Origin of the sequence: Nocardia sp. NPDC057440 (assembly GCF_042802915.1) — a bacterium.
Lineage (GTDB): Bacteria > Actinomycetota > Actinomycetes > Mycobacteriales > Mycobacteriaceae > Nocardia.
The window spans coordinates 93652-150102 of the sequence record NZ_JBHVDF010000015.1 but is presented as its reverse complement, the minus strand read 5'-3'; the positions used below and the strand labels follow the sequence as shown (position 1 = coordinate 150102).

At 66.8% G+C, this 56451-nt stretch carries 51 protein-coding genes and 2 pseudogenes (1 of these 53 only partly in view); 30 read left to right on the top strand and 23 right to left on the bottom strand.

Going from position 1 to position 56451, the window contains the following annotated elements; translation table 11 throughout:
• A protein-coding gene (locus ACFU4Z_RS27740; protein WP_379068276.1) for an ATP-binding protein crosses the window boundary here: on the top strand, positions 1 to 450 show its final stretch. 984 nt of this gene lie to the left of the window's left edge; the window shows 450 of its 1434 coding nt (coding positions 985-1434); the start codon falls outside the window, past its left edge; it ends in the stop codon at positions 448 to 450.
• 106 nt (positions 451 to 556) lie between these two features.
• Here ACFU4Z_RS27740 and ACFU4Z_RS27735 read toward each other — a convergent pair whose 3' ends face one another.
• The gene (locus tag ACFU4Z_RS27735; RefSeq protein ID WP_379068273.1) at positions 557 to 1540 is read right to left on the bottom strand and encodes an aldo/keto reductase; all 984 of its coding nucleotides are present in this window, start codon (positions 1538 to 1540) and stop codon (positions 557 to 559) included.
• Positions 1541 to 1730: 190 nt separating this feature from the next.
• On the opposite strand from ACFU4Z_RS27735, the gene ACFU4Z_RS27730 reads away from it, so the two are divergent.
• The 4 genes and pseudogenes from ACFU4Z_RS27730 to ACFU4Z_RS27715 all read left to right on the top strand — a co-directional run bounded on the left by ACFU4Z_RS27730 (position 1731) and on the right by ACFU4Z_RS27715 (position 3673).
• Positions 1731 to 1916, top strand: coding sequence for a hypothetical protein (locus ACFU4Z_RS27730; protein ID WP_379068270.1), 186 nt, complete (start codon positions 1731 to 1733; stop codon positions 1914 to 1916).
• Positions 1917 to 2186, top strand: a pseudogene (locus tag ACFU4Z_RS27725) (MFS transporter); the annotation flags it as partial.
• A 79-nt stretch (positions 2187 to 2265) separates the two neighbouring features.
• A complete protein-coding gene (locus ACFU4Z_RS27720) occupies positions 2266 to 3117 on the top strand; it encodes an alpha/beta fold hydrolase (protein WP_379068267.1) in 852 nt (283 codons plus the stop codon).
• A complete protein-coding gene (locus ACFU4Z_RS27715) occupies positions 3104 to 3673 on the top strand; it encodes a TetR/AcrR family transcriptional regulator (protein WP_379068264.1) in 570 nt (189 codons plus the stop codon). Before ACFU4Z_RS27720 ends, ACFU4Z_RS27715 begins: the two co-directional genes overlap by 14 nt.
• 117 nt (positions 3674 to 3790) lie before the next feature.
• On the opposite strand, the gene ACFU4Z_RS27710 is transcribed toward ACFU4Z_RS27715, so the two are convergent.
• Positions 3791 to 4693, bottom strand: coding sequence for an alpha/beta hydrolase family esterase (locus tag ACFU4Z_RS27710; RefSeq protein ID WP_379068261.1), 903 nt, complete (start codon positions 4691 to 4693; stop codon positions 3791 to 3793).
• A gap of 91 nt (positions 4694 to 4784) precedes the next feature.
• Between ACFU4Z_RS27710 and ACFU4Z_RS27705 the strand changes: the two genes are divergently transcribed.
• From ACFU4Z_RS27705 to ACFU4Z_RS27695, 3 genes are all read left to right on the top strand, one after another.
• Entirely contained in the window at positions 4785 to 4946 is a 162-nt protein-coding gene (locus ACFU4Z_RS27705) for a hypothetical protein (RefSeq protein WP_379068258.1), read from the top strand.
• A 57-nt stretch (positions 4947 to 5003) separates the two neighbouring features.
• Entirely contained in the window at positions 5004 to 5381 is a 378-nt protein-coding gene (locus tag ACFU4Z_RS27700) for a VOC family protein (protein ID WP_379068255.1), read from the top strand.
• Between the two features lie 104 nt (positions 5382 to 5485).
• The gene (locus ACFU4Z_RS27695) at positions 5486 to 11668 is read left to right on the top strand and encodes an amino acid adenylation domain-containing protein (protein WP_379068252.1); all 6183 of its coding nucleotides are present in this window, start codon (positions 5486 to 5488) and stop codon (positions 11666 to 11668) included.
• Positions 11669 to 11902: 234 nt separating this feature from the next.
• Here the strand turns inward: ACFU4Z_RS27695 and ACFU4Z_RS27690 are convergent, their stop codons facing one another.
• From ACFU4Z_RS27690 to ACFU4Z_RS27670, 5 genes are all read right to left on the bottom strand, one after another.
• The gene (locus ACFU4Z_RS27690) at positions 11903 to 13357 is read right to left on the bottom strand and encodes an NAD-dependent succinate-semialdehyde dehydrogenase (protein ID WP_379068432.1); all 1455 of its coding nucleotides are present in this window, start codon (positions 13355 to 13357) and stop codon (positions 11903 to 11905) included.
• 38 nt (positions 13358 to 13395) lie between these two features.
• Positions 13396 to 14745: a 4-aminobutyrate--2-oxoglutarate transaminase gene (gene gabT, locus ACFU4Z_RS27685; RefSeq protein WP_379068249.1), complete on the bottom strand. Its 1350-nt coding sequence runs from the start codon at positions 14743 to 14745 to the stop codon at positions 13396 to 13398.
• 148 nt (positions 14746 to 14893) lie between these two features.
• A complete protein-coding gene (locus tag ACFU4Z_RS27680) occupies positions 14894 to 16483 on the bottom strand; it encodes an APC family permease (RefSeq protein ID WP_379068246.1) in 1590 nt (529 codons plus the stop codon).
• The gene (locus ACFU4Z_RS27675; protein ID WP_379068243.1) at positions 16473 to 17363 is read right to left on the bottom strand and encodes a universal stress protein; all 891 of its coding nucleotides are present in this window, start codon (positions 17361 to 17363) and stop codon (positions 16473 to 16475) included. The genes ACFU4Z_RS27680 and ACFU4Z_RS27675 overlap by 11 nt, the downstream gene beginning before the upstream one ends.
• A 12-nt stretch (positions 17364 to 17375) precedes the next feature.
• Positions 17376 to 18806: a gamma-aminobutyraldehyde dehydrogenase gene (locus ACFU4Z_RS27670; protein WP_379068240.1), complete on the bottom strand. Its 1431-nt coding sequence runs from the start codon at positions 18804 to 18806 to the stop codon at positions 17376 to 17378.
• A 135-nt stretch (positions 18807 to 18941) separates the two neighbouring features.
• On the opposite strand from ACFU4Z_RS27670, the gene ACFU4Z_RS27665 reads away from it, so the two are divergent.
• The 4 genes from ACFU4Z_RS27665 to ACFU4Z_RS27650 all read left to right on the top strand — a co-directional run bounded on the left by ACFU4Z_RS27665 (position 18942) and on the right by ACFU4Z_RS27650 (position 23103).
• Positions 18942 to 20468 carry a PucR family transcriptional regulator gene (locus tag ACFU4Z_RS27665; protein WP_379068237.1) on the top strand — a complete coding sequence of 509 codons (1527 nt, stop codon included), beginning with the start codon at positions 18942 to 18944 and terminating at the stop codon, positions 20466 to 20468.
• A gap of 142 nt (positions 20469 to 20610) precedes the next feature.
• The gene (locus ACFU4Z_RS27660; RefSeq protein WP_379068234.1) at positions 20611 to 21087 is read left to right on the top strand and encodes an Lrp/AsnC family transcriptional regulator; all 477 of its coding nucleotides are present in this window, start codon (positions 20611 to 20613) and stop codon (positions 21085 to 21087) included.
• Positions 21088 to 21230: 143 nt separating this feature from the next.
• Positions 21231 to 22619, top strand: a complete 1389-nt coding sequence (locus tag ACFU4Z_RS27655; protein WP_379068231.1) for an aspartate aminotransferase family protein — start codon at positions 21231 to 21233, stop codon at positions 22617 to 22619.
• Positions 22620 to 22701: 82 nt separating this feature from the next.
• Positions 22702 to 23103, top strand: a complete 402-nt coding sequence (locus ACFU4Z_RS27650) for a hypothetical protein (protein ID WP_379068228.1) — start codon at positions 22702 to 22704, stop codon at positions 23101 to 23103.
• Here the strand turns inward: ACFU4Z_RS27650 and ACFU4Z_RS27645 are convergent.
• Positions 23097 to 24101, bottom strand: coding sequence for a polysaccharide deacetylase family protein (locus ACFU4Z_RS27645; RefSeq protein WP_379068225.1), 1005 nt, complete (start codon positions 24099 to 24101; stop codon positions 23097 to 23099). The two genes, ACFU4Z_RS27650 and ACFU4Z_RS27645, sit on opposite strands and share 7 nt — an antisense overlap.
• 246 nt (positions 24102 to 24347) lie before the next feature.
• Between ACFU4Z_RS27645 and ACFU4Z_RS27640 the strand changes: the two genes are divergently transcribed.
• From ACFU4Z_RS27640 to ACFU4Z_RS27625, 4 genes are all read left to right on the top strand, one after another.
• Positions 24348 to 25820: a putative glycoside hydrolase gene (locus ACFU4Z_RS27640; RefSeq protein ID WP_379068222.1), complete on the top strand. Its 1473-nt coding sequence runs from the start codon at positions 24348 to 24350 to the stop codon at positions 25818 to 25820.
• A 57-nt stretch (positions 25821 to 25877) separates the two neighbouring features.
• Positions 25878 to 26378, top strand: a complete 501-nt coding sequence (locus ACFU4Z_RS27635) for a winged helix-turn-helix transcriptional regulator (RefSeq protein WP_379068219.1) — start codon at positions 25878 to 25880, stop codon at positions 26376 to 26378.
• A gap of 78 nt (positions 26379 to 26456) precedes the next feature.
• Positions 26457 to 26972 (top strand): SRPBCC family protein, encoded by a 516-nt coding sequence (locus tag ACFU4Z_RS27630; protein ID WP_379068216.1) that lies wholly within the window; start codon positions 26457 to 26459, stop codon positions 26970 to 26972.
• Positions 26969 to 28006 (top strand): LLM class flavin-dependent oxidoreductase, encoded by a 1038-nt coding sequence (locus ACFU4Z_RS27625; protein ID WP_379068213.1) that lies wholly within the window; start codon positions 26969 to 26971, stop codon positions 28004 to 28006. Before ACFU4Z_RS27630 ends, ACFU4Z_RS27625 begins: the two co-directional genes overlap by 4 nt.
• Before the next feature lie 91 nt (positions 28007 to 28097).
• On the opposite strand, the gene ACFU4Z_RS27620 is transcribed toward ACFU4Z_RS27625, so the two are convergent.
• Together ACFU4Z_RS27620 and ACFU4Z_RS27615 are read right to left on the bottom strand one after the other, a co-directional pair.
• Positions 28098 to 29807, bottom strand: a complete 1710-nt coding sequence (locus ACFU4Z_RS27620) for a hypothetical protein (RefSeq protein WP_379068210.1) — start codon at positions 29805 to 29807, stop codon at positions 28098 to 28100.
• A gap of 27 nt (positions 29808 to 29834) precedes the next feature.
• Positions 29835 to 30026: a hypothetical protein gene (locus ACFU4Z_RS27615; RefSeq protein WP_379068207.1), complete on the bottom strand. Its 192-nt coding sequence runs from the start codon at positions 30024 to 30026 to the stop codon at positions 29835 to 29837.
• 296 nt (positions 30027 to 30322) lie between these two features.
• Between ACFU4Z_RS27615 and ACFU4Z_RS27610 the strand changes: the two genes are divergently transcribed.
• Positions 30323 to 30790: a YybH family protein gene (locus tag ACFU4Z_RS27610; protein ID WP_379068204.1), complete on the top strand. Its 468-nt coding sequence runs from the start codon at positions 30323 to 30325 to the stop codon at positions 30788 to 30790.
• A gap of 225 nt (positions 30791 to 31015) precedes the next feature.
• Here the strand turns inward: ACFU4Z_RS27610 and ACFU4Z_RS27605 are convergent, their stop codons facing one another.
• The 3 genes from ACFU4Z_RS27605 to ACFU4Z_RS27595 all read right to left on the bottom strand — a co-directional run bounded on the left by ACFU4Z_RS27605 (position 31016) and on the right by ACFU4Z_RS27595 (position 33752).
• Positions 31016 to 31855 carry a DUF72 domain-containing protein gene (locus ACFU4Z_RS27605; protein ID WP_379068201.1) on the bottom strand — a complete coding sequence of 280 codons (840 nt, stop codon included), beginning with the start codon at positions 31853 to 31855 and terminating at the stop codon, positions 31016 to 31018.
• A gap of 10 nt (positions 31856 to 31865) precedes the next feature.
• Positions 31866 to 32729: a Sir2 family NAD-dependent protein deacetylase gene (locus tag ACFU4Z_RS27600; RefSeq protein ID WP_379068198.1), complete on the bottom strand. Its 864-nt coding sequence runs from the start codon at positions 32727 to 32729 to the stop codon at positions 31866 to 31868.
• A gap of 174 nt (positions 32730 to 32903) precedes the next feature.
• Positions 32904 to 33752 carry an alpha/beta fold hydrolase gene (locus ACFU4Z_RS27595; RefSeq protein WP_379068195.1) on the bottom strand — a complete coding sequence of 283 codons (849 nt, stop codon included), beginning with the start codon at positions 33750 to 33752 and terminating at the stop codon, positions 32904 to 32906.
• A gap of 54 nt (positions 33753 to 33806) precedes the next feature.
• Between ACFU4Z_RS27595 and ACFU4Z_RS27590 the strand changes: the two genes are divergently transcribed.
• The gene (locus tag ACFU4Z_RS27590) at positions 33807 to 34391 is read left to right on the top strand and encodes a TetR/AcrR family transcriptional regulator (protein WP_379068192.1); all 585 of its coding nucleotides are present in this window, start codon (positions 33807 to 33809) and stop codon (positions 34389 to 34391) included.
• On the opposite strand, the gene ACFU4Z_RS27585 is transcribed toward ACFU4Z_RS27590, so the two are convergent.
• On the bottom strand, positions 34392 to 35150 hold the full coding sequence (locus ACFU4Z_RS27585) for a hypothetical protein (protein ID WP_379068189.1): 759 nt from the start codon (positions 35148 to 35150) through the stop codon (positions 34392 to 34394). It abuts the gene before it with no gap.
• Between the two features lie 296 nt (positions 35151 to 35446).
• Positions 35447 to 36910 (bottom strand): MFS transporter, encoded by a 1464-nt coding sequence (locus ACFU4Z_RS27580; RefSeq protein ID WP_379068185.1) that lies wholly within the window; start codon positions 36908 to 36910, stop codon positions 35447 to 35449.
• 53 nt (positions 36911 to 36963) lie between these two features.
• Between ACFU4Z_RS27580 and ACFU4Z_RS27575 the strand changes: the two genes are divergently transcribed.
• Positions 36964 to 37671 carry a TetR/AcrR family transcriptional regulator gene (locus ACFU4Z_RS27575; protein ID WP_379068182.1) on the top strand — a complete coding sequence of 236 codons (708 nt, stop codon included), beginning with the start codon at positions 36964 to 36966 and terminating at the stop codon, positions 37669 to 37671.
• 8 nt (positions 37672 to 37679) lie between these two features.
• Here ACFU4Z_RS27575 and ACFU4Z_RS27570 read toward each other — a convergent pair whose 3' ends face one another.
• Positions 37680 to 38801: a serine hydrolase domain-containing protein gene (locus ACFU4Z_RS27570; RefSeq protein ID WP_379068179.1), complete on the bottom strand. Its 1122-nt coding sequence runs from the start codon at positions 38799 to 38801 to the stop codon at positions 37680 to 37682.
• A gap of 159 nt (positions 38802 to 38960) precedes the next feature.
• The gene (locus tag ACFU4Z_RS27565) at positions 38961 to 39419 is read right to left on the bottom strand and encodes an SRPBCC family protein (protein WP_379068176.1); all 459 of its coding nucleotides are present in this window, start codon (positions 39417 to 39419) and stop codon (positions 38961 to 38963) included.
• Positions 39420 to 39699: 280 nt separating this feature from the next.
• Between ACFU4Z_RS27565 and ACFU4Z_RS27560 the strand changes: the two genes are divergently transcribed.
• Positions 39700 to 40116, top strand: a complete 417-nt coding sequence (locus tag ACFU4Z_RS27560) for a nuclear transport factor 2 family protein (RefSeq protein ID WP_379068173.1) — start codon at positions 39700 to 39702, stop codon at positions 40114 to 40116.
• A gap of 76 nt (positions 40117 to 40192) precedes the next feature.
• Here ACFU4Z_RS27560 and ACFU4Z_RS27555 read toward each other — a convergent pair whose 3' ends face one another.
• Positions 40193 to 40429, bottom strand: coding sequence for a hypothetical protein (locus ACFU4Z_RS27555; RefSeq protein WP_379068170.1), 237 nt, complete (start codon positions 40427 to 40429; stop codon positions 40193 to 40195).
• A gap of 174 nt (positions 40430 to 40603) precedes the next feature.
• Between ACFU4Z_RS27555 and ACFU4Z_RS27550 the strand changes: the two genes are divergently transcribed.
• From ACFU4Z_RS27550 to ACFU4Z_RS27510, 9 genes are all read left to right on the top strand, one after another.
• Entirely contained in the window at positions 40604 to 41698 is a 1095-nt protein-coding gene (locus ACFU4Z_RS27550) for an LLM class flavin-dependent oxidoreductase (protein ID WP_379068168.1), read from the top strand.
• Between the two features lie 222 nt (positions 41699 to 41920).
• Positions 41921 to 42313, top strand: coding sequence for a CE1759 family FMN reductase (locus ACFU4Z_RS27545; protein ID WP_379068165.1), 393 nt, complete (start codon positions 41921 to 41923; stop codon positions 42311 to 42313).
• An 86-nt stretch (positions 42314 to 42399) separates the two neighbouring features.
• On the top strand, positions 42400 to 42948 hold the full coding sequence (locus ACFU4Z_RS27540; protein WP_379068163.1) for a YceI family protein: 549 nt from the start codon (positions 42400 to 42402) through the stop codon (positions 42946 to 42948).
• 186 nt (positions 42949 to 43134) lie between these two features.
• Positions 43135 to 43332: a hypothetical protein gene (locus tag ACFU4Z_RS27535; protein ID WP_379068160.1), complete on the top strand. Its 198-nt coding sequence runs from the start codon at positions 43135 to 43137 to the stop codon at positions 43330 to 43332.
• A gap of 92 nt (positions 43333 to 43424) precedes the next feature.
• The gene (locus ACFU4Z_RS27530) at positions 43425 to 44414 is read left to right on the top strand and encodes a winged helix-turn-helix domain-containing protein (protein ID WP_379068158.1); all 990 of its coding nucleotides are present in this window, start codon (positions 43425 to 43427) and stop codon (positions 44412 to 44414) included.
• 176 nt (positions 44415 to 44590) lie between these two features.
• Positions 44591 to 46231 carry an LCP family protein gene (locus ACFU4Z_RS27525; protein ID WP_379068155.1) on the top strand — a complete coding sequence of 547 codons (1641 nt, stop codon included), beginning with the start codon at positions 44591 to 44593 and terminating at the stop codon, positions 46229 to 46231.
• A gap of 118 nt (positions 46232 to 46349) precedes the next feature.
• Positions 46350 to 47567 (top strand): Ig-like domain-containing protein, encoded by a 1218-nt coding sequence (locus tag ACFU4Z_RS27520; RefSeq protein ID WP_379068152.1) that lies wholly within the window; start codon positions 46350 to 46352, stop codon positions 47565 to 47567.
• A 368-nt stretch (positions 47568 to 47935) separates the two neighbouring features.
• Positions 47936 to 49366 carry a WGR domain-containing protein gene (locus ACFU4Z_RS27515; protein WP_379068149.1) on the top strand — a complete coding sequence of 477 codons (1431 nt, stop codon included), beginning with the start codon at positions 47936 to 47938 and terminating at the stop codon, positions 49364 to 49366.
• A gap of 137 nt (positions 49367 to 49503) precedes the next feature.
• Complete coding sequence (locus ACFU4Z_RS27510) at positions 49504 to 50991, top strand: mannitol dehydrogenase family protein (RefSeq protein WP_379068146.1); 1488 nt, start codon at positions 49504 to 49506, stop codon at positions 50989 to 50991.
• On the opposite strand, the gene ACFU4Z_RS27505 is transcribed toward ACFU4Z_RS27510, so the two are convergent.
• Positions 50976 to 52016, bottom strand: a complete 1041-nt coding sequence (locus tag ACFU4Z_RS27505) for a helix-turn-helix domain-containing protein (RefSeq protein WP_379068143.1) — start codon at positions 52014 to 52016, stop codon at positions 50976 to 50978. The two genes, ACFU4Z_RS27510 and ACFU4Z_RS27505, sit on opposite strands and share 16 nt — an antisense overlap.
• A gap of 111 nt (positions 52017 to 52127) precedes the next feature.
• Here ACFU4Z_RS27505 and ACFU4Z_RS27500 point away from each other — a divergent pair, with 111 nt between their 5' ends.
• Positions 52128 to 52565 carry a nuclear transport factor 2 family protein gene (locus ACFU4Z_RS27500; protein WP_379068140.1) on the top strand — a complete coding sequence of 146 codons (438 nt, stop codon included), beginning with the start codon at positions 52128 to 52130 and terminating at the stop codon, positions 52563 to 52565.
• A 33-nt stretch (positions 52566 to 52598) separates the two neighbouring features.
• Here ACFU4Z_RS27500 and ACFU4Z_RS27495 read toward each other — a convergent pair whose 3' ends face one another.
• From ACFU4Z_RS27495 to ACFU4Z_RS27480, 4 genes and pseudogenes are all read right to left on the bottom strand, one after another.
• The gene (locus ACFU4Z_RS27495) at positions 52599 to 53036 is read right to left on the bottom strand and encodes an Rv3235 family protein (protein WP_379068138.1); all 438 of its coding nucleotides are present in this window, start codon (positions 53034 to 53036) and stop codon (positions 52599 to 52601) included.
• A 299-nt stretch (positions 53037 to 53335) separates the two neighbouring features.
• On the bottom strand, positions 53336 to 54502 hold the full coding sequence (locus ACFU4Z_RS27490; RefSeq protein WP_379068135.1) for an ROK family protein: 1167 nt from the start codon (positions 54500 to 54502) through the stop codon (positions 53336 to 53338).
• A gap of 26 nt (positions 54503 to 54528) precedes the next feature.
• Entirely contained in the window at positions 54529 to 55947 is a 1419-nt protein-coding gene (locus ACFU4Z_RS27485; protein WP_379068132.1) for a sugar ABC transporter permease, read from the bottom strand.
• A gap of 32 nt (positions 55948 to 55979) precedes the next feature.
• Positions 55980 to 56339, bottom strand: a pseudogene (locus tag ACFU4Z_RS27480) (ATP-binding cassette domain-containing protein); the annotation flags it as partial.
• Between the last annotated feature and the right edge of the window lie 112 nt (positions 56340 to 56451).

Here is a 56451-nt window from a genome sequence, read left to right as displayed (position 1 = left end):
GCTTTCCTCCAGCGAGGCATTCCTCTCATCGAACGCGGCCGCGGAGACCTTGCGCTCACTCGCATCGAGCGCTCATGGACCGCCTGGCGCGGACGTGCCGTCGAACCTCTCATCCGGGAATCCTTACTCCTCCTACTGCCCGGTGCCCGATGGCCCGAAACCGAAGCGATCGGCGGCTGGTGGAATCGGCAGAACAACCCCGAAATCGACCTCGTCGGCGCCGACCACGAACCTGTCGCAGACTCGGTGCATTTCATCGGATCGATCAAATGGCTGGAGGACCGCACATTCGACCGCCACGATTACGACGCTCTCACCCGAGCGATCCTGTCGGTGCCGGGCACGGACATACACACGCCGTTCGTGGCCGTGTCCCGCTCCGGCGTCGAGTCCGACCTTCCACTCGCGATGCATTGGGGACCTGAAGATCTCGTCGCCGCATGGCAGTGACCGTTGAAACGCTCGCTGATTCGACGGTAGAAGAACTATTGGGCCCATTGGCACGGAGCTATTTTCGTATGATGACCCGAGCCTTGTTCGAGGGTGAGCGGCCAGGTCAGCGACCGACGGTTCGGGCGAGGCGCTCGGGATAGCGTGCGCCCGCGAAAGCCCCTGAGGGAGCGGCGGCGTCGATGCGGGCGAGATCGTCTGCGGTCAGGGTGATGTCGGCGGCCGCGACGTTTTCCTCGAGGTAGGTGCGGCGCTTGGTACCGGGGATGGGGACTACGTCCTCGCCCTGGCTCATGACCCAGGCCAGGGCCAATTGGCCTGCGGTGATGCCCTTTTCAGCGGCCAGGTCGCGGAGGGCGGCGACGATGGCGAGGTTGCGGTCGAGGTTGTCGTCGGCGAAACGCGGCAGTTGGCGACGCATGTCGTCGGCAGGGAGTTCGGCGGTGGAGGTGATGGCGCCGGTGAGGAAGCCGCGGCCGAGCGGGGAGAACGGCACGATGCCGATACCCAACTCGCGGCAGGTCGGCAGCACCTCGGCCTCGATGTCCCGTGTCCACAAGGACCATTCGCTCTGCAGCGCGGTGATCGGGTGCACGGCATGCGCGGCGCGGATGGTCGCTGCCGAGGCTTCGGAGATACCGAGGTAGCGCACCTTGCCCGCGGCGACCAGCTCCGACAGTGCGCCCCAGGTGTCCTCGATCGGTACGTTCGGATCCACCCTATGCTGGTAGTAGAGGTCGATGTGGTCGACACCGAGGCGGGCCAGCGACTCGTCGCAGCTCTGCTCGACATAGGCGGCGTCACCGCGCGCACTCATGGATCCGCCATCCCCCCACACGATGCCGAACTTCGTCGCGAGCACCACCTGATCACGACGATCGGCGATAGCGCGCCCGACCAGCCGCTCATTGGTTTCGGGCCCGTACACATTGGCGGTGTCGAGCAGGGTCACGCCCAGGTCGAGCGCGCGATGAATGGTCGCGATGGACTCGTCGTCGTTATCGCGCACACCATAGGCCTGGCTCATCCCCATGCAGCCGAGCCCCTGCGCACCTACGGTCAGTTCGCCGAGTTTCCTGGTCGGGATCATTGCGGGATCTCCTCCTTCAGCACGCCGGACGCGATGTCCAGCGGCAGGTCCGGGTATGACTACCGAGATCCGACGCTACGACCTGGAGTGCACTCCATGTCAAATACGGCCCCGTCAGCGCTGGAGAAACAGACAGACAGCCACGGCGTCGAGACCCTCGTCGGCCTGCCGGTGTGGATCGAGTGTCGCGATGGCCGCGGAACTCGGCCTCGGACACCTGATCGCCGAGCTACCTGACCGCTCGAGTGCGGCTTCAGATCCGATGCAACGTGCCGGCGAAGTTCGCACCGAAGAGTTTCGCGGTCACGAGATCTCCCTCGTCGAAGGAATCCACGGGAGCTTTGTGATGCATTTACGCCATCGCGCCGGTCCATGATCCGCCGCCGCCGACAGCTTCAACACCCTCATGCGCTCGATCGGCACTTCGTTCGCGGCCGCGGTGGTCGGTGCCGTCCTGTCCCAGATGAGTATTCGGTTCGGCGGCCACACCCTGCCGTCGGAGAACGGCTTCCGCACCGGCCTGCTGATCGGCTGCGGTGTCGCCCTCGTCGCCGCGGCCATCACCGCCACCATCCCGTACCGCCGGACGACCCCCACTCCCCCGGCCCTCGTCGACGCTGCGCCGAAGGTCGCGTCCAGGGCCTGAGGCGAGTGTTGACAGCGAAGGCTAATTGCATTAGCTTTATGGCTATCAATATTAGCTAACAGCACAACGGGAGTTCGACATGACCGAGTACCTGACCATCGACGGTGGACAGATCGCCTACGACGTGACCGGCGACGGCCCACTGGTCGTGCTGTCGCATGGCATCGGCGACCGGCGCCAGGCTTTCCGGTTGCTCGCGCCGAAGCTGGTCGCCGCCGGCTACCGGGTCGCGGCGGCGGACCTGCGCGGACACGGAGAGTCCAGCATGAACTGGAAGTCCCATGACGGCAGTGACGCCATCTCGCGGACCGATGTCGCGGGCGACCTGCTCGCGCTGATCCGCCACCTCGGCGGTCCAGCGGTCATCATCGGGCACTCCATCTCCGGCGGGGCCGCCACCATCGCCGCGGCACAAGCACCCGAACTTGTCAGCGCCATCATCGAACTCAACCCGTTCACCAAGACCCAGAAGCTCGCCGCCGGCGCGCTGTTCACTGTCCCGCGCTACCGCAAGGGGCTGGTGCCGCTGATGAACACTATGATCTTCAAGAGCCTCGGACAGTGGATGCGCTACCTGAACGTCGCCTACCCGATCAAGCCCGCCGACTACGACGAGTACATGGCCGAACTGTCGGCGAAGCTGCAGGAACCGGGTCGGTTCGCGGAATTCATGAAGACCGGCAAGTCGACTCCCGCCGATGCCGAGGCGCAGCTGCCGAACATCAGTAGCCCCGCGCTGATCATCATGGGCACCGAGGACCCCGACTTCCCGAACCCCGAAGCCGAAGGCGACGCCATCGTCGCTCTCATGCCTGCGGGTCTCGGCACCGTCGCGGTGGCTGCGGGGTCCGGGCACTACCCGCACGCGGACGCGCCGGACCGGGTGGCCGAACTGGCGGTGCAGTTCCTCACCGAGCATGCCCGTGCCTAGGGTCGGGCTGACGACAGCCGACGTCGTCCGTGCGGGTGCCCAACTCGCCGACGACGTCGGCTATGACAAACTGGCCATGGGTCCGCTTGCCGAAAAGCTCGGTGTCCGAACACCTTCCCTGTACAAGCACGTGGCCAACCTGGCCGATCTGCAGCACGGCATCGCCGTGCTCGCGATGACCGAACTCGACCGTGCCATTCGCGATGCGATGCACGGCCGCTCCGGCACTCAAGCGTTGGCGGCCTTCGCCGGCGCATTCCGCTCATATGTAGTCGCGCACCCCGGCCGCTACGCCGCCACCGTCGGAGCCGAGTTCACCAGCCCCGAGGATCCCCTGCTGGAATCCAGTGGCCGCGTGCTCGATTCGATGGTGGCCGTGCTGCGCGGTTACGACATTCCCGACGCCGAGATGGATCACGCCCTGCGCACCTTGCGCTCGATGTTCCACGGATTCGCATCCCTACAGGCATCCGGCGGCTTCCAGTGGACCGGCGATCCGGAAGTCAGCTTCGACTGGATGATCCGGTTCATCGACCGTGGATTACGCGGGCTGTGAAGAACGGACCTGGGGCCTCCGCGGCCATCACCGCGACGATTCCGCATCCCCGGACCATCCCGCCGCCCCAGTCCCCCATCGACCCCGCGGAACAGGTCGCGGCCAGGGCCTCGAGCCTCATCGATCGTGGATTGCGTGGGCTTCGAAGAAGTCCCACGCGAGGTCGGTCGCGTTCACCCCGGCCTGCGCATCGGAGAGTTCGCCCTGCGCGGCGCCCGGCCACGAGTGCCCCATCTCGGGAAGCCGGTAGACCTCGACCACGCTGCCGTCGGCGCAGGTGGCCGTCGCGATGGTGATGCCGTTGGCCAGGTCGGCCCGCGCTCTCCCGGGAGCGCAGGCGAGTCGCTCCTGCCATTGCGTGATCCCGGTGTCGAATCGACCGAAGTAGCGGTCCTTGCCACCGAGGAAGATGATCACCGATACCGGTGTCGTGGGCTTGTAGGACGGCTCCGCCGCGGTGGCGCCGATGAAACCCCCGCTGACCGCGGCGATGGCGGCGAAGGTGCCGGGTAGTTCCACCGCGAGCTTGAAGGACATATCGCCGCCGTTCGAGATGCCCGCGGCATAGACGCGCTTCGGGTCGGCTTTCCAGGCGCTGGTCATTCGGGCGACGACAGTCTCGACGAAGCCGACATCGTCTTCCGAACCGCAGCAGACGAAGGCGTTGTATCCGGAAGCGTGCCCCTCCGGATAGACAACGAGGAAGTTTTCCTTGTCCGCCTTGGCATTCAAGCCGCTGGTGGTGGCGATCCGCGCCGCGTCACCGGGATAGAAGTGCAGGGCGACCACGAGTGGCAAGGCGGTGCTGCCGTCGTAGCTCGGCGGCGCGTGCACCACATAGGAGCGGGTCTTGCCACCGAATTCGATGGTGATCCGCTGGTCACCCGAGCGGGGCTTGTCGTCCTGTGCAGCGGCCGCGGGGCTGCTCGGCGATGTCGGTGGCGGGGCGGGGCTCTCGCAGGCCGTGACCGACAGGGCACAACAGGCAATGGCGATGGCGACACTGCGAAGCCGGAACACCGACTCACTATGGCACGAAATCGATGCGCCGTTGTCCAGACTGAGAATGTTCGAGAATGGTTGAGTAGCAATAGATATCGCAGATGTGTACATGGTGCCGATCGGCGCAACCCTCGACGGCGTCCTCGCCGAGGCAGCCTCTGTCCGTACGGTATTCGTGACCGCCGGAGCCGTGCTGATCGTCATCTCGGTCGCACTACTCGCGCGCCTCGACGGGACGGCATTACAAGCTCGACGGCAACCGCATGCGTGAGCGACCGGCACCGGCGATCGACCCCGCGCGGCCGGGCCGCTGGTTAGGCTCGGCGGAATGATCCTTCGCAATGTGACCGTCGATTGCGCCGATCCATATGAGCTCGCGTCATTTTGGAGCGCCGTCACCGGATGGCCGGTGTCCGGGGCGGATAAGCCAGGCGATGACGAGGCGTTGGTCGAGGCGCCGGCGCTTGCGCCGGGCTTGCTGTTCATTCGCGTGCCCGAGGGCAAGGTGGTGAAGAACCGTCTGCACTTCGATTGGATGCCCACCGAGCGGACGCGGGACGACGAGGTCGAGCGCATCATCGGCATGGGAGCGACGCTGCACGAGGATCACCGAACCGCCGATGGGCTCGGCTGGGTCACGCTGCTCGATCCCGAGGGAAACGAGTTCTGCATCGAGCGAAGCAAGGCCGAGCGCGAGGCCCGATAGCCGGGGTAGGCATAGCCGTATCCTTACTTCCCACCGGTGGCGTAGCTGCGTGTCGCGTTATAGCATCGGGCCCGTTTGTTCATTTCGCGCGGCAGGACGAGAACTTGACCAGTGGTACCCGTCCGGCTTCATCGTCGTCGCGCCGTGGACGTTCACGTCGGGCTTCCGGGTCGAGCGCGCCCACTCTGGCGACGCTGCTCACCGCGGCCGTCGAGCACAATCCCGATGGCGCGGCCGTGGTGTGCGACGATGCCACGCTCACCTATCGTGCCCTCGACGCACGCTCGTCGCAGATGGCCAGAGTTTTGCTGGCGATGGGGATCGGCCCGGAAACCACCGTCGCGGTGGCCCTGCCCCGATCGATCGACTCGGTGCTCACGGTCTGGGCGGTCGCCAAGACCGGTGCGGCGTTCGTGCCCATCGATCCGGGCTTCCCTTCGGCACGTATCGAATTCCAGGTCGCCGACTGCGGTGCGCAGTTCGGACTTACCAGGCAGCAGTACGCCGCGGTACTGCCGGGCGAGGTCCGGTGGCTCGCGCTGGACGCTTCCGACTTCGAGGCATCGGTGTCGGCGCAGACGCCGACACCGATCTCCTACCTCGACCGCCGGACGCCGATGCGGGACACCAACCCGGCCTATCTGATCTATACGTCCGGCTCGACCGGCCTGCCCAAGGGCGTCGCGGTCACCCACGCCGGCTTGGCCGGTCTCTGCGCTGAGCTCACCGCGCGGCACTCGATCTCCCCCGAGTCGCGGATCCTGCACTTCGCCTCACCCAGCTTCGACGCTTCGATATTGGAGCTGCTGCTTACCATCGGCGCGGCCGCCACGATGGTGATCGCCCCGCCGACGATCTACGGCGGCAGTGAGCTGGCGCGGCTCATCGCGCATCATCGGGTCACCCACGCCTTCCTCACCCCGTCGACGCTGGCCTCGGTCGAGCCGACCGGACTGGACTTGCTGCAGGGCATCATCGTGGGCGGCGAGCCGTGTCCCCCCGCGCTGGTCGGCCGTTGGGCGATGGCAGGACGACGATTCTGGAACGCCTACGGGCCCACCGAATCCACCGTCGTCGCGACCATCAGCGCGCCGCTGTCGCCCGAGACGCCGGTGACCATCGGCTCGGCGGTGCGCGGCATGCGCCTGCGCGTGCTCGACCGGCAGCTGCGCCCGGTCGGCGTCGGCGTCGCGGGCGAGCTGTACATCTCCGGTCTCGCCATTGCCCGCGGCTATCACCGTCGCGCCGGGCTGACCGCACTGTGTTTTCCCGCGGACCCGCACGGTGCGCCCGGCACTCGGATGTACCGGACCGGCGACCTCGTCCGCTGGACAACGGGCGGTGACCTCGACTACCTCGGCCGCACCGACGACCAGGTCAAGATCCGCGGTTTTCGGATCGAGCTCGGCGAGATCGACGCGATCCTCACGACGCATCCCGAGGTGCGCACCGCCGTCACCGTCGACCGGAGGACCGCCGCGAGCGACACCACGCTGGCGGCCTATGTCGAGCCCGTACCGGGGCGATCGCCCGACCCCGCCGCCCTCGCCGACACCTTGGCGCAGCGGCTGCCGCGGTACATGCTGCCGACCTCGATCACCATCGTGGACCACATCCCGCTGACCCCCAACGGCAAAACCGATCGTGCGGCGCTGCGTGCCCGATCCGACGACCGCCTCGTCTATCGACCGCTGTCGGGTCTCGGCGAGGAATTGGTCGCCGCGGTGTTCGCCAAGGTGCTCGGACACGAGCAGTTCGGGCCGGACTCCGACTTCTTCACTTCGGGCGGCAATTCGCTGCTCGCCACCCAGGTCGCCGCCCGGCTCAGCGAGACATGGCAGGCCCAGATCCCGACCAGGCTGGTCTTCGACCACCCGACGGTGGCCCTGCTGGCGAAGGTGCTCCAGACGCAGCGACTGGACACGGCCCGACCGGCCTTGGCCGCTGGTTCGAGACCCGAGCGGATTCCCTTGTCCCCCGCCCAGCTTCGGTTCTGGCTGCGCAATCAGTTCGACACCACGACCTCGGTCGACAACGTCGGGTTCGCACTCGGTATGTCGGGTGACCTCGACGTCGAGGCGCTGCGTGCCGCGTTCGCCGACACCGTCGAGCGGCATGAGACGCTGCGCACCATGTACCCGGCCGACGCCATCGGCCCGCACCAGCTGATACTCGAAACATCAAGTGCCGTCGCCGATTTCATCCCCGAAGACACACACACCGACGCGGTGGACGAGCGAGTGCGCGAGACGCTGTGGCGCGGTTTCGACGTGTCGGCGGAAGTGCCGCTGCGCGCTCGGCTACTCCGGGTGGACGGCGCCTACGTGCTGGCCTGCGCGACGCACCACATCTGCGCCGACGGCTCCTCCCTCGCCCCCTTGGCGCGTGATGTCGCCGTCGCCTACGCCGCACGCACCGCGGGTGACGCACCGGCCTGGCTGCCGCTGGACGTGCAGTACGCCGACTACGCGCTCTGGCAACAGGAGGTGCTCGGTTCACGCGAGGACCCGGATTCCCCGTTGTCCAGGCAACTCGCCTACTGGACACAGGAACTGGCAGAGCTGCCCGACGACCTCGACCTGCCGACCGACCGACCGCGGCCTGCGGTGGCCTCGCTGCGCGGCGACGGCGAGCAGCGCACGGTGCCCGCCGCGCTGCATCGCGACCTGCTCGCTGTCGCGCGGGCCCATCGGGCCACGTTGTTCATGGTGATGCGGACAGCCTTGGCCGTCCTATTGGCCCGTCTGTCCGGCGGCACCGACATCGCCATCGGCGTGCCGATGACCAATCGCGCCGAGGCCGCCCTCGCGGATGTCGTCGGCATGTTCGTCAACACCACGGTGTCGCGGACCAGGATCGACCCGGCCGAGAGCTTCGCGGATCTGCTGGCCCGGACCCGCGATCGGGACATGGTGAATTTCGCGCACTCGGAGGTGCCGTTCGAACTCGTCGTGGATGCCGTCAACCCGGTGCGGTCCCCTGGCCGGCATCCGCTGTATCAGGTCGGTTTCGCGTTCCAGAACTTCGCCGAGGCGAATTTCGAACTGCCGGGCCTGACGTTCTCGTCCTATGACGCGGACATCAGGACCGCGAAGACCGACCTGCACATCGCGGTGGTCGACACCCATGACGAGGACGGCGCACCGGGCCCGATCGACATCCGATTCGGCTATGCCACAGATCTTTTCGATGAAACAACGGTGCGCAGGTTCCTCGCCAGCTATCTGCGCATCTTGCATGAGGTGGCCGCCGATCCGATCGGGGCGGTCGGTGATATCGACATCATGGAACCGCTCGAGCGGCGGCGGATCCGGTTCTGGTCGACCGGACCGGATCTTCCGGTCGCGCCGGAGACCCTGACCACCGCGCTGTGGCGGCATGCGCTCGCGACGCCGGAGGCCGTCGCGGTGGTCTGCGGAGCGCAGGCGCTGACCTACGCGCAGCTGCAAGACCGGTGTAATCGGCTGGCCCGGTGGCTGATCCGACAAGGCGTCGGACCCGACACGGTGGTGGCGGTTGCCATGCGGCGGTCCATCGATCAGGTCGTCGCATTGACCGCGATCGTCGAAGCGGGCGGGGCCTGGGTGCCGATCGATCCGGATCATCCGGATGAGCGGATCCGGTCGGTTCTCGATTCCGCCGCACCGCGGTGCGTCGTGACCACCAGCGGTGACGCGTTCATCGTCGCTCCCGCGCATGCCGTCGACACCCTCGATCTCTCGCAGCTGAGTCCCGAACCGGTGCTCGATGCCGAGCGCGGCGCGCCACTGCGCGGCGACCATCCCGCCTACGTGATCTACACCTCCGGCTCCACTGGTCGACCGAAAGGCGTTGTGGTCAGCCACGACGCGATCGTCAACCAGCTCCTCTGGATGCAGCAGCAGTACCGTGTCGGCGTTGCCGACAGGTACCTGCAGAAGACTCCCGCGACGTTCGATGTCTCACTGTGGGGGTACTTCCTGCCGCTGCGCGCCGGCGCCAGGCTGGTGCTCGCCGGACCGGGCGAGCACCGCGACCCCGCGGCGCTCGGCAGGCTCATCGCGGCACAGCGCGTCACGCTCACCGATTTCGTGCCCGCCATGCTCTCGATGTTCGCCGCGCACGCCACTGCGGCCGAATTGACTTCACTGCGTGCGGTTTTCGTCATCGGCGAGGCGCTACCGCCGGAGACCGCACGGGCGTTCACCGCGGTCTGCGGCGCCGAACTGCACAATCTGTACGGTCCGACAGAAGCCGCGGTGAGCATCACCCATCACCGGGTCGAGGCCACCGACCTGACCTCGGTGCGCGTGCCGATCGGTGCACCGGAAGGGAACTCCCAGAGCTTCGTCCTCGACACCCGGTTGCGGCCGGTGCCGGTCGGTGCGGTGGGTGAACTCTATTTGGCCGGAGTCCAACTCGCCCGCGGCTATCACGGCGCGCACGCTCTGACGGCGGGCCGGTTCGTCGCGAATCCGCTCGGCGGCCCCGGCGACCGGATGTATCGGACCGGCGATCTGGTGCGGTGGACGCCGCGCGGTGCACTGGACTACATCGGGCGCAGCGACTTTCAGGTGAAGGTGCGCGGTCACCGCATCGAGCTCGGCGAGATCGAAGCCGCGCTGCTCGCCGACCCCACCGTCGGTCAAGCGGCTGCCGCGGTCAAACCGGCGCAGGACGGGGACCAGCTCGTCGGCTATGTCGTCGCAGCGCCCGGTGCGGCAGTCGACCCCGATAGGCTGCGGCGCTCGATATCTCGGCTGTTGCCCTCGTACATGGTGCCGTCGGCGGTGTTGCCCCTGGATGCGCTGCCGGTCAACGCCAGCGGCAAACTCGATCGTCCGGCGCTGCCACTGCCGGTGTTCGCGGCACGGGCCGGTGTCGCGCCGTCGACCGCGCTCGAACACGCGATCGCCGAGGTGTTCGCCGAGGTCCTCGCGGTGTCACCGATCGGGGTCGAGGATGATTTCTTCGAGCTCGGCGGGTCTTCGTTGATGGCTTTCACACTCCACCAACGACTGTCGTCCCGCCTCGACCGCGAGGTCCCGATGTCGATGCTGCTCGCCACACCCACGGTGGGCGGCCTCGCCGCACAGCTCGCCGAGGCTACGGGGCCGACGCGAACAAACACACCGTCGCCGGCCGAAGACGCTGTGCTCGACGCCGCGATCGCTGTCGACGGGATCGCCGCCGCCCACACCGGACCGCCGCGTGAGCTGCTGCTGACCGGCGCGACCGGGTTCCTCGGCGCCCACCTGCTGCGGGAACTGCTGCATCGCACCGACGCAAGGGTGTGGTGCCTGATCCGGGCGAACACCGAGGTCGAGGGCGCCAACCGGATTCGGTTGGCGCTGCACCGCTACCGATTGTGGGACGATGCCGTCGCCGACCGGATCATCGCGGTCCCCGGCGATCTCGCCGCACCGCGCCTCGGCCTATCCGACGCCGACTACGAACGCCTCGCCGACAGCATCGATGTCATCTACCACAACGGCGCTCGCGTCAATCACGTCGATCCCTATGCTCGACTGCGCGCCGCCAATGTCGAAGGCACCAGGGACGTGCTGCGCCTGGCGACGACGCGACGGGCCAAGCCGGTTCATTTCGTCTCCACTATCGGCGCCGCGGTCTCGACCACGCCGGATTCCAGCGTCGTCGAAGAGGACACGCGGCTGCGGGCCGACCAGGTCTCCGACAACGGCTACCTCAGCTCCAAGTGGGTCGCCGAAGAACTGGTTCGGCAGGCCGGCGAGCGCGGGGTTCCGGTGGCCGTCTATCGGCCCGGCACGATCAGCGGCGACACCCGCATCGGTGTGAACAGCGCCGACGATTCGATCTGGAACATGATCCGCGCCGCCGCGATCCTCGGGATCGCCCCCGATGTCGGCGACGCGACGGTGTCACTGGTTCCGGTGGACTACGTGGCGGGCGCGCTCGTCGAGATCTCGGCTCACCCCGCGTCGGAGATCGTGTATCACCTGGTCAACCGCACCCCGGTGGCGGTGCGCGATATCTTCGACTCGCTGCGCGACCACGGCCTCCCGGTCGCGACCGCTCCGCTGGAGACCGTCCGCGCCGAGCTGGACCGCGAATCCCGCCTGCGCAACGACGCGGGCGACGATTCGCTCGTCCGCGCGGCGCTGCTCAGCGCGAACTTCGCCGTGCTCGCCGGACATCTCGACTGGGAGGACACCCACAGCCGTACCGCCTTGTCGGGCACCGGCATCGAGTGCCCGCCCCTTACTCGCCCGATACTCGACACCTACATCAGAGAGTTCATCGCATCGGGGTTCTTGCCGTCGCGATAGCGCGACCGGAGCATCCGCGGGAGCGCACCGAAACTCGGTGGGCAGCAACGTCTCCGGCATAGCCGAAGCGGCGAGCGAGCCGCCAGAGCTGTGCGTGCGATCGAGTTGTGACGCACCGCGGAATTCTCGCGGCGTCGGCGGCGGCGGAATTCAGCAGGCAACTGTCCCGCGGCCCCTCATCTTCGCCGCGGGTGCATGCTGATTCCGCCGACACCGCCGGCCGTGCGGTCAGCGCTACTGCAATGCGATGTATTTGGTCTCGAGGTATTCCTCGATGCCCTCGCTGCCCGCCTCGCGCCCGAGGCCGGATTGCTTCACACCACCGAATGGGGCGGCAACGTCGGAAATGATGCCGCGGTTCACCCCGACCATCCCGGATTCGAGCGCATCGGCCACCCGCAGCGCGCGGTCCAGGTCTGTCGTGTAGATGTATGCGGCCAAACCGAATTCGGTGTCGTTGGCCGCGGCGATGCCCTCGGCTTCGCCGTCGAATCCGGTGATGGCGGCAACCGGTCCGAAGACCTCCTCGCGCAGGATTCGCGCGTCGGCCGGCACATCCGCCAGGACTGTCGGCTCGTAGAAGTAGCCCTCTCCTTCCGCATGTGCGCCGCCGGTGGTCACCACCGCACCCTTCTCGACCGCATCGCGCACCAGATCGGCCACCGTGGTGCGCTGCTTCTCGCTGATGAGCGGCCCCACTTGGACACCGTCGAGATGGCCCGGCCCGACCTTCAGTGCGCGCATCCTCGCGGTCAACATCGCCGTGAACTGTTCGCGCACCGCATTGTCGACGTGGAAGCGGTTCGCCGCGGTGCATGCCTCGCCGGTGTTGCGCATCTTGGCGGCCATCGCGCCGTCCACCGCCGCGTCCAGATCGGCGTCCGCGAAGACCACGAACGGCGCGTTGCCGCCGAGCTCCATAGACGTGCGCAGCACGCGCGTCGCCGACTGAGCGAGCAGGAGCTTCCCGACACCGGTGGAGCCGGTGAAGGTCACCTTCCGCAGCCGGTCGTCGGCGAACATCGGGTCGGTGAGCTGCGCGGCCTGTGAGGTCGGCAGGATCGACAGCACACCGGCGGGCAGTCCGGCGTCGGCGAACACCTGTCCGAGCAGCAGCATGGTCAGCGGGGTTTCGGCGGCGGGCTTGACCACCATGGTGCAGCCCGCCGCCAGGGCGGGCGCGATTTTCCTGGTGCCCATGGCGAGCGGGAAGTTCCACGGCGTGATCGCCAAGGTCGGACCGACCGGCTGCTTGGTGACCAGGATGCGGCCTGCGCCCGAGGGCGACTGCGTGTAGCGGCCGTTCACCCGGACCGCCTCCTCGGCGAACCAGCGCAGGAACTCCGCGCCGTAAGTGACCTCGCCGTAGCTCTCCGCGAGCGGCTTGCCCATCTCGAGGGTCATCAGCAGCGCGAAATCGTCGCGGCGCTCGATGACCAGTTCCCAAGCGCGTCGCAGAATTTCCGAGCGTGACCGGGATGATGTCGCGGCCCAGTCCTTTTGCACGCGAGCAGCGGCGGCCAACGCGCGTGCGCCGTCGGCGGCGGCGGCATCGGCCACCTCGACGAGCACCGCTCCGGTCGCCGGATCGTGCACCGGGAAGGTGCGGCCGCCCTCCCCTGGCACCTGCTCGCCGGCAACCCACAGTCCGGTCGGCACCGCGGCGAGCAAGGCAGCCACATCACGCATCGTCAGGTTCTCCTCGATCACTTCGAAAGGGTTTGTCGTCAGTCGGCTTCGGTCAGCCGGCGCAATGCGTCCGCGAGCACATCGATGCCGTCGGCGAGCAGGTCGGCGCCGATCACCAGTGGCGGAAGCAGCCGGATGACATTGCCGTTGGTCCCGCACGTCAGCAGCACCACACCGGCGGCCAGCGCTTGCGCTGCAACGGCTTTGGTGAGCACTGGATCCGGCTCGGCGCTGCCCGGCCGCACGATCTCGATCGCCAGCATGCCGCCGCGACCGCGCACATCGCCGATCACGCCGACCTCATCGGCCAGCGCCCGCAACCGCGGCACGACAGCGGACTCGATGGCCCGCGCCCGTGCGGGCAGATCGAGCTCGCGCATCACCGACAGGGTGGCGAGCGCGGCCGCGCAGGCGACCGGATTACCGCCGTAGGTGCCACCGAGTCCGCCGGGGTGCACCGCGTCGAGCAGCTCGGCCCGGCCGGTGATGGCCGCGAGCGGCATACCGCCCGCGATCCCCTTGGCCATGGTGATGATGTCGGGCACCACACCCTCGTGCTCGCAGGCGAACCAGGCGCCGGTGCGCGCGAACCCGGTCTGCACCTCGTCGGCGATGAAGACGATGCCGTTGCTGCGCGCCCACTGCGCCAGTGCCGGAAGGAAACCCGGCGCCGGGACGATGAAACCGCCTTCGCCCTGGATCGGCTCGATGATCAGCGCGGCGACCGAGGCGGCGCCGAGCTGTGCCTCGATACGCGCGATCGCGCGCTGCGCCGCCTGTGCGCCGGTCAGCCCGGCCTCGTCGCGGTACGGGTAGGAGGTCGGCATCCGGTAGATCTCCGGAGCGAAAGGCCCGAAGTTCGTCTTGTACGGCATCGACTTCGCGGTCAAGGCCATCGTGAGATTGGTGCGCCCGTGGTAGGCGTGGTCGAACGCGACGACCGCGGTGCGCCCGGTGGCCAAGCGCGCCACCTTGATCGCGTTCTCCACCGCCTCCGCGCCGGAATTGAACAGCACGGTGCGCTTCTCGTGGTCCCCGGGTGTCAGCGCGTTCAGCTCCTCCGCCACCTGCACATAGCCTTCGTACGGCGTGACCATGAAGCAGGTGTGGGTGAACCGGGCCGCCTGCTCGGCGACCGCCGCCGCGACCGCGGGATGGGAGGCGCCCACGCTGGTGACCGCAATACCGGAACCGAGGTCGATCAACGAGTTGCCGTCGACATCGACGATGACGCCGCCGTCGGCATCGGCCGCATACACCGGCACCGACGAACCGACACCCGCCGCGACCGCGCCCTTGCGGCGGTCTGCCAGCGCCGTCGACCGCGGCCCCGGCAGGGCGGTGACGATGGTGCGCTGCTGCGCCAATCGGTGGTCGATGGCGATCATCTTCGGGCTCCTGTCCAGTCGAAATGTCTCTGTCGAGTCTCGGCGCAATCGGCTCCCCGAACCAGCGCCACTTCGGCCATCCGCCATCCCCATACGCGCCATTTCGTCGACTGTGTGGCTGGGCGACGGTGTGCCGTCATCGGTCGGTTTACCGCTTGTCCACGCGGATCGATGCGGCGTCATCGCTGATGACCGAGGTCTGCCTGGTGAGCGTGTCGCCACGGAAGAACTCGGGGTCGCGCCACCGCATCACCGACATCAGTACCGCGCCGAGACACAGCATCCCGAAGCCCATGAAGAACACCAGGCCGACACCGCCCACCGACGCGCCGCTGCCGTTGTCCGGGTTCATGCTCTCGCGCACGGAGATCACGAACACCGTCGCCAGCATCAGCCCGCCGAGCAGCGGGAACAGCAGTTTGAAGACGGCATTGCGGACACTGCCGAACAACTCCTCGCGGAAGTACCAGACGCAGGCGAAGGCCGTGATGCCGTAGTACCAGCAGATCATGATGCCCAGTGCCGCAACGGTATCCAGCAGTGTGTGCTCCGAGAGCAGCGTGACCACGGTGTAGAAGACGCCGGTGACGACGCCCGCCACGATGGTGCTGAACGACGGCACCAGGAACCGCGGGCTGACCTCGGCGAACTTCTTCGGGAACGCGCCGTAGGCGCCCATCGCGAGCATGGTGCGGGCGGCGGGCAGGAACGTCGTCTGCAGGCTCGCCGCCGATGAAGCGAGGACCGCGAGCATCAGCAGCGGCCCGGCCCAGCCGCCGAGCACCGGATCGGCGAGCGCACCGAAGACATTGCCGGCATTCTCCTCGTTGCCGAGGCCGAGACCACTGTCACCGACACCGGCGTACATCATCACGGCGACCGCGACGAGCAAGTAGGTCAACAGGATCGAGAGCACACAGAGCAGCCCCGCACGGCCGGGCACCTTGGTCGGATCCTTGGATTCCTCGCCGAGCGTCAGGCAGGTGTCCCAGCCCCAGAAGGCGAAGATGGAGCCGGTGAGGCCGATGGCGAACGCGCTCAGCGTGATTCCGGTGAACGGGTTGAACCAGTCGAAGCTGAAGCTGAGTGATCCCGGCGCCTCGCCCCGGCCGACGTGCACGAGCGCGACCACCGCGAAGGCGAGCAGCACGATCATCTGGAAGGCGACGAGCACATATTGGACGTGCTGACTGGTGGTGATGCCACGGCTGGCGATGAAGGTGGCGACCGCGAGGAACAGCAGAGTCGTCGCGATATTGATGCCCTTGTTGCCCGCGAGATCGGCGATGCCGGGCTCGCTGAAAATCCTGGCGAAGAAGAGATAGCAGAATTCCACGGCGATCGAGGCCAGATTGGACAGCACGATGATCGAGGCCATCACCATGCCCCAGCCGCACATCCACCCGGCATAGGGACCGAAGGCCTTGGTGGACCAGGTGAACGACGCACCGCAGTCGGGCACCCGCGAGTTCAGTTCGCGGTAGGCGTAGGCGGTCAGGAACATCGGGATGAAGCCCGCGATGAGAATGGCGGGCATCTTCAGGCCGACCGCGGCCACGATCAGCCCGATGCTCGCGGTCAGCGTGTATCCGGGGGCTACGCACGAAATACCCAGTACCGCACCGGCCAAGGTGCCGACCTGGCCCGCCGCCAGCCCCTTGTCGACGAACGGCTCGGCGGAGGCTGCCACGGTGGGACCGGAGGCGACAGGCGGCGGGACCGCGGCGTCACCGGCCATGGTCGTCGGCCCCCTCTTTCGGAACCACGACCATCGGTACCTGCAGGACCCGGAGCATCTTCGCGGCTGTAGAGCCGAGGAACAGGCGGCGGGGTTGAGCGAGTCGGCTCGAGCCGACCATGATCAGGTCGCCGTCGTGCCATTCGAGCTTGTTGACGGCGGCTTCGACCGTCGGACCGTCGGTCGTCGAGGACGACACCGGAAAGTCCTCGGGCAGAGCGGATTTCGCGCTGTCGAGGGTTTCTCGTGCGTGTTCGAGGGCACGGTTGCGGACTGCGGCGGGCAGATCGTCGGCGCGGCGGGAGCCGTGCATCGGATCCAGGGCGACGAGTGAGACCAGCCGCAGCGGCGTGCCCGCCGCTCTGCTGGCGCGCAGAGCGACGTCGAGCAGCAGATCCGCGCCGGGGCGGTCGCCGATGGCGCAGGTCACCTCGCGCACCCGGTCGACCGTCGAATGACGGGTGCCGCGCGGAGCCAAGGCCAGCGGGACCGGCGCCGAATGCAGCAGGTCACCGGCGACAGAACCGATGGAGTGGCGGCCGATCAGCCCGTCACCGGCGGCACCGATGACGATCGCCGCGGCAGCCAATTTCTCGGCCTGTTCGATCAGACCGGCGGCGAACGATTCGTCGAAGCTGATATGCGTCTGGGCCACAATGTCGTTCGGCACCGCTGCCGCCGCTTCGGCCAGCCACTGCCGCGCCTGCGCGACGAGCACATCCTCGTATCCGCCGGTCGGCACCGCGCCCGCCGCCACCTGATCCGGCGGCAGCACCATGCAGATATCCAGCTGAGCGTCCAAGGTCCGAGCGAGCCGGACGGCAAGCGCCACACCGTCCGCACCGCTCGGGGTGGCGAGGTAGCCGACCACCAACCTCATCTGCGTGCCCGCCTACTCGTGCGAACTCATGACGTGCTTGACGCGGGTGTATTCCTCCACGCTGTACGCCGAGAGATCCTTGCCGTAGCCGGAGTGTTTGAACCCGCCGTGCGGCATCTCCGCGACGAGCGGGATATGACAGTTCACCCATACCGCGCCGAAATCCAGTGCGCGAGTGAGTCGTTCCACTCTGGCGTGGTCCTTGGTCCAGATGCTCGCCGCGAGCCCGTAGCGGACACCGTTGGCGTAGTCGATGGCCTGGGCTTCGTCGCGGAACGGCTGCACCGTCAGCACCGGGCCGAAGGTCTCGTCCTGGACGATGGCGTCGTCCTGCCGCACCTGGGTGACGATGGTCGGCTCGACGAAGAAGCCATTGTCGCCCATGCGCTTTCCACCGGTGACGACCCGCGCGTGCGCGGGCAGTGCCTCGAGTTTGCGCAGCACCTCGGTGAAGTGATTGATGTTGTTGAGCGGGCCGTAGAACGTGTCCGGATCCTCGGGCAGACCGGGCTTCAGCGTTTCCGCCTTCTTCACCAACGCGTCCACGAACTGGTCGTGGATCGACTCGTGCACGAGCACGCGGGTGGCCGCGGTACAGTCCTGGCCCGCATTGAAGAACGCCGCTTCGGCGATTCCGCTTGCGGCCGTTTCGATATCGACGTCGCCGAACACCACGGCGGGCGCTTTGCCACCGAGCTCGAGATGTGTGCGTTTGACCTGCTGTGCCGCCGTCGCGGCGACCGCGATGCCCACGCGCACCGATCCGGTGATCGAGACCAGCCCCGGCGTCGGATGGCCCACCAGCTCGGCGCCGGTGCCGCCGTCGCCGAGCACGACATTGAACACGCCGTCGGGCAGGATGCCCTTGGTCAGCCGGGCCAGCACGAGGGTGCTCTCCGGGGTGGTGTCGCTCGGCTTGAGCACAATGGTGTTACCCGCGGCCAGCGCGGGGCCGATCTTCCAGATCGCCATCATGAACGGGTAGTTCCACGGCGTCACCTGACCGACCACACCGATCGGCTCACGACGCACGTAGGAGGTGAAGCCCGCCATGTACTCGCCGGCCGACTTGCCCTCCAGCATCCGGGCGGCGCCTGCGAAGAATCTGATCTGATCGGCGCTCACCGCGATCTCCTCGGCGGCGATGACCGCCTTCGGCTGCCCGGTGTTGCGGCATTGCGCCTCCACCAGTTCATCGCTGTGCGCCTCGATGGCATCGGCAAGCTTCAGCAGTGCGGCCTGCCGGACGCTCGGGGTGGTCCGGCCCCAGGATTCGAAGGCTCGCTGCGCGGCCGCCATCGCGGCATCGATGTCGGCCCTGTTCGAGATCGGGGCCTGCCCGACGACGGTTTCGTCCACCGGATTCACCAGGTCGAAGGTTTCGGTGGCGGACGAAGCCACGAATTCGCCGTCGATGTAGTTCTGGAGCGCAGGCCTCGACATTGTTTACCGTCCATCTCTCGGTGCGTTTGTCCGGGGTTTGCCTAGGTCAAGTGTGCCCCGCGACACATCCGCGGACACCCTGCCAAGATGGACAAGACACCGGCGATTCTTCGACATTCTGTACACTCACCAGCGATGGCGGTTCCTGTTAGCTGGGTGTTGTCCCAGCCCGATCTCGCGGTGCGGCTGAAAGGCGGCGCGGCAGGCGTTGGCCGCGAGATCGACCTGGTCGTCACCTCCGAGCTCGAAAGCCCGTTCCGCTGGCTATCGGGCGGGGAACTACTGCTCACCACCGGGATGCGGCTGCCCGCCACGCCGCGCGACCGGCTCGAGTATCTGCGCGGCCTGGACGAATGCGGTGTGGCCGCAGTCGGATTCGGCACCGGATTGACCCACGCCGAGGTGCCCGCGGATCTCACGGAAGCGGCCGACGCGATCGGTCTTCCGCTCTTCGAGGTGCCGTTGCCGACGCCATTCGCGGCCATCGTCAAACGCGTGACCGCGCGGCTGGCGCAGCTGCAGTACGACGCACTGCTGCGTGCCTCGCGCGCCCAACCGCGCATGACGAGAGCACTGGTCAAGGCAGGAGCGCAGGCCATCGTCCGCGAATTGGCCGGATCGCTCGGCGCGAAGGTCCTGATGCTGGATTCGGCGGGCGCCGTCACCGAATGCCATCCGGGCGCCCCGGATGACGATCTGCTGCGCACGGTGCGCGCGGCGCTTGCCGCGGACCCGGCCGCGTCGGCGAGCAGCGTCCACACCGATACGTCGGGGATGTCGATCACGCACCAGCGCATCAGCGTCGGCCGCAGCTCCTACGGTGATCTGGTGGTGGTCAGCCCGGCACCGCTCGGCGCTGTCGATCAGATCCTGCTCGGGCACGCCAACTCGCTGCTCGGGCTCGATTTCGAGAAACCCGCACGGCTGCAAGCAGCACAGCACCTGCTCAATAGCACCGCACTCGGGCTGCTGCTAGGCACCGACGCCGACCTCACTCCGGCGTGGGCGCAGCTGGCCCAGGCCGCCGACGCGCAGGGCCGCATCCGAGCTCTGGTCGCGGAGTGCGACACCACGGGCGCGGTCGCCGGAGTGCGGGGAGCCCTGGAAGGAGCGCTCGCCCGAGCCGGGCTTCCCCTGTTCATGCACGTCCTCGAGCGCCGGGTGCTTGTCGTGTTGCCCGCCGCCGAGGGCACCGCGCTAGCCCGCAGGCTCACGACCGAGATCGAGGCCGCGACCAGAAAGCAAGTCCGTCTCGGTCTGAGCGGCGCGCATCCCCCGCACGATCTCACCGAGATGCTGGCGAATGCCGAGCTCGCCGCCTCCGCCGCCGAACGTGGCAGTCCCCCTGCGGAATTCACCGAACTGGCCGGTCGCTCATTGCTGTCGTTCGACGCCACCCGGCAGGTGCTGAACGCGATGGCCGACACCATGCTCACCCCGCTGGTCGACTACGACCGCACACACGGCACCGATCTGCTGAGCTCGCTGCGCGCGTTCCTCGAGTCCAACGGACAGTGGGAATCGGCGGCGGCCGTGACGGGGGCGCATCGGCACACATTGCGCAAGCGGATCGCCACGGCACAGAGTGTGCTCGGCTGCGATCTCGACAATGCCCGGGTGCGCGCGGAGCTGCTGCTCGCGCTGCTCGCGCGCGGATCCTGAACCACGACAACCCGACACCAGCGGCTGTCACTGCGATATAAAGGTCGTCAGTCGTAAAATTCGACGGATTTCGTTGTTCGCAGCGTCCGACATCGACGCATCCGAATGTTTTCACCACAACTTCTGAGGAAGGACGCAGCACGTGAGCGAGCAGGAGAACCACCGGCCCGCGCCGGTGCTCGACGACATCTCGAAGCGGATCATCGCCCAGCTCCAGGAGGACGGCCGCCGGGCTTACGCCACCATCGGCAAGGCGGTCGGATTGTCGGAGGCGGCCGTCCGGCAGCGGGTGCAGCGGCTGTCGGACGCCGGCGTCATCCAGATCGTCGCCGTCTCGGATCCCTTGCAGGTCGGCCTTTTCCGCCAGGCCATGATCGCGATCACCGTCGACGGACCGTTGCGGCCGGTGGCCGACGCCCTCACCGCCATGGACGAGATCAGCTATGTGGTCGAGTGCGCGGGGCGCTACGACATCCTGTGCGAAGCGGTCTGCACCGATGACACAGCGCTGCTGGACCTGGCCTCCAACCGGCTGCGCACGCTGCCCGGCGTACGGCACGCGGAGATCATGGTCTACCTCAAGTTGCGCAAGCAGACCTACCAGTGGAGCACTCGCTGACCGGACAACGAAATCCGCAGCAATATCGATCAGTTTGACCTTAATCAGTTGTCAATCGCGCGATCAGCAGCAGATTTAGTTGCGATACGCCGTATGGTGTGGAATAACCGAGTGGACCAGTCCCGCCTCCGAGGAGCCCGCACATGACTGCCACGACCGACTTCCATCCCCTTGCCGCCCCGGATGCCTCCCGTATCATCCGTGACCACCTGTGGATGCACTTCACCCCGCACACCGGCCTGACCGGCGCGGACGTTCCGGTCATCGTGCGCGGCGACGGCGCCTACGTCTGGGACTCCCATGGCAAGCGGTATCTCGACGGTCTCGCGGGCCTGTTCGCGGTGCAGGTCGGCCACGGCCGCGAGGAACTCGCCGAGGCGGCGGCCCGCCAGACTCGCCAACTCGCCTACTTCCCGATCTGGGGCTACGCCCACCCGACGGCGATCGAACTCGCCGAACGTCTCGCCAACGCCGCACCCGGCGATCTCAACCGGGTGTTCTTCACCGTCAGCGGCGGCGAGTCGGTCGAGACGGCGTGGAAGCTGGCCAGGCAGTACTTCAAGCTCGTCGGCAAGCCGACCAAGCACAAGGTGATCAGCCGTTCGATGGCCTACCACGGCACCTCGCTCGGCGCACTGTCGATCACCGGAATCCCCGGCGCGAAGGCCGATTTCGAGCCGCTGGTGCCGAGCACCCAGCGGGTGCCGCACACCAACTTCTACCGCGCCACCGAACACGCCGACGACTACGAGGCCTACGGCCGGTGGGCCGCGGACCGGATCGAAGAGGCCATCGAATTCGAGGGCGCCGACACGGTGGCCGCGGTCTTCCTCGAGCCGGTGCAGAACACCGGCGGCTGTTTCGTGCCGCCCCCGGGATACTTCCAGCGCGTCCGCGAGATCTGCGACCGGCACGATGTTCTGCTCGTTTCCGACGAGGTGATCTGCGCTTTCGGCCGCCTCGGCCACGATTTCGGCGCCAAGCGCTTCGGCTACCAGCCCGATATCCTCACCACCGCAAAGGGACTCACGTCCGGATACGCCCCGCTGGGCGCGGTGCTCGTCAGCGACCGGCTGATGGAACCGTTCCAGCACGGCGCCACCTTCATGCACGGCTCCACCTACGGCGGCCACCCCGTTTCCTGCGCCGTCGCGCTCGCCAACCTCGATCTCATCGAACGCGACGGCATCTACGAGCACGTGCTCGCCAACGAGTCCGCGTTCCGATCCACCCTGGAGAAGCTTTCCGACCTGCCCATCGTCGGCGACGTCCGCGGCACCGGCTACTTCTATGCGGTGGAGCTGGTCAAGGACCGCGACACCAAGGAGCGGTTCACCGACGAGGAAGCCAACCGGATCCTGAAGGGCTATGTCTCCAAGGCGATGTTCGAGGCCGGCCTGCACTGCCGCGCCGACGACCGGGCCGAACCGGTCATCCAGTTGGCCCCGCCGCTGATCTGCGATCAGACCCAGTTCGACGAGATGGAACAGATCCTGCGCCACGCGCTCACCGGAGCGTGGGCCCAGCTCTGAGCCACGCACGGCTGCCTCACCTATGACGACAGCCAGCGCGACACCCGCTGATTGCCACCATCCGGTGACTTCGCATGCGGCAGTGAGCAATCCCGGTGGTCCCGGCTTCGTGCTCGACCGATCGAGCGCCGCCGCGCTGCACAACGTCTACCGCTGCTCGCCAGCAGCGTTCCTGCATCACAGCGGCCGCACCCACCGAAACCGCCTCAGCCGCCCCGACTTCGGCATCGAGATCGAATTCCTCGGAGTGGCGGCGGTCAAGGAATATCCGCGCGGCTACCTGCTGCCGCGCGTCTACGAGGGCGGCTACACGGTGAATTTCTACAAACCCGCACCGCAGCCGCCCGCCGCTGGAGCACCCGCACCCGCACCCGCACCCGACGCCAGTACCTCGGCCTGCACTCCGACCACGCCCTCGGCAGCCACACCGACCGCAACCACGTCGGGCTCCGCTACTTTTCCGGCCGCACCCGCTGATCAGTAGGCGTTGACGCGGTGCGATCGAGGTGAGCTCAGCTCTCCCGCCAGGCTTTTGGGGAAGCTGACCGTGGTCGGATCGCCGTCGGAGGTGTAGCGCTGATCGGGGTGCTCGGCGAGCCGGTCGAGCCAGTAGGCCGAGTCGAAGGCGACCTCGCCCTTGCCGGATCGGATGCGTGGGATGCCCAAGGGGTCGATCGTGCTGAACGGGGAAGAGGCGGGCTCGGCTCCGACCAGCATCACGGCGTCGAATGCGTACGGGGTGCCGTCCCAGTCGCCTCCGGCGGCGAGGGCATGGTCAGACGGAAAGATCCCGAGGGGCAATGCCATGGTGCGCACCTTATTTCGAGGTGCGGCGGATTCGATAGCGCGGACGTTTTCCGCTAGTTCGCGCTGCACGCCGATGGCGTCCAGACTCGCCAGGTTGGCGTGGGTCGCGGTGTGGGCACCGATCTCGTATCCGTGTTCGGCCAGCCACGGCAACGCTCGGGGATCGTTGCCGAAAGGTTCGTTATTGACGTAGAAGGTGGCTCTTGGTGTGAAATCCGGGTTCCTGGCGGCGAATTCCGTCAGAATGCCCAGCACCGTATCCGGGGCGACTGTGCCGTCATCGGCGAACCGGACCTGACTGATGGTCGAGTCATCAAAGGTCAGCACGACAGGATGAGTGCCCGCGGGGAGGTCGATCCGACCGGAAATGTAATCGGCGACGGTCACCGGGCGATAGCCCTCGCGGTAGAGACGTTCGAGTTCGAGGCGGAATTCCGTCGCCGTCTGGTCGTATTCGCTGACCGGCGACGACGTCAGTTGGTGGTACATCAGGACGGGCACCAGCCCGAGTTCGTTCGCCGCGACCGCAGCCGCATCGGGCAGCGAACTCGTCGGCGGCGACACACCGCCGACGGCGGCGGCGACGGGATCTTTCGGCGTTTCGCAGGCGGGGACTGCCGCGAATGCGACTACCGACGCGATAATGATGATCTTGATGCGAGCGTTCCGCTTCACCGATCCAACATTACGGGGCGGTGGGTGAGTTCGGCTTCAAGAAACGCAGGAATACGTCCCTGCTTTCGGTGTCCAGAGCGGATAGTAAGAGAAAGCGAGGAACGAAAGTTGGTGCGCGCATTGAACAAACCGGTCTTGCCTACAGGACGACGTCGACTGCTGGCAATAGCGGTTATCGCAGTTTTATCAATTCTGGTCGCTTCGGTAACCATCGGCGCGCTCCGCGCGGAACCCGAGGGTTTAACGATGACGGGGCTCCCTGAGGGCGTTGTCGGCGCGACAGCCATGGCCGCGCTGGAATTACGGGTGGATGCCCGCGGTCACGACCCGAAGGACATGCGGCTCGAGCTCGACGGCAAACCCGTCACCGGCGACGTCGTGGGCAATGCCGTGAGCTACCGGCCGGGCAACCTCGCCGACGGCACCCACAGGTTCACCGCCGAGATCCGATCGGGCGGCCTGCTCGGCTTCCTCAAGGCCGGACCCGGCGTCGCCAAGACATTCACCGTCGACACCGAGCCGCCGACGGTGGAGCTGAGTCAGCCCGCGAGCGTGCCTTCCTACCGCCAGTCTGTCGTGTTGCGCGGCAAGGCGACCGGCGCCGACCGTGTCTCGGTCGGCGCGCAGTCGGTGCCGGCCGGCGCGGACGGGTCTTTCGAGATCACATTGCCACGCGCACCGGTCGGCGCGGAGTTGATCGCCGTCGACGCCGCGGGTAACACGGCATCCAAGGCCATCAACGCCGCTATCGACGTGCCGCGAATCAAGGCGGTGCACGTGACCGCCTACGCGTGGATGCACGAGGGTCTGCGTGCGGGCGTGCTCGACATGGCGCGCGAAGGGCGCATCAATACCGTCCAACTCGACATCAAGGACGAGGACGGCATCGTCGGCTACGACTCACAGGTGCCGCTCGCCCGGGCATCGGGCGCGGCCGCCGGGATCTACGACGCCCGCACGGCATTGCGGGAGCTGCACGAGATGAACCTGAGCGTGGTCGGCCGGATTGTGGCATTCCGTGATCCGACGATGGCGGAATGGGCTTGGCGCGAGGGACATCAAGACTGGGTCATCCAGAACCCCTCCGGCCAGCCGTATTCCAGTCATTACGGCCCCATCGCCTTCACCAACTTCGCCAATCCCGAGATCCGGAAATACAACATCGACCTCGCCGTCGAAGCGGCCGAACTCGGGTTCGACGGGATCATGTACGACTACGTCCGACGTCCGGACGGCGGCCTGGCGCAGATGCAATTCCCCGGCTTGATCGACACCCCCAGCGTGTCGATCGCGCAGTTCCTGCACGAAAGCCGTGACCCGGTGCGGGACAAGGGCGCCCATCTCGGTGCCGCGGTATTCGGGATCGCCTCGACCCGGCCGGACGCAATCGCCCAGGACATTCCCTCGATCGCCCAGTACGTCGACTACGTCGCGCCGATGCTCTACCCGTCGCATTGGAATCCGGGTGAATACGACGTCGCGAACCCCAACTCGCAGCCCTACGACATCGTGTTCCGCTCACTGGCGGACTTCAACACACTGACCGCGGGCACGCACGCGGACGTCATCCCCTGGTTGCAGGACTTCAGCCTCGGGGTGAATTACGGCGACGCCGAGGTCCGAGCCCAGATCGATGCCGCCGCGGCCGCGGGCGACACCAGCTTCTTCCTCTGGAACGCCGCGACCCGCTACCACGCCGGGGCACTCACGCCGAATTGACACTCCGCAGTACTTCTATCAGCAGAGTCTCAACATAGGACCCCCTATGCTGAGGTCATGAGACGGACTTCTTTCGCACGCTGGCCATGCTCGGTCGCACGAACCATGGACCTACTCGGCGACTGGTGGACGCCGCTGGTGCTGCGCGAAGCGTTCTACGGGATTCGCCGCTTCGACGAGTTCCGACTGGAGCTCGGGATCGCCCGCACCACACTCTCCGAACGGCTGCACCGGCTGGTCGAGGAAGGGCTGCTCGAAAAGCAGGCCTACCAATACGAGCCGGTGCGCTACGAGTATCTGCTCACCGAGAAGGGCGCCGACTTCTGGAGCGTGTTGCTCGCCATGTCGAAGTGGGGCGATCGGTGGCTCGCCTCCGAGGATGGACCGCCGGTCGTCCTGCACCACACCCGGTGCGGTCATGACACCCAGGTGAACGTTGTCTGCGCACACTGCGGCGACCCCGTCCCTCTCGAGGAGTCCCGCATGCGAATGGGGCCCGGCTACCCGCCGCATCTGGCCGAGCGGCCCGAGATCGCCCGGCGGTTCGCGCAAGAATAATCCATTTCAGATGCTTGACATGCTAAGTCTATCTACGGGACTATCCCTCGCGAGGCATGTCACAGAGAGGTGGTTGCCATGGAGTGGACGGGCGCCAAGTACGCCGACGGCCCGACGGCGGAGGTCGAGACATGGATCGATGCTTCACCGCGACGGGTCTGGGAGATCGTCACCGACGTCGAGTCGATGCCGCAGATGAGTTCGGAACTGCAATCGGCGAACTGGCTCGACGCGGCGGGGCCCGCTGTCGGCAGCGCGTTCGTCGGCACGAACAGTCACCCGGCGCTCGGCGAGTGGTCGACAACCTCCTATGTGGTCGAATGCGACCCGGAGCGGGTATTCGCCTGGGCAGTACAGGATCCCGACAATCCGACGGCCACCTGGCGCTTCACCCTGCGGGACCGCGACGGCGGCACCCAGCTGCGCCAGTGGGTCCGGATGGGCCCCGGCCGGTCCGGGCTCTCACAAGCGATCGACCAGATGCCGGACAAGGAAGAGAAGATCGTTTTCGTCCGGATGCGGGAGTTCGAAACCGCGATGACCGCAACGGTCGCCGCCATCAAGCAGCGCGCAGAATCGGCGGGTGACCGGTGAGGACCGCGACGACGATCGAGGCGTCCGACGCCGCGGGGCAGACGCTGGACTTCGTGCTCGAGGCCGAGAAGCTCGGCCTCGACATCTGCTGGGTCGCGGAGGCCTGGGGCTCGGACGCCCCGTCGGTGCTCGGCTACCTGGCCGGCCGTACCGACCGAATCCTCTTGGGCTCCGGCATCATCCAACTCGGCACCCGAACACCGGTGGCCATCGCCCAGACCGCACTCACCCTCGCCGACCTGTCCGATGGGCGATTCCTGCTCGGGCTCGGCGCCTCGGGTCCGCAGGTCATCGAGGGCCTGCACGGCGTGCGCTTCGATCGCCCGCTGACCCGCATGCGCGAGACGGTGCAGATTATCCGCCGAGCATTGGCCGGGGAGAAGATCACGTTCTCCGGCAAGGTTTTCCAGATCCCGTTGCCCGGCACCGCCCGGCCGATGCGGCTGTCGAAGGCCGCGAACCCCGACATCCCCATCTATCTCGCCACCCTCTCCCCCAAAATGCTGGAACTGACCGGCGAAATCGCCGACGGCTGGCTCGGCACCAGCTTCGTGCCCGAGGGGGCGTCCGCCTACTTCGACCATCTCGATGCCGGGCTCGCGAACTCCGGCCGCACCCGCGCGGACCTCGACACCTGCCAGGGCGCCGAGGTCGCCCTCTTCGACGACGAAGAACTGCTGCGGTCCCACATCCGCAGTCGCAAAGGCGAACTCGCGTTCAGCATCGGCGGCATGGGCAGCGCCGACACCAACTTCTACAACGCCGCCTACAGCAGGCAGGGCTGGTCCGAGGTCACCGGCGAGATCCGCGAACGCTGGCAGGCTGGCGACCACGACGGCGCCACGGCACTGGTCACTGACGACATGGTCTTGGCCACCACACTGATCGGCACCGAACCCATGGTTCGCGACCGACTCCAGGTCTGGCGCGACGCGGGCATCGACACCGTCCGGCTGTATCCCGCCGGCGCAACCCTGCACGAACGCCTCGCCACCCTCGGCCGGGCCATCGAACTCGTCGCCGAGGTCGGTTGATCTCCGTCTGATCCTGCTGTGGCGGAATGTTCTGATCGACCTCCTCGGGCGCGAGAGCGGTGTGATCGGGCGAACTCTCGCGCAACCGCGCTCACATCGGTTGAGCAGGAACTGCTCGGCAGTGGTTCTCGGCCGGTTCAGCGTTGTCGTCCACGGCTACGGAAAGTCGGCAGAAGCATGATGCCTCGATCGGAACATCCGCCACGGCGGCAGCCAGTTTCAGTTGTTGGCCGATGATCAGAGCTTCGCCGGTCTTTCCGAGCCGCACCAGGCATTCGTGATATCCGTGCAGGCTCCACACATTCGCGGGATGCTGCGAGGCGCGGGGCAGGGTGTCGTCGATGCCGAGGTCGGCGCGGTAGACGGCTTCGGCCTCGCGGACGTGGCCCTGTTCGAGCAGCAGCGCGCCGTAGGCGTGCCTGGTGGGCTGCATCCAGCCCCACGGCTCGTCGTACGGCAGCTGGTCGTCGAGTTCTATCGATCGACGGAGGGCTTCGAAGGCAGTGTCGCAGTCGCCTTTTCGATAGTGCAGTTCACCTTCTAACATCGCCGCGGCGACGGCGAGGATGTCGTGGCAGGTGTTGTTGAACAGGGTCCTGGTTTCCGGGACTCGGTCGAGCGCGGCAAGGAAGAGCTGCTGCTGTTGGTGTGCCTGTTCGATGTTGTCGGTCGCCGAGTAGGCAACGCCCTTGGCGTAGTGCAGCATCGCGGTGCCGACGCAGTACAGGTCCTGGTCTTCCGGGAGCGGGAGAGCGATGATCTCCGCCCACCTACCGAACCTGATGAGGACGTGCACCCGCATCGACAGAAACCCCTCCAGCCAGTCGGCCATCGGCGGAACCTGCACCCGCAGCAACTCCTCGGGGATCGAGTTCTCCAGCTGCACAGCTGTTTTCAGAGCTACTTCGGACTGGCCGAGGAACATCGCGCCGTAGATCTTGAAGTGGTAGTTGTGGGCGCGGTAAAGGGTGTAGAAGTTGACCTTGCCAGCCTGTCGCACAAACTTCTCGTCCGCGGCGATAGCCGCCGAATTGGACGACACCACCGCCCGGTAGTTGCCGCACAGCACGTCGATATGTGAGGGCATATGCTCGAGATGCCCGGCATCGGGCACCATCCCGCGCAGCCGATCGGCGATCGGCAGCGCGTCTTCCGGCGTCGGCGACATCTCCATCAGGTGGAGGTACATGTGCAGCGCACCCGGATGGGCCCGGCCCTCTGCGCTCCCCAGCACTCGTTCGAGCACCGCCTTTGTCTCCAAGGTATGTGCGCCGCCCGGTTCACCGGTGTGCTGGTCCCACATCCCCCACGGTGTCAGGTTCATCAACGCATCGGCGAACAGCACCGCCACGTCGATATCGTCGGGGAACCGCTCGTAGACGGCGCGCATCGCGTCGGCGTAATCCTGGTTCCACGCGGTGCCGTCACCATCGGGCCGATCGCGCTGATAACGCGCGGGGAGTGACTCGATGATCGCCCGTTCGACCGGTGCGACGGAATCCACCAGCTCGACCGCCCGCCGCGCCGCATCGAAGGTGCGCGCGACGGTATCGGCCAGTTCGGTCTCGTCGAAGAACTCCCACGGTTTGTTGTAGTTGGGCCCCAGCGCAAAGGCCTTACCCCAGTAGGCCATCGCACAGCCGGCGTCCTCGTCCAAAGCCCGGGAAAAGCAATGCACGGCTTCTTCATGATTGAAGCCATAGGTCCAGATGAGACCCCGATCGAACCACAGCTGAGCGGCGGGCGACGACGTCGTCACCGGTCGCGTGTACGTCCCGAGATCGTAGTAATCCACAGCCATCTCCTCCAGGCCCCCACGACGAGTCGATCACAGCATTGCCGATGATCGTGCCATCGGTCGCGCGCACCGCGGCAAGGTCCCCCGCGCGAGTGCCGATGTCCGTAAAACAATCGCCGGATACGCGCGGATCGCCACGCTCGACGAGGAAGTTCGCGACCCGGCGAAATTGATCAACTGACACCGCTCGGTGATTACCGTGCCCAGGTCCGGGTCGGTCATGGTCGGCTCCTTCGGTCGGTAGGTCCTTACCAGAATCGACGAATCGGCGACCCGATTTGTCGGCGGCCTGACATTCCGGGCGGCTGTGTCGTCGGAAGGGTATGGGCCCTTCAGGGAAACAGGAGTTCCGGACATGATCAGAAACGGCATCATCCTCGGCAGTACCGCAAAGGTCCTAGGTCGCGCGGTGGGTGCTGGACTCGGCGGCGCGGCGAGTTCGAACTGATCGATCTACGCGACAATCCGCTACGGCGGCCCGCCACCTACCCCGCACATCGACTCCGAAGGAACCGATCATGACGACGCCGAACGACTTTCAGTCACGCGCTGACCGTATCGAGGTAGAGGAAGTCGAGATTCGCCGGCAAATCGACAAGGTAGTCGAAGGACTGCGAGCCAAGGATCTCGAGGCCCTGAAACAGCTGTACACAACCGACGTCGTCTCCTTCGATGTCGAGCCGCCGCTCCAGCATGTCGGGATAGCGGCGAAACTCGAGAACTGGGCGAAAGTCTTCATGTTCTTCGAGAGTGTGACCTATGAGGTTCGCGACCTGACGTTCACCGTAGGCAATGATGTGGCATTCGGGCACGCCTTTGCACGTCTGCGCGGCACGCTGAAGAACGGGGCCGAAACGAGCGGCATGTGGGTCCGGGTCACGTACGGCATGCGGAAGGTCGACGACACCTGGTTGATCGCGCACGATCAGGTGTCGGTGCCGCTCGACATCCTGAGCGGCAAAGGCGTGGTCGACCTCGAGCCCTGACCGGGTCGCAGGAGTGTTGTCGAGAGTGGTTGCCGAGGCCATCGCCTACAGGGTGGGTTGTTACCGACCAGCGTCCATGACCCGATCAGATCCTCGAGCAACCACTCCTGACGCACGCCCGGTCACGCTAGACGAAACCCGCTGCCGCCGAAGCTACTTCGCACTTGCTGACAGCTTCAGAATTCCGGGGCTCGGACCGGGCGTTCGAAATCGCCTGCGGCTCGATCAGAACAAGGTCATCGGTTCGACCGGCTGCGGCTCGGGCAGCGGCGCCAATTCCGGGAGCCGCGCCTGTATCTCGTCGTAGAACCGGCGCGCGAGATCCAAAGAGCTTGCGTTGTCAGGGGTGTGGAGGAAGACCGTCGGCGATCGGCCGTCCCGCAACCACTCGACGACCGTCTCGAGCCACGGCTGCCAGCCCGCGATCGTGCGTTCCTCCGCATCACGCCCGTGATACCGAACGATCGGGAACTCGGTGAGCGCCCGCATACGGCGCGGCAGGCGCGGCTTCTTCGACCGCGCCTCGGCCTCGGCCGGACTGGCCGACGGGCCATCGAAAAGCACTGTCGTATCGAAAGGTATCCACTCCGCATCGACGAGCGCGAGCACGCTTTCCAATTGCCGTGCGGCGGAATCGTTCTCGAAGAACGCCGGATGCCGGACCTCGACAGCGGATCGATATGAGCGCGGAAGTCTGCGCAGGAACGCGGCGAGCGCACCGAGATCGTTCGGGCCGAAGGAGCCGGGCATCTGCACCCACAGCGCGTGCGCGCTCGGCCCGAGCGGCTCGATGGCGTCGAGATACGCGCGCATCTCCGCGTCGACGCCTGCCAGCCTGCGCTCGTGGGTGACAGTCCTCGGCAGTTTGACCACGAACCGGAAGTCGGGCCCGACCTGTTCGGCCCACGATTGCACCGTCCGCCGCTGCGGCGTCGCGTAGAAGGTGGTGTTGCCCTCCACCGCATTGCACCACTCGGCATAGGACCGCAACTTCTCCCCCGCGATGGGCTGCCGTTCCTGCCAAGCGGCGTGCGTCCACATCGCACATCCCACGTGAAGCCGCATACCCACGACGCTAACGCAGACCACCGACAGCGGCGACCGCGTCCGCGAGGCCGGTCAGCGCGGTGGAGCAGCCGGCATCGAGAGTGAGCGCGGCGAATGCGTCGCCCCGGGTGCCACCTCGGTTGATGATGACAACGGGCCGTCCGTGTTTCGCCGCGTGACGGACGAAACGCAGGCCCGACATGACGGTCAGCGAAGAACCGGCGACCAGCAGGACCGCGGCGTGGTCGACCAGGTCGAAGGCGGCGGCGACGCGATCCTTGGGGACGTTTTCGCCGAAGTACACGATGTCGGGTTTGAGCATGCCGCCGCAGCGCGCACAGTCGACCATGCGGAAGCTTTCGGTGTCGGCGATCACCGCGTCGGCGTCCGGAGCCACCTCGACACCGCTGGCCGTGGCATCGGCCGCGAAACCCGGGTTCGCCGCTTCCAATCGCTCGGCCAGCGTCATGCGGGAGATGAGCGCTTCGCAGCCGAGACAACGCACCCGTGCGTAGGCGCCGTGCAGGTCGATCACGCGACGGCTGCCCGCCTTGGTGTGCAGCAGATCGACGTTCTGGGTGATCAGCCCGGTGACGACGCCCATCGACTCGAGTCGGGCCAGCGCGCGATGCCCGGGATTGGGGCGGGAGCCGTCCATGGCACGCCAGCCGATGTGGTTGCGCGCCCAATACCGTCGCCGGAAGACCGGATCACCGACGAACTGCTGGTAGGTCATGGGATTGCGGGCCGGTGAGGTGGGGCCGCGATAGTCGGGGATGCCGCTGTCGGTCGACACACCGGCACCGGTCAGCACCGCCACCCGGCGGCCGTTGAGCAGCTCGAACAGCCGGTCGAAGTCCGCATCGACGCGCGATTCCGCGATTACCGACATGGAAATCAGAGTACGGCGGCACGCCACACCCGAACCGGCGCGTCCTCGTTCGCGGCGGCCAGGCGGTTGCCGGTCCGGGAATTCCGCCGCAACTGCCCGCGCCGGTGTGCACCGACGCGGATTCGGCGAGCACCGCGATGCCGATTTCGACAGCGCGGTGTGGTGACTCGCGCCTCAGACCGCCCCGGTCCGCTGGCTGGTCAGGAAGGCCGCCATCGCCTCGGCGACCGCGTCGGGTCGATCGAGCATAGACAAGACGTAGGCATCGTCGATCTCCACGAGACTGCCCTTGGGCAGCAACTCCGCGAGCCGGCGACCGTGGTCCCTCGGCATCACCTTGCCCGCCGACGACCACAGCACCAGGGCATCACCGGAAAAGTGCCGCAATGCCTCGGTATTCGCGATCAGCTCGGGTCCACGGAAGTCCGACTTGGCATATTTGATCAGGTCACGCCGAATTGCCTTGTCGCGCAACGCTGGTTCGGTCCACCCGTGCACCAGGTCGTCCGGCAGCGCCTTGCGCGCCATCAGCCCCATCATCAGCGGCGAGTCGCGTAGGAACCGGATCCGCAACTGCCGCAACGCAAGTGCGACCCCGCCGGGAATCGCGACCGCGATGGCGACCATCTTGCCCGGCAGTCCTGGCGGAAAGTTGTCGAACGCCTCACACGGCAGTGCGATCAATCGGGCCACCCGCTGATCGAGACCGTATGCGGTGAGAAACAGTCCCCCACCCCAGTCGCTGTGCACCACTGTCACCTCGCGCAGATCGAGCGCGGCGAGGAAGTCGGCGATGATCTGATTCTGCCCGCGCAGGGAGAGGTCCGCGCCGGGATTCATCGGCGTCGTGTGCGCGCCGAGCGGCAGGTCGGGCAGCACATAGCGGAATCCGCTCGGCAGCAGGTCGATCACCCGATCCCACACGGTGTGGTTCATCAAAAGACCGTGGAGCAGCACGACGGGCGGGCCGTCGCCACGCTCGACATAGTGGATCCGACCGGCGGCAATATCAACTGCAGGCATCGCAGCACCTCCGCTAGAGTAGTCGCTCTAGAGCATTTGCTCTAGTCTTACGGAGTGGCCGAGAAGATGTCAACCAGCACCAGGGAGCGGATCCGCACGGCGATGGCGGAGCTGATGCGCACGCAGGGCTACGGCGCGACCACTGTGAAGCAGGTGAGCGAGCTGGCGCAGGCGCCGATGGGCTCGCTCTATCACCACTTCCCCCAGGGCAAACAGCAGATCGCGGCCGAAGCGCTGCGGGCGGCGGGCGCGGCCTACATCCAGCTGCTGCCGATTCTGATGGATCCGCACGAAGATCTGCGCGAAGCGGTGACCGCAGCCTTCACCGATGCCGCCGAACAGATGGAACAGGCGGGCTGGCTCAATATGTGCCCGGTCGTCACAGTCGCGGGCGAAATCGCCGACAGTGAACCGGCGCTGCGGGCGGTCACCGCCGAAATCCTCAACTCATGGATCGCTCGCGGCACCGAATACTTCGAGCGGCGCGGGCTCGATGCGATGCAGGCGCGCCAGTTCACGCTCGCACTACTGAGCGCACTGGAGGGCGCCTTCATCCTCAGCCGCACCCTGCATTCGACCGAACCCCTGCGCGCCGCGGGTCGCGCCCTGGCGGTTCAGCTGGTCGACGACCCCGTGTAGCTACCGCGGTTGTTCCGGTGCCTGCTGCGCCTGGGTCGGCTGCGGCTGCACAATCTTGGGCTTGTCCGCCCAATGCGTCGTGCCGTCGGCGGCCATTATCGTGCTGACCAGATCGACACCTGCGGCAAGCAGAACCGGGCCGCCGACGATGATGGTTCCGATGATCCCGCCGATACCGGCGCCGGTGAGGAATCCAGCGATGCAGCCCGCGGCGATGGTGACCACGCAACCGATGGTCGCGCCGACCGCGGTCCCGACGAAACCGCCGATCGCGGTGGCAAGGCCGAATTGGCTGGCGAATTGGTTTCTGGCGCGCTCGTTCTCGAGCACCGACGCCACCGGCTTGACGGCAACCGGCTGCGAGACGGCGAGTCCCGCCGGCTTCCTCGGCGTCAATTCCAGCACCGTGCCGTCCTTCTGCACGACCGGTTCGACCGGGATTCCGGTCGCCGCGATACGGAAGTCGAGCGGCAGGGTCAGCACGGTGCGACCCGCGCCGTCCTCGAGATCGACCACGTCGACCACGTCGGCGATATCGGCGGCCTTGCCCGTGGCGTCGACCAGCTGGCCGTCTCGCTCGACGAGACGACCGTCACCGCCCGCGGCCAGCACACCCGCGAGCGCTTTCGACAGCTCGAAGGTGCCGCCCTTCACGGTGGTCACCACGGCCTTGTCCACTAGCTTGACCGAGTACGTGATGTCGGGCTGCGCGGGCTCCACGGCAGGTTCGGCGTGGACGATGCCTGTACCAAGAGTCACGGCGCCGATAACCAGGACGGCCGCTGTAGTGCTGTCGCAAAGCCTCATTCGGGTTTTCCATTCCGTCATCAGGGGCAATTGATCTGCCGCGCCCTGCACACCGATGCTCGAACCAGTTCCGCACTCGCGATACTCCCCGATCGAATGTGCCGACATGCACAATGAGGAGGCAGAGGGGAGCATAGCGGAGCCGTCCGCGAGATGCGAGTGGCTATTCCCCAGAGAACGCTATGAGGGCGGATCGATTCGCAGTGTCGGCCAGTGCCATTCGTCGAACGGCACCGGCCGCAGCACCGCTACCCGACCGTGGCCGCCTCCGTTTCCTTCGGCGACTCGGCCGAGCCCGAGCGCGACCGCAGCAGCACCAGGCCGAGCAGAGCGGCGGCGATGCTGAAGCCCGCGCTGATCCACGCACCGGTGGACATGGCGGTCGTGAAGGCCGTCTTCGCCGGCTCGATGTAGCCGAGTTGGAAAGCCGCGCCGATGGATTCGCGGGCCGCGTCAGGAGCATCCGCGGGCATGTTCGAGGTGAACACCCCCGCGAGAACGCTGCCGAGAATCGCGATGCTGATCGCCATGCCGACCTGCTGCAGGGTGTCGTTCATGGCCGAGCCGACACCGGCGTGTTCGAGTGGGATGGCGCTCATGATGGCGGCATAGGCGGCGGGACCGGCGAGGCCGCCGCCGATGCCCATCACCAGCATGCTCGCCAGCACCGCGAAATATCCGGTGCCGAGGGCCAGGATGCCGAAGGCCACGCCCATCACGAGCAGGCCCGCCACGATGAGCGTCTTGTTGCTGAGCTTTTGCCCCAAGGTCGCGCCGAGACCGTTGCACACCGCGGCGGCCACGGCGTACGGCAGCAGCGCGAGCCCGGCCTTCATCGGCCCGTAGCCGAGCACGAACTGCAGGTACTGGGTGAGCATCAGCATGATCGCGCCCATACCGAACACCATCAGCAGCAGGGTGAGCGCCGTGCCGGTGAAATCACGCTTGCGGAAGACCGCCAGCGGCAGCATCGGGTGCGCGGATCGACTCTCCCACACGGCGAATGCGATGAACGACGCGATCGCCAGCACGATCATCCCGATGTTCCACTCACGTTCGATGATCACGTAGACCGTCGAGCCGAGCGCGGTGATCGACAGCACCACGCCGAGCAGATCGACCGGCCGCTGCTCCCCCGTCGATTCGGGCATCAGCACGACCGCGGCGACGATCGCCGACGCCGCGACCGGAATATTGAGCAGGAACACCGAGCCCCACCAATAGTGTTGCAGCAGAAAACCACCCAGCGTCGGCCCGAGCACGATGCCGACCATCGAAACGGTGGACCAGGCGGCCATCGCCTTGCGCCGCTCGTCTTCGGCGAAGGTGGTCATCAGGATCGACAGCGTCGAAGGCATCAGCAGCGAGCCGCCGATGCCCATGGCGGCACGCGCGGCGACAACCTGCCACGGTTCGGTGGCCAGCACGGCGAACAAGGATGCCACTCCGAACACCCCGAGGCCGACGATCAGCATTCGACGCCTGCCGAACCGGTCGGACAGGCTGCCCGCGGTGAGCAGCAAACCCGCGAAGACGAGGACATAGGCGTCCAGGATCCACTGCACGTCCGAGGGTGAGGCCCCGAGTTCTCGGATGAGTGACGGGATAGCGATATTGAGCACGGTGCCATCGATCATCAGCACCAGCAAAGACAGACAGAGGACCCCGAGAATCCACCAACGGCGAGGGTCTCGTACAACGTTCGATTCCACTCGCACACCGTACGATAGAATCGAACAATGTGCGAGCGAATTATGCTGGCTCGATGACCAAGCAGTTCACCTCGGTGTGGACCCGCGAGCCCCGCCAACCCAAAACGGCGGGCCTCCGCCGCGACCAGATCGTCGCTGCCGCAATCGAACTCTTGGATGCCGAGGGGCGCGAGGCGCTGAGCATGCGCAAGCTCGGGGCCAAACTCGGCGCGGGCGCGACCAGCCTCTACTGGCATGTCGCGAACAAGGACGAACTACTGGAACTGGCCCTGGACGAAATCTGGGGCTTGGTGGACATCCCGGAGCCCGACGAAGCCTCGTGGCGCGATGTGGTGACGACGGTCGCCTACAGCTTGCGCGTCACCATGCTCGCCCACCCGTGGGTGGCGTCCATGGCGGTCCAGATGCCGAACATCGGCCCGAACTCGTTGCGCCTCGGCGACCGGCTGCGCCGCACCTTCCTCCGCGCGGGCTTCACCGGCGTGGACGTCCACCTCGCGACCAGCACGGTGATGAGTTACGTTCTCGGCCAGGTCATTCCGGCGATCACCGCGGACAAGGCATTCGACGGTGACCTCAACCCGGAGAACATGATGGCGCTGATGGACCAGATCGGCCACGACTACCCGGAGATGATGGCGGACTACCGCACGAGCGTCCCGGCCAACCCGGATGTCGCCCGCGCCATGGCCTTCGACTTCGGCTTGCTGTGCGTCATGGACGGCCTCGAAGCGCGGCTGCGCGCCGCGCCGAAGTCCTGATACCGCCGCTACCCGCAGAGGGCAGCATCGACGAGGGCATTCGTGCCCCCCATCAATACACTCATGCCCACGAAGACCGTGAGCTCGTTCGTGCTGATGGTCACCGCGCGGTCGGTGGTGGCCGCGCCGAAGACGAAGTAGCCGTTCATGGCGCCACCGTGGCTCCAGGTCTCGATGCCACACCTGTTGACGCGACGGAACAGGCCGAGACCCACCTCGCGGGGCCGGGCCGGATCGTTGGTGGGAATGGTGTGCATCATCTCGGCCTGCACGTCAGGTGGCAGCAGCCGCCCGGACACCAAGGCCATGAAGAATCGGTTCAGGTCCGCACCGGTGGACACCAGTGCGCCGTCGGAAAGGCCCCAGCCCGGGTCGATGTCGGTGATGTCGACACGGGTGCCTTTGAAGGTGTGATATCCGTGCGGATGCGGTTGCCGAATCACGTTCTCCACCGGGAACAATGGCCAGTAAGTACTGGTCAGCCCCAGCGGCACCAGGATTCTGCTGGTGATCTCGACCCCGACCGAGGACCGGGTGACCTGCTCGATCAACTCCCCCGCCAGCAGATAATTGGTGTTGGAGTAGCCGAAGGCCGAGCCGGGGGCGAACACGGACGGATGGTCGAGGCCGAGGCGGATCAGCTCGTCGGCCGGCCGAGACCGCCGCAGTGCGTCAGCGGAATCGAGGTCGAGGTAGTCGAGATAGTCGGGAATACCACTGCTGTGCTGCAAGAGATTTCGGACGGTGATCACACGCCCGTCGCCACCCGGCCCGCGGACCCGGCCAGGGAGATACCGCTCCAGCGGAGCGTCGAGTTCCACTCGATGCTCGGCCACCAATTGCAGCACGACCGTCGCGACGAAGGCCTTGGTGTTGCTGGCTATCCGCACCTGAGCGTTATCCGGGAAAGCCGCGCCGGTCGCCACATCTCCCACACCGCTATTGATCTGGATGTCGGTGCCGTGCTCGGTGAGCACCAGTTGCGCACCGGGCACCAAGGTGTCCTTGACCAGCTCGTCCAGACCGGCCTGCAGCACCTGGGCCCGCATCGAGAATTCCGGATCGGCACTCGACGCCGATGTCAGGGCCAGTGGCGAAACCATCACTACCACAGCCGAAACCGCCGTCATCGCACACCGTCTCATCGGGCCTCATCCTGCTCGGCCCGTGACCGTCCCGCTGATAGGCGATCATTCGTGGCTGAAGTTCGAGCACTGCGTGAGGCAATACCCGGACGGGTCCCGTTCGGTTCGAACCAACGCCGTACTGCAACCACCGACAATCCGGTCTCACTTCTGCTCGACGAACTCCTTGATGCGGTTCAGCGTTTGCCGCATTCCCTCACGATTGGTCTTCCCGCGCGCCCGACCGGCCACCAGCCAGTACAGCCGCAGCCCGACGATGTCGGCGAGCCGGAACGACTCGGTGACATCGGTGCCGTCAGCGACGGTCTCGAACCGATAGCTCCAGGTGTTGAGCGCCATCCCGCCGGGACCGAGCACGGTGAAGGTGAACTCACGGCCCGGCTCGCAGGCGTCGATCCGGCAGACCGTCCAATACTTCAGGCCCCAGCCATTGCGGTTGACGTGGCCACGGAACTTGACGCCGACGGCGGGCGCTGTCGCGCCACCGAGCCATTCCGCGCCGAAGGTCTCCGGGCTGAACCGGCCGGTATTGGTGATGTCGCTGACCAATTCCCAGACCTCTTCGGCGGGTGCAGCCATCCGAACCGTCACGCTATCGTGCATATTCGAACGCTATCACCGAGCCTGCGCACTGGGACCGGGCCGCGACGCGGCGGTCGATGCCGGTCAGCGCGAACTCCGCCCAGCGGATGCTCTCCTGTTCGAAAGAAATTTTCCCGCAGCAACGTGAGTTAGAGCCCGGCACGCTCGGTATCGGTGCGTCGAGAGCGAAGGCGTGCAGCGCCGCGCGCCCGGCGGGGTGATCGAATCAGTCGCTTGGTGGGGCGGCGCCCGATAGCGTTCGATTCGGATACTCGACACATTGAACTATGGGAGGTGGGTCATGCACCCGTTCCGGAAAGCCGTCGAAGCCGGTGACGCGGCCGCCATCGAAGCATTACTGGCCGACAACGTCGTCTTCACCAGCCCGGTGGCGTTCAAGCCATACCCGGGCCGGGCCATCACCGCCGCCATCATCCGCGGCGTCATGCGAGTCTTCGAAGACTTTCGCTACATTCGCGAGATCGCCGACGTCAACGGGCTCGACCACGCCTTGGTCTTCGAGGCGAAGGTCGACGGCAAACAGCTCACCGGCTGCGATTTCATCCACCTCGATGCCGACGGCAAGATCGATGACCTCATGGTCATGGTCCGCCCGCTGTCGGCGGCCAATGCGCTCGCCGCGGCCATGGGCGCACAGTTCGACCGGATCCAACGCGAGGCCACCGAGCAGATCGAGCGAGAAGCCGCAGGCACGTAGGCACTGGTGCGCGCCCGCTCGGCGCTTCCCATCGCGGGCGCATACGGCGCCGTCGGCGACCCCGGGCGGTGAAGAATCATGCGTCGCGCCTGCGCAGCTCGATTCCGGCGGCGATGAGCCGCTTGGCATGCTTCTTGTGCACCGCCTGCCTGGTGACCCCGAGCGCCTCGGCGACCTGCGGCCAGCTCCAGCCCGCCCGCATCGCTTGTTCGACGGCAGCGTCTTCGACCTGATCAGCCAGGCGGCGCAAGGCCGCGACCGACGCAAGCGCATCGGCCGGGCCCTGGGTACCGGGAGGATCGACATCAGGCATACAAGCAACCTTAGTTGACTACACCCCCTTTTCAGTCAACCAGAGTTGCTTATCGACGACACCCCGAGTGACGTGAGCCACGTTCCCGTTCGGCGGAATAGCGGGCCCGCTGTTCATGTTCCATTGGTTGCCACATCCACCAACTGGATGTAAGACTTGGATTGAGGAGGTGTCGTGCAGTTCGGAATCTTCACGGTCGGGGACGTGACCACCGATCCGACCACCGGTCGTACGCCAACCGAGCACGAGCGCATCAAGGCGATGGTGACGATCGCACGCAAGGCCGAAGAGGTCGGCCTCGACGTGTTCGCTACCGGTGAGCACCACAACCCGCCGTTCGTGCCGTCGTCGCCGACCACCATGCTCGGGTACATCGCCGCACAGACCGAGCGCCTACAACTGTCCACCTCCACGACGCTGATCACCACCAACGATCCGGTGAAGATCGCCGAGGATTTCGCCATGCTGCAGCACCTGGCCGACGGCCGGGTCGACCTGATGCTCGGGCGCGGCAACACCGGGCCGGTCTACCCCTGGTTCGGCAAGGACATTCGCGACGGCATCCCCCTTGCCATCGAGAATTACCGTCTGCTGCACCGGCTTTGGCGCGAGGACGTGGTCGATTGGGAGGGCAAGTTCCGCACCCCGCTGCAGTCGTTCACCTCGACGCCCCGCCCGCTCGACGGTGTGCCGCCGTTCGTGTGGCACGGGTCGATCCGCAGCCCCGAAATCGCCGAGCAGGCCGCCTATTACGGCGACGGGTTCTTCGCCAACAACATCTTCTGGCCGAAGGAACACTTCCAGCGGTTGATCGAGCTGTACCGGCGGCGCTACGAGCACTACGGCCACGGCTCCGCCGACCAGGCGATCGTCGGCCTCGGCGGACAGGTGTTCATGCGCAAGAACTCTCAGGACGCGGTGCGCGAATTCCGTCCCTACTTCGACAATGCGCCGGTCTACGGCCACGGTCCGTCGCTGGAGGACTTCACCGAGCAGACACCGCTGACCGTGGGCAGCCCGCAGGAGGTCATCGACAAGACGCTGAGCTTCCGTGACTCTTTCGGCGACTATCAGCGCCAGCTCTTCCTGATGGACCATGCGGGCCTACCGTTGAAAACGGTGCTGGAACAACTGGATCTACTGGGCGAAGAGGTGGTCCCCGTGCTGCGCAAGGAATTCGACGCGCTGCGCAAGGAGCACGTGCCATCGGCACCGACCCACGCCGCTCTCGTCGCTGCCCGAAACGCGAGAATGGAGGTCGCGCAATGACGCGCATCGCCGTCATCTCGGCCGGGCTGGCGCAACCGTCCTCGACCAGACTGCTTGCCGATCGCCTCGCCGCTGCGACCGATCAGGCGCTGACCGCGTCCGGTAGGGCCGTGCGGTTCGATGTCATCGAATTGCGGGACCACGCCCATGCTTTGGCCGACAACCTGGTGACCGGGTTCCCGGCCGCCGGCCTCCGGCCTCCGGGAGACGATCGGCACGGTCGTGGACGCGGACGGCATCATCGCCGTGACACCGATCTTCAATGCCTCCTACAGCGGCCTGTTCAAGACCTTCTTCGATGTGCTCGAGCCGGATTCTCTCACCGGAATGCCGGTGCTCGTCGGCGCGACCGGCGGCACCGCCCGCCACTCGCTCGCACTCGAGCACGCCGTGCGGCCGATGTTCACCTACCTGCGTTCGGTCGTAGTGCCGACCTCGGTGTACGCGGCCTCCGAAGACTGGGCGTCCGCCGACACAGATGGTCTCGGCGCCCGAATCGACCGTGCGGCAGTGGAATTCGCTGACGCACTGGCCACAGCTCACCACGACCGCCCGTCCGATCCCTACGACGAGCCGGTGCCGTTCGCGCAATTGCTCGGAGGCACCGCGAGCTGACCACTGGTGCAACGGCGCACCGCCCCGGCACCACCGCTGGACATCTGTTCACACCGCAGTAATTGAAAAATCAACTAGGAGACAGCATGACGACCAACACCGCCAACGCCCTGACCGCAGGCACCTGGGCGATCGACCCCGCCCACTCCACCCTCGGCTTCTCGGTTCGCCACCTCATGGTGAGCAAGGTGCGCGGCCGCTTCGCCGACTTCTCGGGCAAACTGGTCATCAACGAAGACGGCACCGCGCAGGCCGACGCCGAGATCCGCGTCGACTCGGTGACCACCGACAATGAGCAGCGCGACGGCCACCTGCGCACCGCGGACTTCTTCCACGCCGCGGACTTCCCCGTCGCGACGTTCTCCTCGACCGGATTCCGCGTCAACGGCGACGACTTCGTGGTGGACGGCAACTTCACCATCCGCGGCGTTACCAAGCCGGTCTCCCTGGACGTCGAGTTCCACGGTGTCAACCCGGGCATGGGCAATGGCCCGGTCGCGGGCTTCGAGGCCAAGACCGTGATCAACCGCCGGGACTTCGGCATCACCATCGACATGCCGCTGCCCGACGGCGGCGCCGTGATCGGCGACAAGATCACCCTTACCCTCGAGATCGAGGTCGGCCTGCAGAGCTGATCAATCCTCTCGAAGCCCGAAGCCGCTGCAACGGCTTCCGATCGGCGCCGAGCCCCATTCGTGGAGCCCGGCGCCGATTGGCGTTGCTGCCGACTACACCGGGTGTTTCGGCCCCAGCCGAATGAGGGTGCGCCCATCGTCCGACGTTTCCTACGCTGCTGAACGCCGACAACTCAGGAGTTCGACATGATGAAGGACGTAGCGGCACGGGGTGACGGAGTCGTCGCACTCGCGGGCGCCCATGCGTTCGATAGCGCGGCGGCCGCCTGGAAGCGGTGGCGGACGGCCGTGCCCGCAGCGAATGAACCACTGGCTCAACCGACACCCGCGACCATCGATGGACTGCTGACGCGACTGGATCCGTTCGTCGCCGCGCGGCGGTAAGTCCGCGAAATCGCAGGTACCGTGGTGCGGTATCGAGTGACGACGATGCGGGGCAGCCGATGAAGCGAATCCACTGCACACCCGAGGATTTGATGCGCGTCCGAATCGGGACTCCGCTCGGCGCGCTCGCGGAGACGCTCTTGGCGACCAGGGTCGTGCAACGCACCGGCGGCGCTGTGTTCGACGGCTGGCGCAGGCAGGTGCGGGAGGCGATGCCCGATGATTTCGGCGTGCTCGCCGCAATCGTGCCCGCCGACGACGACTTCGTCGATTTGATCACCCCGACCCTCGGTGCGCGCTCGATACCGGAAGGTATCGAGGCACTGCACCTGGCTCCGCGCCTCGAGATCCGCCGGGAGCTGGACGCCGTTGTCGGTCGCCGCGCCGCATTCGGCTACCCGCCGCTGCCTGCGTGGACCACGTATCTGCCCGCCCGCGACGGCAGCGCGCTGCGCGACGTCGCTGCCGCCGTCGAGGCCTTCCATGCCGCGGCCTTCGCGGGCCGATGGGCGCATATCCAGTCCTACCTCGATATGGCCGCCGATCGGATGGCCCGGACGATGGCCACCGAAGGCGTCGACGGATTATTTGCCGGGCTGCGGCCCTACGTGCGCTGGCGTGCGCCCATCCTCGAAGTCCGCACCCGGAGGGAATGCCACGACGCGGCGCTCGGCGGACGCGGATTGATCGTCGTTCCCTCGCTTTTCGTCGGACCCGAAGCGCTGGTGCTGCATTCCACCGTCGATAAGGACGCACCGAGGACGCTGGTCGTCCCGGTCCTGCGCACTATCGGCGATTTCGCGTCGGCGTGGGGGCCGCGCGCAACCAACGAGGCGTTGAATGCCCTGCTCGGGCGGACCCGCGCGGCCGCGCTCCAGGAGATCGCCGCAGGCTGCACCACCACCGAACTCGCTCGCCGACTCGGTGTTTCGCCCGCAACAGCGAGCGAACACGCGTCGATATTGCGGGAGGCCGGGCTCATCGATAGCAGGCGGCACCGCAATGCCATGAAACACGAGGTGACGACACTCGGCGCGGCCCTGCTCGACGGTGATTTCGGCAGCGGCGTGCGCATCGCATAAGCCGTCGCTCGCGCAGTGTCCGATTCTTGCCACGATCACCGGATCGGGTGACACTGGAACGACCGAGTGTGGTGACCATCAGCGCATGGTCAGCGTCGGCTCGGGTGCAGTATCGAACGAGTCGCGACGAAGAAGTTGAGGCGGCGACGAATGACCCGGCCACGAAGGCTGCCGCGATGATGGACGACGACACTGTTCCCATCGCTGCTGTCGACGGTCGATGGTCGCAGCGCTCACCACGCCCCCAAAACCGGCAGGCGGCGCACCGGCGTGCGACGCAGTCCCCGAGACGGCGCCGGCCCGCGGCCGAACCCGCGCCACGGGCACGTCGAGCCACCGAACCCCCACGACGTGGTCGTCGCGCCGCGCAGCTCGCGACCCGAGCGGTCGCCTGCGCCGCCGCACTCGCTGTCCTCTCCGGCACCGGATTCGCCTGGTCCGCCAAGACCGATTTCGAGCACGGCTTCACCCGCACCGAGGCCATCCCCGACGACGCACCGCATTCGCCGGGCGGCGATATGAATATCCTGCTGATCGGCCTGGACACTCGAAAAGACCTGAACGGCAACGACCTACCGCAGCCAATCCTCGACCAGTTGCACGCGGGCGACGGCGACAACGGTGGATACAACGCGAATTCGCTGATTCTGCTGCGCATTCCGGCGGATATGAAGAAGATCGTCGCCATTTCCATCCCGCGCGACGACTACGTCGCGGTGTCGGGCATTCCTGGCTACGACCACATCAAAATCAAGGAGGCCTACGGCCTGAAAAAGGCCGCCGCCCAGGCCAAGCTGATCGACAGCGGCGAAAAAGACCAGGCCACGCTGGAGCGGCAGGGCCGTGAAGCGGGCCGGGCGTCCATTGTGCAGACCGTCCGCAACCTCGTCGGCGTGCCGATCGACCGGTTCGCCGAAATATCGCTCGCCGGTTTCTACGACTTGGCGACCGCGCTCGGCGGTGTCGATGTCTGTCTGAATCACGCGGTCGACGACAGCTACTACTCCGGCGCGACCTTTCCCGCGGGCCCGCAGCACTTGAACGGCTCCGACGCGCTCGCTTTCGTTCGCCAGCGACACGGCCTGGAAAACGGCGATCTCGACCGAACCCATCGTCAGCAGGCCTTTCTCACCTCGGTCGCCAAGTCGCTCAAGGACACCGGCGCCTTGACCAACCTCGGCAAGCTGTCCGAGCTGATGGACGTCGCTCATCGCGACGTAGTGCTGTCAGGCGGCTGGGACCTGCTCGATTTCGCCCGCGACCTCGGGTCCGCGGGCTCGATGTCGGTCGAGTTCCGCACCCTGCCGGTGCTGCGCTACGACAATGTCGACGGCCAGGACGTCAACATTGTCGATCCGGTCGCCATCAAGAAGGAAGTGCGGGCCGCCTTCGGCGTCGAAGCGGCGCAGCCGTCTCCGGACCGTGTCCCGACGAGCACGGTCGACGTCCATAACGCGAGCGGCCGGACCGGTCAGGCCGCCAAGCTCTCCACCGCACTTGCCACGCGCGGCTACCGGCCGGGCGCGGTGGGCAACGGCACCTACGCCGACGGTTCCGCATCCACCGTCACCTACGGGCCCGGCGCCGAGGCCGACGCCACCCAGCTGGCCGAAACCCTCGGACTGACCGCGACGGCCTCGCCGGCCACCGCGACCGACCACATCACGGTCGTCATAGGCAGCGATTTCACCATGCCCGCCGAACTGACCCCGGCCTCGCCCGCTGCCTCGCGGACCACCGCATCGGATCTGCCCGTCCCCGACTCCGGCAAGCCGGTCGTGACCCAGGTCGGCGGCACCGTGCCCTGTGTGAACTAAGTCATCGACCAGGTCGGTTATCGACGGCAAAGGCAGCCCCCAGCGGCCGGTAAACTACGGATGGGGACAGTAACCAGAGCTGCGCCGCTGGCAATGCACGGCGATATATAGGAGATCCATGTCGAATCGCCGCTTCCGGTCGAGCGTTGCCGCGGGTGTTGTGCTGGTGACGGCTCTGGTCGTCGCCGCGTGTTCTTCGTCCGCGCCGCAGGCGACGGGACCCGCCGAGCAGTCGCCCGCCGGGATCTCCATCAGTCCGGGGGACGGCGCGAGCAAGGTCGACCCGCTGGGCCCGGTCCGGGTGAGCGTGGGCGACGGTCAGTTGACCTCGGTGACCATGACGAACGAGCAGGGCAAAGCTGTCGAGGGGATCCTGACACCGGACAAGACCGCCTGGAAGCCCGCCGAGCCGCTCGGCTACGGCCGCACCTACACGGTGAGCGCCGAGGCGCTCACGATCACCGGCCGCACCGGCCCGACCACGGCGACCTTCTCCACGCTGACCCCGAACAACCAGACCAAGGTGTATCTGAACACCACCGCAGGCACGCCGTTGAAAGACGGTGGTACCTCCGGCGTCGGCACCGTCATCGTCGCGCACTTCGACGAGGACATCCCCGACCGGGCCGCCGCGGAGAAACGGCTGGTGGTAGCGACCACCCCCGTCGTCGAAGGCTCGTGGTACTGGGTCGACAACCGCAATGCGCACTGGCGCCCACAGCAGTATTACGCGCCGGGCACCAAGGTGACCGTCACCGCGAACATCTTCGGCGCCGAGCTCGGCAAGGGCCTGTTCGGCCAGGAGGACAGCAAAACCTCCTTCACCATCGGCCCCTCCCATGTGTCGATCGCCGACGACAACACCAAGCAGGTCCAGGTCTTCGAAAACGGCAATCTGATCCGCACCATGCCGACCTCGATGGGCATGGGCGGCAGCGAGGTCGTCGGCGGCAAGACGATCACGTTCTGGACCCAGCCCGGCGTGTACACGGTCATGAACAAGGCGAACCCGGTGATCATGGACTCCTCCACCTTCGGGCTGCCGGTCAACTCGCGGCTGGGCTACAAAGAGTCCATCAACTGGGCGACCCGGATCAGCACCGACGGCATCTACCTGCATGAACTGGCATCCAGTGTGTGGGCCCAGGGCAACACGAACACTTCGCACGGCTGCCTCAACCTCAGCCCCGCGAACGCGCAGTGGTTCTTCGATTTCGCGGCGCCCGGCGACATCGTCGAGGTCCGCAATACCGGCGGTGCGCCGCTCGAGGTCTGGCAGAACGGCGACTGGGGCCTGCCGTGGGACCAGTGGCAGCAGGGCAGCGCACTGGGCTGAGCACGTCGGCCGCGGCTTCGACCGGAAGGGCACTGACGTGGACATCTCGACCATGCCGCCCTCCTACGGCGTAACCATGCCGGAATGGGTTTTCGACGTGTTGCGCGATCAGGCACTCGCGGTTTCGACGCCTACGGCCGTATGACCGCCGAGCAGGGGCTCACTGTCTACAACGCGCGCGGCACCACTTAGCCGAAGCCCGCTCGATATTCCTGCACCCTGCCCCGCACGACGCCGGGTACGTCAGTGCCGCCTACCCGGGGCCGCACGCCGGTGACGAGTCGGCCGCCACTGGTCGCACGGGAATGTCGGTGCCCCTTGCTAACTTTCGAGATGTTCTGATCTCACGAAAAAAGCGGGGCTATGCGATGACCACCGGGGGCACTACCTATCTCGAACTGTCCGAGGACGGCGGTTCGGCACACAAGTTCTACGAGGTCGCCGTGGCGGGCACCGAGGTGACCATTCGTTACGGACGCATCGGCGACCCGGGGCAGACGCAGGTGAGTTCCTTTGCCACCGTGGAGAAAGCGGCCGCCGCCGCCGCGAAGAAGGTGGGCGCGAAGGTGCGACGGGGCTATGCGCCCGCGGTGCGGGGTGCGCGGACCAAGCGTCCGGTCACCCGGCGCGCGATCGTCAGCCAGCGCTCCACCGCGAAGTCGGCACCGGTGCTGTGGACCTTCGACTCGGGCGCGGCCGCGTTCGGCATCTTCGTCGATGAGCACCGCTGCTGGGTCGGCAACGAGCACGGCGACGTGTTCACCTTGACACCCGCCGGCGACGTGACCGGCCGCTTCCGTCTGCCCGATGCGGTGAAATGCATTGTGGCAGACGATTTCTGGATCTATGCCGGATGCGACGACGGCAGGGTGTACGACCTTTCCGGCAAGGTGCCGCGCGCCGCATACGACATCGCCGCCGATGTCGACATCTATTGGCTCGACATCCACGACGGCATCCTCGGCGTCTCCGATCGAGACGGCGGCATCACCGTGATCGACCATGAGGAGGAGTTACTCTGGACTCGGCGCAGCACCGGGAACTCGGGCTGGATGGTGCGCATCGACCGGGACGGCGTCTATCACGGCCATTCCGACGGCGTCACCAAATATGGTCTCACCACCGGCAATCACCAGTGGCATGTCCGCACCGGCGGCCCGGTCCTGTTCGGCTGGCAGGAGACCGACGCGGTCTACGCGGGCACCAGCACCCGCCAGGTGCGGATGGTGGCGAAGAACGGCAGATCCGAGCGCTCCTACCAGTGCGATGCCGCCGTATTCTCCTGTGCCACTTCGCCGGACGGCCGCTATGTCTTCGCCGGTGACAACTATTCTTCGGTCTACTGCTTCGATTCCAGCGGTCAGCGCCTGTGGAAACTGGCCACCGGCTGCGGTTCGGCGTACTCCATGCAGTACCACGACGACAAGCTGTACCTGGTCACCACCAACGGGACGCTGGCCTGCCTCGATGTCAGCGAGGCGGCCATCCACAATGCGGAGCAGGGCGTCTTACCCCAGACGCTGTCGGTCAAAGCGCCGGAGATCTCCGCCGTGACTCCGAGCAGGACCGTCGAAGTGGCCGTGGCCGTGGACGCGGGCTCCGGCATCGTCGTGGAGTGCGTCGAGGACGGCGGCAATCTGCGGGTGCATGTCGTGTCTCCCGGCTACCAACGCGCCTGGAACGTCCAGTTCCCCCGCGATATTCGCGAGGCGGGCGTCCGCTACGTCGTCGATGCCGTCGCCGAGTCGGCACGCGGCGGGTTCTACCGGGTCCGCGGCGATATCCGGCGATTGAGCTGACACCGGTGGCGAACCAGTCGTGCCGGATGCGCCCGCCACACCTGGTTCGCCCGGCCGGTTGCGCACTCCGAGCTCGGTGGCGGACCGGCCGCTATCATCCATGATGTGACGCAGGCGACACTGGATCGGTTCCGGTAATGACCGGGCTCAACGCGCAGACTCTGTCCGATCTCAGCGCTCCGGTATCGACACCCACGTATGAACGCAGCGGAATACGCACCGGCATAGTGCATTTCGGGGTCGGCGGCTTTCATCGGGCCCACCAGGCGCGATATCTCGACCTGCTCCTCGAATCGGGTGCCGCCCGGGAGTGGGGAATCTGTGGGGTCGGTGTGCTCGCCAAGGATCGCCGGATGAGCGAGGTGATGGCCGAGCAGGACTGCCTGTACACCCTGTCCGTCACCGAACCCGACGGCGCTTGGACACCGCGGGTCGTCGGCTCGATTGTCGAGTACCTCTTCGCCCCGGACGATCCCGAAGCGGTCGTCGAGAAGCTGGCCGACCCGGACACCCGCATCGTCTCGCTGACCATCACCGAGGGTGGATACAACATCTCCGCGACCACCGGCGTGTTCGATGCGGCAAATCCTGCCGTCCGCGCCGATCTCGTGCCGGGAGCCGTCCCCGCGACCGTGTTCGGCCTTGTCGCCGAGGCACTTTCGCGGCGCATGGCACGCGGCACGGCGCCGTTCACGATCATGTCGTGCGACAACATTCAGGGCAACGGCCATGTCGCCCGAACCTGCTTCACCGCCTTCGCCCGCCTGCGCGATCCGGCGCTGGCGGACTGGCTGGACCGCGAGGGCGCGTTTCCGAATTCGATGGTCGATCGGATCACCCCGGCGACAACCGCTGCCATGAGGGCCGAGCTCACCGACCGTTTCGGCATCGAAGACGGGTGGCCGGTGGTGACAGAGCCGTTCCTGCAGTGGGTGCTCGAAGACGAGTTCACGCTGGGCCGCCCCGAGTTCGGCAGGGTCGGCGTGCAGCTGGTCGAGGACGTCGCGCCCTACGAATTGATGAAGTTGCGGATGTTGAACGCCAGCCACCAGGCGCTGTGCTACCTCGGGCATCTGACCGGATATCGGTTGGTGCACGAGGTGGTTCAGGACGAAGCGTTCAGGCGGTTCCTGCTCCGATATATGGACGAGGAAGCGCGACCGACGTTGCTTCCCGTCCCTGGTATCGACCTCGACACCTACCGGGACACTCTCATCGAACGTTTCGCCAATGCCGCGGTCGGCGACACTGTGGCCCGGCTGTGCGCGGAGTCGTCCGACCGGATACCGAAGTGGCTGCTGCCGGTGCTGCGCAGCCAGTTGGCCACCGACGGCGCGATCGCCTGCGCCGCAACAGTAGTAGCGGGCTGGGCGCGCTACTGCGAAGGGATCGACGAGGGCGGTGCGCCGATCGAGGTCGTGGATCCGCTGCGCGATCGCCTGATGGCGCTCGCCCGTCGCCAGCACGACGACCCGACCGTATTCCTCTCCGACCGCTCGGTGTTCGGCGACCTGATCGACGAGCCTCGCTTCGTCGACGCCTACCGCGCGGCATTGGCGAGCCTGCACACCCGCGGCGCACGCGCCACCATCGTCGACCTGCTGCGCGATCAGCGGACCCCGTGACAAGCAGCTGCCGTCTGGCCGAATTGTCCGCTGTGGTCGCGGATGGCCCGCGTGCACTCGGCGTCGACGCCTCCGAATTCCCTCAGATCGGCCGGCGTCGGAAACAGGCGGCCGAGCCCGAACTGTCCCAGCCCGGCGACCGGTGCGCCGTACTCTGTGACGATTTCGCCGAGGACGGCCGCAGCCGCTGCCGCGCCGACGTGGTCGGCCACGATGGCGCGGACACCGGCCTCGAACGGATCCCACGCGCGTCCACCGAGGAAACGCCGCACCTGGTCCACCTGGTGAATGAGTCCCTCGATGCGCGGTAGATGGGCGATCAGCCGCGCATCGGCAGGCCCGGCCGCGCTGATCTCGATCACTCCCGGATCGCCGTCGACGCGCACCGTCCGCCGGTAAACCGTCTTCGTGGCGTTCTCGACGCCGCCGATCGCGTCGCAAGCCAGCTGCGAAAGCCGTCGACCGAGGTCGACGGATGCGGGCAACGGCACCCGGAGGGCGAGTCCACCGTCGGCAACAAGCCGATCCGCGCGGCGTCGGCATCGGCGTAGTTCGAGCGGCGCGGCGCGGAAAGTCGCGGTCATGACTCGATTGAACTGGCGGAGGCTGCCGAAACCGGCGGCGAAGGCGATATCGGTGACCGACAGGTCGGTGTCGTCCAGCAGTCGCCTGGCGAAATGTGCGCGCCGGGAGCGTGCGAGCTGATCGGGTGTGGCACCGACCTGTTCGTGGAACATCCGACGCAGATGCCGCTGCGACACCGCGAGCCGGGCGGCGAGCGCCGCCTCGTTGCCCATGTCCAGCGCACCCTCGGCAATGAGATCGACGGCGCGGCACACCAATTCGGAGGTATGCGCGGGTCCGGCCGCGGCCCGATACGGCCGACAACGGTGGCAGGCGCGAAAACCTGCCGCTTCCGCTCCGGCCTGGGAGGAAAAGGACACGACGTTCGACGGCAGCGGACGACCAGGACACGGCGGCAGGCAATAGATGCCCGTCGTGACGACCGCCTGGAACGCTCCCATATCCGAAGTCTGCGCGCGCCCCGGCCTACCGGCCAGACATATTCGGACACGCCTGCCACCGTGTCCGAATATGGCGAGATCGGTAGCCGCACACCACCCAGGATTGCCCGCATGGACGCTACGACGAGCACAGAATTCATCCTGCGGGCCTGGCGCGAGTTCGCCACCCGAGACCCCGACCGAATCGCCGCCGTCCTCACCCCCGACATCGAATGGCTGGCCCCACCCCACAACGCCACCGCCCGTGCGCTCGACGGCAGCAGCCACCTCATCGGCCGAGACCGCGTCGTGCATTTCCTGACCACCGAATTCCCGGCGGTGTTCGTAGCCGACCGGCACGTCGACTTCACAGCAGTCACCGCGACCGACACGACCGTCGTAGTCGAGACCCGAATGCGGGCCACCCTGATGAACGGCCGCCCTTACGACAACGACTACTGCTTCATCTTCGAACTCTCCGACGACCGGATCCACCGGGTGCGCGAGTACATGGACACGCGACGCGCCCAGGAAATGTTCGACGGCAGCGGTTTCCAGCAGAACGGCTGAAGCTCTGCGCCATGCTCCTCGATCGGTTCGCGGTCAGAACAGCCGCAGCGCACTCAAGCGCCAGCCCTTGGCACGCGTGCGGGTGATGCGGGCAGCCAGCGCGAAGTGGCGGATGCCGCGGTCGTAGGCGGCGCACACTTCCGCGGCGGCGGCATCGACCATGACCACGTCCACTCTGGTCAGCACCGCCGCGCCCAGGGTGCGCCCCGGTGCCAGGTCGGCTCTGACCAGAGTCCGCACCGCGGACAGCACCGGCGGCTGCGCGACCGCGGCCAGCTGCGCGACCGGTCGACGGTGATCGAGCACTTCGAGGGTGAGCCGCAGTGTTCGATCCGCGAATAGCTTTGTCGTCGAATCCACTTCGGGCATCGCGGTCTCGGCGGCCGACAACTCACCGGCCGCCCGGCGGACACCGGCCGGATCCCCCGAAGGGCGGGCACGGCACACCCGCTCGCGTGGCGGCGGTGGCAACTCATCGAATCCCGTTGTTCGACGCGATGACCGGCACGGCTGCAGAGGTGGCTCGCTTCGTGGTGCGCGCGACAACGCCCTGGGATACCTGTCCATGCAACAACCCCCTCGACCCCTGATCGCGACCCCCGCGATCGAATCGCGATAGCATGTCACGGATCTCGATGCAAGTAAAGATGCAGGTCAGCAGGCCAAGCGACCGCTCGGGCGCGGAGGGGTTCACCGAAGGCATTGATACTCGGGTGTATTGATTCGAGCAGGCCGACGGGCTGATCGGTCGCGGCGGTGCGGATCGGCGCTCAGACCGTGCCGAGAACTCCCTCGAACGCCGCTTCCGCCGCACCGATCAGCTTCAGATCCGCTCCGAGAGAGGACTTTTCGACTCGAACGCCGCCGATCGCCCGGCTCACCATGCTGCGGCGACGCACCTGCTCGGCGGCCCGCTCCACAACGGCGTCGGGCAGCGCGGTGAGCAGGTCGCCGAGGACGACGAGTTCGGGGCCGAGGATGTTCACCACGTTCACCAGGCCGAGGGCGAGCCAATCGATGTATTCACCGAGCCGGTCGACCGCGTCGGAATTGCGTTCCAGCTCACGCAGTTCCGCGACGATCGCGCCGCGCGGGCTGCCCGCGGCGAGGCCGAGCGCCCTGGTCAGCGCGGCCTCACCGACCTCGGTCTCCCAACAGCCCTCGTTGCCACAGTGGCACGGGCGGCCACCCGGCCGCACCGTCATGTGGCCGATCTCGCCGAGATACCCTGCCGCACCGCGCAATAGCGAACCTTGCGCGATCAGTCCCCCACCGACGCCGATATCCGCCGACACGAAGACCGCGTCCGATACACCACGCCCGACGCCGCGCAGATGCTCGGCCAGCGCACCGAACTCCGCATCGTTGCCGACGACGACAGGAACCCCGAGCAGCGTGCTCATCCGCGCGCCGAGCGCGACATCGACCCAATTGAGGTTGGCCGCGTCGTGCACATACCCGTCGGAACGCCGCACCACGCCCGGCACCGAGATACCGGCGGCGGCGGGGCGCAGGCCGAGATCGCTCGCCAGCAGTGCCGCGGATTCGGCGATGTGGGTCATCACCTCGCCCGATTCCCGTTGCCGCCCACGCAGATTCCAGCTGTCGCGGCCGAGGATCTGGCCACCGAGCCCGATCAACGCGATCCCGACATGTTCCACCTGAACATCCACCGCCAGCACGACCACCGCCTGCGGTTGCGGCAGCACCAGCAGTGACGGCCTGCCCGCGCCCCGCGCGAGCCGAGGCACCCGCTCCTCCACCACTCCGGTCTCGGCAAGCCCGTCCACCAGCATCTTGATGGTGGAACGGTTGAGACCGAGTTCCGTCGCCAAGGCCGCCCTCGTCGCCGGGCCGCCCGCGTGCAACCGGCGCAGCAGGATCGCCCGGTTGACGCGTCGCAACTCGTCAGGGCGGGCAACGGCGGGGCTGGTCATGCCCTCAGGGATACCATCACCCGCACTCAGCCTTCCGTAGTGGCCGCTCGGCGGCGCGTCAACGCGTCGACGGTCGCCGCCAGCAACAGCACCAGACCGGTGACGATGGCGACCACCGCGGCGGGCTGTTCGAGCAGCCCGAGCCCATTGGCGACGACGGCGAGCACCGTGCCGCCGATCACCGCGTCCGCGACCCGGCCCTTGCCGCCGAACAGCGAGGTGCCGCCGATCACCGCGGCGCCGACCGCGAACAGCAAGGTGTTGAGCCCGCCCGCCTGCGGGTCGACCGAGCCGACCTTGGACGAGTACACGATCGCGCCGATGGCCGCGCACGATGAGCACACCACGAAAACGCTCGCCCGGATCCGAGTGACATTGATGCCGGCCCGCCGCGCGGCCTCGCGATTGCCGCCGACCGCGTAGATGTGCCTGCCGTAGGTCGTCCTGTTGAGGACATAGGTCCCGATGACCAACAGCGCCAAGACAATCGGCACAACGTAGGGCACACCACGGATCTCGATGGCGTCATTGCGCGATCTGTTGATCGTCAGCAGGGCGGTGGCCACCGCCGCCAGGACGGTCAACACCGAAACCTTCACCACCACAAGCGGTGTCGGCTGGGTGACCAGACCGCGCCGAACACGCAGGACGTGTCTGCCGATGGTGAGCGCCGCATACCCGCCTGCCGCCACGATGAACAGCGCCCAGCTGCCCACCGTCGACAGGTTGCCGTTGGCCACCCGATCCAGCACCGTCGAGGAGCTGATGCCCAGCACGCCGCCCTCACCGATCAGCTGAAGAATCACACCCTGCCATGCCAGGAACAGTGCGAGGGTCACTACGAAGGACGGCATGCCGATCTTGGCGATGAGGAACCCGGTGATGCAGCCGATCGCCGTGCCGACGCACACCGCGAGCAGCATCTCGATCCACGGATTCGCTTCCAGCCCTGACACGGTCAGCGCGAGCCCGAGCAGCGACATCGCGACGCCGGGCCAGATCCGCAACAGCCCGGCCAGGACGGCCGCCAGTATCAGCATGGCGACGAAGATGATGAACACCGTCGACCCCATGCCCGCGAGCAGGTTTCCGTTCTCGACATAGTGCATCGCCAGCACGGCGCCCGCGACGCCCGACGCCGTGCCCGCCGACAGGTCGATCTCCCCGATCAACAACACGAAGACGATCCCGATGGCGATGATCGTCTGCCCCGCGCCCTGCGCGAGCAGGTTCGCGATGTTGTTGAGCGAGAAGAACACATCCGACAGCGCCGAGAACATGATGACGAGCGCGACAAGTCCGAGCAGCGCGGGCAGCGAGCCGATATCGCCCCCGCGCAGCCGGGACAGATACTCGCGAATCGCATCCGCGGTGGACTGTGTCGTGGTGTCGATCCCGAAGTCGGCGACCGCCGTTGTCGTCGGGACCGCGGAAGTATTCGTCATCGCATTGTCTTTCTCGTGCACGGCACTCTCGTTCACAGCACCGCGGATTCCGGTCGAGCCAGCCCCAGATCACCGGAACGTCCCGCGGTGATGAGTTCGACGACCTGACTGTGGGTGACGTCCTCGGTATGCACCTCGGCCGCCATCCGCCCCAGATACAGCACCGAGATCCGGTCGGCGACCTCGAAGACGTCGGCCATGTTGTGGCTGATCAGCACCACGCCGAGCCCCTGTTCGGCGAGCCGTCGGACCAGATCGAGGACCTGCCGGGTCTGCGCGACGCCGAGCGCGGCCGTCGGCTCGTCGAGCAGCACCAGATTGCTGTTCCAGAGCACCGATTTCGCGATGGCGACGGTTTGACGCTGCCCGCCCGACAGCGCCGACACCGGGGTGGGGGGGGGGGGGGGCGGGGGGGGGGGGCGGGCGGGCGCCCGCGGACCGGGCGGCCGCGCGGCGGGGGGGGGCGGGGGCGGGCCGCCCCCCCGCCCCCGCCGCCGCCCCGCG

What these genes read in the sequence shown, in the direction of transcription:
- ACFU4Z_RS27525 (WP_379068155.1), top strand. Translation starts at nt 44,591, where the DNA reads ATGATGGACGACGACACTGTTCCCATCGCTGCTGTCGACGGTCGATGG.
- ACFU4Z_RS27540 (WP_379068163.1), top strand. Translation starts at nt 42,400, where the DNA reads ATGACGACCAACACCGCCAACGCCCTGACCGCAGGCACCTGGGCGATC.
- ACFU4Z_RS27520 (WP_379068152.1), top strand. Translation starts at nt 46,350, where the DNA reads ATGTCGAATCGCCGCTTCCGGTCGAGCGTTGCCGCGGGTGTTGTGCTG.
- ACFU4Z_RS27620 (WP_379068210.1), bottom strand. Translation starts at nt 29,807, where the DNA reads ATGGCTGTGGATTACTACGATCTCGGGACGTACACGCGACCGGTGACG.
- ACFU4Z_RS27665 (WP_379068237.1), top strand. Translation starts at nt 18,942, where the DNA reads ATGGCGGTTCCTGTTAGCTGGGTGTTGTCCCAGCCCGATCTCGCGGTG.
- gabT (WP_379068249.1), bottom strand. Translation starts at nt 14,745, where the DNA reads ATGATCGCCATCGACCACCGATTGGCGCAGCAGCGCACCATCGTCACC.
- ACFU4Z_RS27490 (WP_379068135.1), bottom strand. Translation starts at nt 54,502, where the DNA reads ATGACCAGCCCCGCCGTTGCCCGCCCTGACGAGTTGCGACGCGTCAAC.
- ACFU4Z_RS27670 (WP_379068240.1), bottom strand. Translation starts at nt 18,806, where the DNA reads ATGTCGAGGCCTGCGCTCCAGAACTACATCGACGGCGAATTCGTGGCT.
- ACFU4Z_RS27675 (WP_379068243.1), bottom strand. Translation starts at nt 17,363, where the DNA reads ATGAGGTTGGTGGTCGGCTACCTCGCCACCCCGAGCGGTGCGGACGGT.
- ACFU4Z_RS27485 (WP_379068132.1), bottom strand. Translation starts at nt 55,947, where the DNA reads ATGACGAATACTTCCGCGGTCCCGACGACAACGGCGGTCGCCGACTTC.
- ACFU4Z_RS27505 (WP_379068143.1), bottom strand. Translation starts at nt 52,016, where the DNA reads ATGGGAGCGTTCCAGGCGGTCGTCACGACGGGCATCTATTGCCTGCCG.
- ACFU4Z_RS27715 (WP_379068264.1), top strand. Translation starts at nt 3,104, where the DNA reads ATGCCCGTGCCTAGGGTCGGGCTGACGACAGCCGACGTCGTCCGTGCG.
- ACFU4Z_RS27570 (WP_379068179.1), bottom strand. Translation starts at nt 38,801, where the DNA reads ATGACGGCGGTTTCGGCTGTGGTAGTGATGGTTTCGCCACTGGCCCTG.
- ACFU4Z_RS27510 (WP_379068146.1), top strand. Translation starts at nt 49,504, where the DNA reads ATGACCGGGCTCAACGCGCAGACTCTGTCCGATCTCAGCGCTCCGGTA.
- ACFU4Z_RS27690 (WP_379068432.1), bottom strand. Translation starts at nt 13,357, where the DNA reads ATGCGTGATGTGGCTGCCTTGCTCGCCGCGGTGCCGACCGGACTGTGG.
- ACFU4Z_RS27615 (WP_379068207.1), bottom strand. Translation starts at nt 30,026, where the DNA reads ATGACCGACCCGGACCTGGGCACGGTAATCACCGAGCGGTGTCAGTTG.
- ACFU4Z_RS27595 (WP_379068195.1), bottom strand. Translation starts at nt 33,752, where the DNA reads ATGCCTGCAGTTGATATTGCCGCCGGTCGGATCCACTATGTCGAGCGT.
- ACFU4Z_RS27565 (WP_379068176.1), bottom strand. Translation starts at nt 39,419, where the DNA reads ATGCACGATAGCGTGACGGTTCGGATGGCTGCACCCGCCGAAGAGGTC.
- ACFU4Z_RS27530 (WP_379068158.1), top strand. Translation starts at nt 43,425, where the DNA reads ATGCGCGTCCGAATCGGGACTCCGCTCGGCGCGCTCGCGGAGACGCTC.
- ACFU4Z_RS27515 (WP_379068149.1), top strand. Translation starts at nt 47,936, where the DNA reads ATGACCACCGGGGGCACTACCTATCTCGAACTGTCCGAGGACGGCGGT.
- ACFU4Z_RS27605 (WP_379068201.1), bottom strand. Translation starts at nt 31,855, where the DNA reads ATGCGGCTTCACGTGGGATGTGCGATGTGGACGCACGCCGCTTGGCAG.
- ACFU4Z_RS27720 (WP_379068267.1), top strand. Translation starts at nt 2,266, where the DNA reads ATGACCGAGTACCTGACCATCGACGGTGGACAGATCGCCTACGACGTG.
- ACFU4Z_RS27655 (WP_379068231.1), top strand. Translation starts at nt 21,231, where the DNA reads ATGACTGCCACGACCGACTTCCATCCCCTTGCCGCCCCGGATGCCTCC.
- ACFU4Z_RS27635 (WP_379068219.1), top strand. Translation starts at nt 25,878, where the DNA reads ATGAGACGGACTTCTTTCGCACGCTGGCCATGCTCGGTCGCACGAACC.
- ACFU4Z_RS27535 (WP_379068160.1), top strand. Translation starts at nt 43,135, where the DNA reads ATGATGAAGGACGTAGCGGCACGGGGTGACGGAGTCGTCGCACTCGCG.
- ACFU4Z_RS27680 (WP_379068246.1), bottom strand. Translation starts at nt 16,483, where the DNA reads ATGGCCGGTGACGCCGCGGTCCCGCCGCCTGTCGCCTCCGGTCCCACC.
- ACFU4Z_RS27730 (WP_379068270.1), top strand. Translation starts at nt 1,731, where the DNA reads ATGGCCGCGGAACTCGGCCTCGGACACCTGATCGCCGAGCTACCTGAC.
- ACFU4Z_RS27700 (WP_379068255.1), top strand. Translation starts at nt 5,004, where the DNA reads ATGATCCTTCGCAATGTGACCGTCGATTGCGCCGATCCATATGAGCTC.
- ACFU4Z_RS27555 (WP_379068170.1), bottom strand. Translation starts at nt 40,429, where the DNA reads ATGCCTGATGTCGATCCTCCCGGTACCCAGGGCCCGGCCGATGCGCTT.
- ACFU4Z_RS27575 (WP_379068182.1), top strand. Translation starts at nt 36,964, where the DNA reads ATGACCAAGCAGTTCACCTCGGTGTGGACCCGCGAGCCCCGCCAACCC.
- ACFU4Z_RS27640 (WP_379068222.1), top strand. Translation starts at nt 24,348, where the DNA reads ATGACGGGGCTCCCTGAGGGCGTTGTCGGCGCGACAGCCATGGCCGCG.
- ACFU4Z_RS27735 (WP_379068273.1), bottom strand. Translation starts at nt 1,540, where the DNA reads ATGATCCCGACCAGGAAACTCGGCGAACTGACCGTAGGTGCGCAGGGG.
- ACFU4Z_RS27630 (WP_379068216.1), top strand. Translation starts at nt 26,457, where the DNA reads ATGGAGTGGACGGGCGCCAAGTACGCCGACGGCCCGACGGCGGAGGTC.
- ACFU4Z_RS27600 (WP_379068198.1), bottom strand. Translation starts at nt 32,729, where the DNA reads ATGTCGGTAATCGCGGAATCGCGCGTCGATGCGGACTTCGACCGGCTG.
- ACFU4Z_RS27500 (WP_379068140.1), top strand. Translation starts at nt 52,128, where the DNA reads ATGGACGCTACGACGAGCACAGAATTCATCCTGCGGGCCTGGCGCGAG.
- ACFU4Z_RS27705 (WP_379068258.1), top strand. Translation starts at nt 4,785, where the DNA reads ATGGTGCCGATCGGCGCAACCCTCGACGGCGTCCTCGCCGAGGCAGCC.
- ACFU4Z_RS27610 (WP_379068204.1), top strand. Translation starts at nt 30,323, where the DNA reads ATGACGACGCCGAACGACTTTCAGTCACGCGCTGACCGTATCGAGGTA.
- ACFU4Z_RS27560 (WP_379068173.1), top strand. Translation starts at nt 39,700, where the DNA reads ATGCACCCGTTCCGGAAAGCCGTCGAAGCCGGTGACGCGGCCGCCATC.